Origin of the sequence: Veillonella absiana, from assembly GCF_032970865.1 — a bacterium.
GTDB lineage: Bacteria > Bacillota > Negativicutes > Veillonellales > Veillonellaceae > Veillonella > Veillonella absiana.
The window spans coordinates 1-57,671 of the sequence record NZ_JAWJZB010000010.1; the positions used below are offsets into that span (position 1 = coordinate 1).

At 36.1% G+C, this 57,671-nt stretch carries 63 protein-coding genes, 2 pseudogenes and 1 riboswitch (1 of these 66 running past the window's edge); of the genes and pseudogenes, 50 read left to right on the top strand and 15 right to left on the bottom strand.

Going from position 1 to position 57,671, the window contains the following annotated elements; all coding sequences use genetic code 11:
- Positions 1–77 precede the first annotated feature (77 nt).
- From RVY80_RS08645 to RVY80_RS08660, 5 genes and pseudogenes are all read right to left on the bottom strand, one after another.
- Positions 78–290 (bottom strand): DUF523 domain-containing protein, encoded by a 213-nt coding sequence (locus tag RVY80_RS08645; protein WP_317330270.1) that lies wholly within the window; start codon positions 288–290, stop codon positions 78–80.
- Positions 291–308: 18 nt separating this feature from the next.
- Positions 309–1,724, bottom strand: coding sequence for a cryptochrome/photolyase family protein (locus RVY80_RS08650; RefSeq protein WP_317330271.1), 1,416 nt, complete (start codon positions 1,722–1,724; stop codon positions 309–311).
- Positions 1,725–1,798: 74 nt separating this feature from the next.
- Positions 1,799–2,896, bottom strand: a complete 1,098-nt coding sequence (locus tag RVY80_RS08655; RefSeq protein ID WP_459350135.1) for a recombinase family protein — start codon at positions 2,894–2,896, stop codon at positions 1,799–1,801.
- Between the two features lie 36 nt (positions 2,897–2,932).
- Positions 2,933–3,265 (bottom strand): annotated as a pseudogene (locus RVY80_RS10285) (recombinase family protein); the annotation flags it as partial.
- A 55-nt stretch (positions 3,266–3,320) separates the two neighbouring features.
- A pseudogene (locus RVY80_RS08660) lies at positions 3,321–4,139 on the bottom strand (IS30 family transposase).
- A 118-nt stretch (positions 4,140–4,257) separates the two neighbouring features.
- On the opposite strand from RVY80_RS08660, the gene RVY80_RS08665 reads away from it, so the two are divergent.
- The 5 genes from RVY80_RS08665 to RVY80_RS08685 all read left to right on the top strand — a co-directional run bounded on the left by RVY80_RS08665 (position 4,258) and on the right by RVY80_RS08685 (position 8,195).
- A complete protein-coding gene (locus RVY80_RS08665) occupies positions 4,258–5,466 on the top strand; it encodes an amino acid permease (RefSeq protein ID WP_317330273.1) in 1,209 nt (402 codons plus the stop codon).
- Positions 5,467–5,579: 113 nt separating this feature from the next.
- Positions 5,580–6,059 (top strand): deoxycytidylate deaminase, encoded by a 480-nt coding sequence (locus RVY80_RS08670; protein ID WP_295188055.1) that lies wholly within the window; start codon positions 5,580–5,582, stop codon positions 6,057–6,059.
- A 642-nt stretch (positions 6,060–6,701) separates the two neighbouring features.
- Positions 6,702–6,980 (top strand): helix-turn-helix domain-containing protein, encoded by a 279-nt coding sequence (locus RVY80_RS08675; RefSeq protein ID WP_317330275.1) that lies wholly within the window; start codon positions 6,702–6,704, stop codon positions 6,978–6,980.
- Between the two features lie 202 nt (positions 6,981–7,182).
- Positions 7,183–7,734, top strand: coding sequence for an IS3 family transposase (locus RVY80_RS08680; protein WP_317330363.1), 552 nt, complete (start codon positions 7,183–7,185; stop codon positions 7,732–7,734).
- A gap of 224 nt (positions 7,735–7,958) precedes the next feature.
- A complete protein-coding gene (locus RVY80_RS08685; RefSeq protein WP_317330276.1) occupies positions 7,959–8,195 on the top strand; it encodes a hypothetical protein in 237 nt (78 codons plus the stop codon).
- Positions 8,196–8,369: 174 nt separating this feature from the next.
- On the opposite strand, the gene tpx is transcribed toward RVY80_RS08685, so the two are convergent.
- The gene (gene tpx / locus RVY80_RS08690) at positions 8,370–8,885 is read right to left on the bottom strand and encodes a thiol peroxidase (protein WP_317330277.1); all 516 of its coding nucleotides are present in this window, start codon (positions 8,883–8,885) and stop codon (positions 8,370–8,372) included.
- A gap of 271 nt (positions 8,886–9,156) precedes the next feature.
- Between tpx and RVY80_RS08695 the strand changes: the two genes are divergently transcribed.
- The 13 genes from RVY80_RS08695 to RVY80_RS08755 all read left to right on the top strand — a co-directional run bounded on the left by RVY80_RS08695 (position 9,157) and on the right by RVY80_RS08755 (position 21,595).
- Positions 9,157–10,872 (top strand): ABC transporter ATP-binding protein, encoded by a 1,716-nt coding sequence (locus tag RVY80_RS08695; RefSeq protein ID WP_295193745.1) that lies wholly within the window; start codon positions 9,157–9,159, stop codon positions 10,870–10,872.
- Complete coding sequence (locus tag RVY80_RS08700) at positions 10,869–12,605, top strand: ABC transporter ATP-binding protein (protein WP_295189752.1); 1,737 nt, start codon at positions 10,869–10,871, stop codon at positions 12,603–12,605. Before RVY80_RS08695 ends, RVY80_RS08700 begins: the two co-directional genes overlap by 4 nt.
- 105 nt (positions 12,606–12,710) lie before the next feature.
- Positions 12,711–13,505 (top strand): TrmH family RNA methyltransferase, encoded by a 795-nt coding sequence (locus tag RVY80_RS08705; protein WP_295189755.1) that lies wholly within the window; start codon positions 12,711–12,713, stop codon positions 13,503–13,505.
- Positions 13,505–14,179 carry a nickel pincer cofactor biosynthesis protein LarB gene (gene larB / locus RVY80_RS08710; RefSeq protein WP_295189758.1) on the top strand — a complete coding sequence of 225 codons (675 nt, stop codon included), beginning with the start codon at positions 13,505–13,507 and terminating at the stop codon, positions 14,177–14,179. Before RVY80_RS08705 ends, larB begins: the two co-directional genes overlap by 1 nt.
- Positions 14,180–14,268: 89 nt before the next feature.
- Complete coding sequence (gene larC2 / locus RVY80_RS08715) at positions 14,269–14,742, top strand: nickel pincer cofactor biosynthesis protein LarC2 (protein WP_295189761.1); 474 nt, start codon at positions 14,269–14,271, stop codon at positions 14,740–14,742.
- Positions 14,743–14,880: 138 nt separating this feature from the next.
- Positions 14,881–15,732 carry a ChbG/HpnK family deacetylase gene (locus RVY80_RS08720; RefSeq protein ID WP_317330278.1) on the top strand — a complete coding sequence of 284 codons (852 nt, stop codon included), beginning with the start codon at positions 14,881–14,883 and terminating at the stop codon, positions 15,730–15,732.
- A complete protein-coding gene (locus RVY80_RS08725) occupies positions 15,732–16,733 on the top strand; it encodes a lysylphosphatidylglycerol synthase transmembrane domain-containing protein (protein WP_295189767.1) in 1,002 nt (333 codons plus the stop codon). The genes RVY80_RS08720 and RVY80_RS08725 overlap by 1 nt, the downstream gene beginning before the upstream one ends.
- 4 nt (positions 16,734–16,737) lie before the next feature.
- Positions 16,738–17,187, top strand: a complete 450-nt coding sequence (locus RVY80_RS08730) for an ACT domain-containing protein (RefSeq protein WP_295189771.1) — start codon at positions 16,738–16,740, stop codon at positions 17,185–17,187.
- 120 nt (positions 17,188–17,307) lie between these two features.
- Positions 17,308–18,597 carry a homoserine dehydrogenase gene (locus RVY80_RS08735; RefSeq protein WP_295189773.1) on the top strand — a complete coding sequence of 430 codons (1,290 nt, stop codon included), beginning with the start codon at positions 17,308–17,310 and terminating at the stop codon, positions 18,595–18,597.
- A gap of 3 nt (positions 18,598–18,600) precedes the next feature.
- Complete coding sequence (thrB, locus tag RVY80_RS08740; RefSeq protein WP_295189775.1) at positions 18,601–19,521, top strand: homoserine kinase; 921 nt, start codon at positions 18,601–18,603, stop codon at positions 19,519–19,521.
- A 170-nt stretch (positions 19,522–19,691) separates the two neighbouring features.
- Entirely contained in the window at positions 19,692–20,546 is an 855-nt protein-coding gene (gene htpX, locus RVY80_RS08745) for a zinc metalloprotease HtpX (RefSeq protein WP_317330280.1), read from the top strand.
- 109 nt (positions 20,547–20,655) lie between these two features.
- Complete coding sequence (ndk, locus tag RVY80_RS08750; protein ID WP_295189782.1) at positions 20,656–21,066, top strand: nucleoside-diphosphate kinase; 411 nt, start codon at positions 20,656–20,658, stop codon at positions 21,064–21,066.
- A 25-nt stretch (positions 21,067–21,091) separates the two neighbouring features.
- A complete protein-coding gene (locus RVY80_RS08755; RefSeq protein ID WP_295189784.1) occupies positions 21,092–21,595 on the top strand; it encodes a cob(I)yrinic acid a,c-diamide adenosyltransferase in 504 nt (167 codons plus the stop codon).
- A 103-nt stretch (positions 21,596–21,698) separates the two neighbouring features.
- Here the strand turns inward: RVY80_RS08755 and RVY80_RS08760 are convergent, their stop codons facing one another.
- On the bottom strand, positions 21,699–22,034 hold the full coding sequence (locus RVY80_RS08760; protein WP_295189788.1) for a hypothetical protein: 336 nt from the start codon (positions 22,032–22,034) through the stop codon (positions 21,699–21,701).
- Between the two features lie 67 nt (positions 22,035–22,101).
- Between RVY80_RS08760 and cobU the strand changes: the two genes are divergently transcribed.
- The 26 genes from cobU (at position 22,102) to dapA (ending at position 44,683) form a co-directional block, all read left to right on the top strand.
- Entirely contained in the window at positions 22,102–22,677 is a 576-nt protein-coding gene (gene cobU / locus RVY80_RS08765) for a bifunctional adenosylcobinamide kinase/adenosylcobinamide-phosphate guanylyltransferase (RefSeq protein ID WP_295189791.1), read from the top strand.
- The gene (locus RVY80_RS08770; RefSeq protein ID WP_317330282.1) at positions 22,670–24,193 is read left to right on the top strand and encodes a cobyric acid synthase; all 1,524 of its coding nucleotides are present in this window, start codon (positions 22,670–22,672) and stop codon (positions 24,191–24,193) included. Before cobU ends, RVY80_RS08770 begins: the two co-directional genes overlap by 8 nt.
- A 20-nt stretch (positions 24,194–24,213) precedes the next feature.
- Positions 24,214–25,212: an adenosylcobinamide-phosphate synthase CbiB gene (gene cbiB, locus RVY80_RS08775; RefSeq protein WP_317330283.1), complete on the top strand. Its 999-nt coding sequence runs from the start codon at positions 24,214–24,216 to the stop codon at positions 25,210–25,212.
- On the top strand, positions 25,209–26,078 hold the full coding sequence (cobS, locus tag RVY80_RS08780) for an adenosylcobinamide-GDP ribazoletransferase (RefSeq protein ID WP_317330285.1): 870 nt from the start codon (positions 25,209–25,211) through the stop codon (positions 26,076–26,078). The genes cbiB and cobS overlap by 4 nt, the downstream gene beginning before the upstream one ends.
- Before the next feature lie 45 nt (positions 26,079–26,123).
- On the top strand, positions 26,124–27,002 hold the full coding sequence (locus tag RVY80_RS08785; RefSeq protein ID WP_310746374.1) for a GHMP family kinase ATP-binding protein: 879 nt from the start codon (positions 26,124–26,126) through the stop codon (positions 27,000–27,002).
- Between the two features lie 17 nt (positions 27,003–27,019).
- Positions 27,020–28,147, top strand: coding sequence for a pyridoxal phosphate-dependent aminotransferase (locus tag RVY80_RS08790; RefSeq protein WP_295189807.1), 1,128 nt, complete (start codon positions 27,020–27,022; stop codon positions 28,145–28,147).
- Between the two features lie 87 nt (positions 28,148–28,234).
- Positions 28,235–28,870, top strand: a complete 636-nt coding sequence (locus RVY80_RS08795; RefSeq protein WP_317330289.1) for a histidine phosphatase family protein — start codon at positions 28,235–28,237, stop codon at positions 28,868–28,870.
- A 59-nt stretch (positions 28,871–28,929) separates the two neighbouring features.
- Positions 28,930–29,625, top strand: a complete 696-nt coding sequence (locus RVY80_RS08800; protein WP_295189811.1) for a pseudouridine synthase — start codon at positions 28,930–28,932, stop codon at positions 29,623–29,625.
- Positions 29,626–29,674: 49 nt separating this feature from the next.
- Positions 29,675–30,748, top strand: coding sequence for a M24 family metallopeptidase (locus RVY80_RS08805; RefSeq protein WP_317330291.1), 1,074 nt, complete (start codon positions 29,675–29,677; stop codon positions 30,746–30,748).
- Positions 30,749–30,763: 15 nt separating this feature from the next.
- A complete protein-coding gene (gene efp / locus RVY80_RS08810) occupies positions 30,764–31,321 on the top strand; it encodes an elongation factor P (RefSeq protein ID WP_295189817.1) in 558 nt (185 codons plus the stop codon).
- Positions 31,322–31,460: 139 nt separating this feature from the next.
- Positions 31,461–31,817 carry an Asp23/Gls24 family envelope stress response protein gene (locus RVY80_RS08815; protein WP_295189819.1) on the top strand — a complete coding sequence of 119 codons (357 nt, stop codon included), beginning with the start codon at positions 31,461–31,463 and terminating at the stop codon, positions 31,815–31,817.
- 20 nt (positions 31,818–31,837) lie between these two features.
- Positions 31,838–32,257, top strand: coding sequence for an Asp23/Gls24 family envelope stress response protein (locus tag RVY80_RS08820; RefSeq protein WP_295189822.1), 420 nt, complete (start codon positions 31,838–31,840; stop codon positions 32,255–32,257).
- The gene (gene nusB, locus RVY80_RS08825) at positions 32,235–32,642 is read left to right on the top strand and encodes a transcription antitermination factor NusB (RefSeq protein WP_317330293.1); all 408 of its coding nucleotides are present in this window, start codon (positions 32,235–32,237) and stop codon (positions 32,640–32,642) included. Before RVY80_RS08820 ends, nusB begins: the two co-directional genes overlap by 23 nt.
- Positions 32,639–33,577 carry a Kae1-like domain-containing protein gene (locus RVY80_RS08830; protein WP_295189828.1) on the top strand — a complete coding sequence of 313 codons (939 nt, stop codon included), beginning with the start codon at positions 32,639–32,641 and terminating at the stop codon, positions 33,575–33,577. The genes nusB and RVY80_RS08830 overlap by 4 nt, the downstream gene beginning before the upstream one ends.
- 98 nt (positions 33,578–33,675) lie before the next feature.
- The gene (xseA, locus tag RVY80_RS08835) at positions 33,676–34,899 is read left to right on the top strand and encodes an exodeoxyribonuclease VII large subunit (protein ID WP_317330295.1); all 1,224 of its coding nucleotides are present in this window, start codon (positions 33,676–33,678) and stop codon (positions 34,897–34,899) included.
- Complete coding sequence (gene xseB / locus RVY80_RS08840) at positions 34,874–35,080, top strand: exodeoxyribonuclease VII small subunit (protein ID WP_295189834.1); 207 nt, start codon at positions 34,874–34,876, stop codon at positions 35,078–35,080. Before xseA ends, xseB begins: the two co-directional genes overlap by 26 nt.
- Positions 35,081–35,091: 11 nt before the next feature.
- Positions 35,092–35,970, top strand: coding sequence for a polyprenyl synthetase family protein (locus tag RVY80_RS08845; RefSeq protein ID WP_295189836.1), 879 nt, complete (start codon positions 35,092–35,094; stop codon positions 35,968–35,970).
- A gap of 115 nt (positions 35,971–36,085) precedes the next feature.
- Complete coding sequence (locus RVY80_RS08850; RefSeq protein WP_317330298.1) at positions 36,086–36,583, top strand: divergent PAP2 family protein; 498 nt, start codon at positions 36,086–36,088, stop codon at positions 36,581–36,583.
- Positions 36,580–37,383, top strand: coding sequence for a TlyA family RNA methyltransferase (locus tag RVY80_RS08855; RefSeq protein ID WP_295189842.1), 804 nt, complete (start codon positions 36,580–36,582; stop codon positions 37,381–37,383). The genes RVY80_RS08850 and RVY80_RS08855 overlap by 4 nt, the downstream gene beginning before the upstream one ends.
- A 9-nt stretch (positions 37,384–37,392) precedes the next feature.
- On the top strand, positions 37,393–38,277 hold the full coding sequence (locus RVY80_RS08860) for an NAD(+)/NADH kinase (protein ID WP_317330300.1): 885 nt from the start codon (positions 37,393–37,395) through the stop codon (positions 38,275–38,277).
- A gap of 98 nt (positions 38,278–38,375) precedes the next feature.
- The gene (locus RVY80_RS08865) at positions 38,376–38,951 is read left to right on the top strand and encodes a class I SAM-dependent methyltransferase (RefSeq protein ID WP_317330302.1); all 576 of its coding nucleotides are present in this window, start codon (positions 38,376–38,378) and stop codon (positions 38,949–38,951) included.
- A 378-nt stretch (positions 38,952–39,329) separates the two neighbouring features.
- On the top strand, positions 39,330–39,785 hold the full coding sequence (gene argR / locus RVY80_RS08870; RefSeq protein ID WP_295189851.1) for an arginine repressor: 456 nt from the start codon (positions 39,330–39,332) through the stop codon (positions 39,783–39,785).
- Between the two features lie 4 nt (positions 39,786–39,789).
- Positions 39,790–41,457, top strand: coding sequence for a DNA repair protein RecN (gene recN, locus RVY80_RS08875; RefSeq protein ID WP_317330303.1), 1,668 nt, complete (start codon positions 39,790–39,792; stop codon positions 41,455–41,457).
- Positions 41,458–41,529: 72 nt separating this feature from the next.
- A riboswitch (Lysine riboswitch) is annotated at positions 41,530–41,699 on the top strand.
- Positions 41,700–41,798: 99 nt separating this feature from the next.
- Entirely contained in the window at positions 41,799–42,596 is a 798-nt protein-coding gene (dapB, locus tag RVY80_RS08880; protein WP_317330304.1) for a 4-hydroxy-tetrahydrodipicolinate reductase, read from the top strand.
- A gap of 143 nt (positions 42,597–42,739) precedes the next feature.
- Positions 42,740–43,771, top strand: coding sequence for an aspartate-semialdehyde dehydrogenase (locus RVY80_RS08885; protein ID WP_295189860.1), 1,032 nt, complete (start codon positions 42,740–42,742; stop codon positions 43,769–43,771).
- 18 nt (positions 43,772–43,789) lie between these two features.
- Complete coding sequence (dapA, locus tag RVY80_RS08890; RefSeq protein WP_317330306.1) at positions 43,790–44,683, top strand: 4-hydroxy-tetrahydrodipicolinate synthase; 894 nt, start codon at positions 43,790–43,792, stop codon at positions 44,681–44,683.
- 190 nt (positions 44,684–44,873) lie between these two features.
- Here dapA and tnpA read toward each other — a convergent pair whose 3' ends face one another.
- Both tnpA and lexA read right to left on the bottom strand, forming a co-directional pair.
- Entirely contained in the window at positions 44,874–45,242 is a 369-nt protein-coding gene (gene tnpA, locus RVY80_RS08895; protein WP_317330308.1) for an IS200/IS605 family transposase, read from the bottom strand.
- A 256-nt stretch (positions 45,243–45,498) separates the two neighbouring features.
- A complete protein-coding gene (gene lexA / locus RVY80_RS08900) occupies positions 45,499–46,215 on the bottom strand; it encodes a transcriptional repressor LexA (protein ID WP_317330309.1) in 717 nt (238 codons plus the stop codon).
- Positions 46,216–46,470: 255 nt separating this feature from the next.
- Between lexA and RVY80_RS08905 the strand changes: the two genes are divergently transcribed.
- A complete protein-coding gene (locus tag RVY80_RS08905; RefSeq protein ID WP_295191603.1) occupies positions 46,471–46,782 on the top strand; it encodes a LysM peptidoglycan-binding domain-containing protein in 312 nt (103 codons plus the stop codon).
- A 36-nt stretch (positions 46,783–46,818) separates the two neighbouring features.
- On the opposite strand, the gene RVY80_RS08910 is transcribed toward RVY80_RS08905, so the two are convergent.
- Positions 46,819–47,823, bottom strand: coding sequence for a site-specific integrase (locus RVY80_RS08910; protein WP_295194114.1), 1,005 nt, complete (start codon positions 47,821–47,823; stop codon positions 46,819–46,821).
- Positions 47,824–47,908: 85 nt separating this feature from the next.
- Positions 47,909–48,748 (bottom strand): hypothetical protein, encoded by an 840-nt coding sequence (locus tag RVY80_RS08915; protein ID WP_317330311.1) that lies wholly within the window; start codon positions 48,746–48,748, stop codon positions 47,909–47,911.
- A 261-nt stretch (positions 48,749–49,009) separates the two neighbouring features.
- Between RVY80_RS08915 and RVY80_RS08920 the strand changes: the two genes are divergently transcribed.
- The 4 genes from RVY80_RS08920 to RVY80_RS08935 are packed head-to-tail and all read left to right on the top strand — an operon-like array spanning position 49,010 to position 53,229.
- Positions 49,010–50,614: a sensor histidine kinase gene (locus RVY80_RS08920; protein ID WP_295191612.1), complete on the top strand. Its 1,605-nt coding sequence runs from the start codon at positions 49,010–49,012 to the stop codon at positions 50,612–50,614.
- 5 nt (positions 50,615–50,619) lie between these two features.
- The gene (locus tag RVY80_RS08925) at positions 50,620–51,324 is read left to right on the top strand and encodes a response regulator transcription factor (RefSeq protein ID WP_295191615.1); all 705 of its coding nucleotides are present in this window, start codon (positions 50,620–50,622) and stop codon (positions 51,322–51,324) included.
- A 6-nt stretch (positions 51,325–51,330) separates the two neighbouring features.
- The gene (locus RVY80_RS08930) at positions 51,331–52,659 is read left to right on the top strand and encodes a VanW family protein (protein WP_317330313.1); all 1,329 of its coding nucleotides are present in this window, start codon (positions 51,331–51,333) and stop codon (positions 52,657–52,659) included.
- Positions 52,660–52,668: 9 nt separating this feature from the next.
- The gene (locus RVY80_RS08935) at positions 52,669–53,229 is read left to right on the top strand and encodes a phosphatase PAP2 family protein (protein WP_295191620.1); all 561 of its coding nucleotides are present in this window, start codon (positions 52,669–52,671) and stop codon (positions 53,227–53,229) included.
- Positions 53,230–53,534: 305 nt separating this feature from the next.
- Here the strand turns inward: RVY80_RS08935 and RVY80_RS08940 are convergent, their stop codons facing one another.
- From RVY80_RS08940 to RVY80_RS08950, 3 genes are all read right to left on the bottom strand, one after another.
- On the bottom strand, positions 53,535–53,861 hold the full coding sequence (locus RVY80_RS08940; protein WP_295193215.1) for a hypothetical protein: 327 nt from the start codon (positions 53,859–53,861) through the stop codon (positions 53,535–53,537).
- A 113-nt stretch (positions 53,862–53,974) separates the two neighbouring features.
- Complete coding sequence (locus RVY80_RS08945; protein WP_317330316.1) at positions 53,975–54,838, bottom strand: HAD family hydrolase; 864 nt, start codon at positions 54,836–54,838, stop codon at positions 53,975–53,977.
- Positions 54,839–54,865: 27 nt separating this feature from the next.
- Entirely contained in the window at positions 54,866–55,807 is a 942-nt protein-coding gene (locus RVY80_RS08950) for a DUF1848 domain-containing protein (RefSeq protein ID WP_317330317.1), read from the bottom strand.
- A 169-nt stretch (positions 55,808–55,976) separates the two neighbouring features.
- On the opposite strand from RVY80_RS08950, the gene RVY80_RS08955 reads away from it, so the two are divergent.
- Complete coding sequence (locus RVY80_RS08955) at positions 55,977–56,726, top strand: class I SAM-dependent methyltransferase (RefSeq protein ID WP_317330318.1); 750 nt, start codon at positions 55,977–55,979, stop codon at positions 56,724–56,726.
- Between the two features lie 3 nt (positions 56,727–56,729).
- On the opposite strand, the gene RVY80_RS08960 is transcribed toward RVY80_RS08955, so the two are convergent.
- On the bottom strand, positions 56,730–57,671 hold the 3' portion of the coding sequence (locus RVY80_RS08960) for an amidohydrolase (RefSeq protein WP_317330320.1). 354 nt of this gene lie beyond the right edge of the window; the window shows 942 of its 1,296 coding nt (coding positions 355–1,296); its start codon lies off the right edge, out of view; the stop codon is at positions 56,730–56,732.

Below are 57,671 nucleotides of genomic sequence, written 5' to 3' on the forward strand. Positions count from 1 at the left end.
TAATGAACGGTATCACCAAAGCTTGGATTATAAAAAGCCAGCAGAAGTATATTTTTATAACTAGCCTTTGACCAAACTTAAATGTTAGCAAAAAATGGTCTTGACAATGGGGTCCACTTTAAACGCAGACTTTCTCTTGGTAATCCTAAACCAATTTCTATCTCAGGGCACAGTGGAATAAATTCAATTTGATCTTTCATTTTATCTAATAGATCGAATTGTACAATAGCACCATTATATCTGCAATTCTCAAAACCTAAACACTTACTTATTAAGATTTTTGGTTCCACTTCATTTCCTCCAAATATTTATATATTAAACATTTCTAACGCTTTTTGTCTTTGCGTTTTATGATCTACGATAGGGCTTACATACAATTTTTTTATATCAATACCGTAGTTTTCTTCTAGCTGTTTCTTAAATTTAAAGGGTTCATGTATATATTGTGTTGGAATATCTTCCAATTCCTTTACATACCTTTTTATAAACTTACCTTCAGGATCGTACTTCTTACTTTGAGTGATTGGGTTAAAAATCCTAAAGTAAGGGACTGCATCAGTTCCTACAGATGCAGCCCATTGCCACCCGCCAATGTTAGAGGCAATATCATAGTCTATGAGCATTTCAGAAAAATATTTTTCGCCTAGCCTCCAGTCAATCAGTAAGTCTTTAATTAAAAAAGAAGCGGTGATCATTCTAAGACGATTGTGCATCCAACCTTCTTCACTAAGTTGGCGCATTGCTGCGTCTATTATAGGGAATCCAGTTAGTCCAGATTTCCATTTTATAAAATTTCCCTCATCATATTCCCAATTAATACATCTATATTTTTCAATTATCTCTTCATTGTGCTGATTTGGATGAAAATAGTATATCATATTATAGAAGTCTCTCCAGGCTAGCTCTTTAATAAATATTTCTTTTCCCAGAGAAGAAGGCATCATTGTTGCAGCATTGAATACTTCTCTGACAGACAACTGACCTGTTGTTAAATAATGCGATAAATGACTTGTTCCATCAAGAAACGGATATTCTCTATTTTCGTTGTAACTACAAAGTTTAGCGTTCATAAAATCAGCAAGGCATTCTCTAGCATTCTCTTCTCCTATAAACATAGAAAAGTCATTATTCAAAAGATTTCTTAATTCAATAAACTTTTCTTTACCAATAGGGTCTTTTTTACTGAAATCGCTTAATATAATCTCAGATAGTTTAGCATAATCAATATTCTGTTCTTCAGGTTTTTTGCTACCCATCCATTTATTATAATAATGTGTAAAAACTTTATAATGAGAATTGTCCTCTTTCAATACTTTGTTTGCTGAGTGTAAATGATGGTCATAAAATGAGAAAACTTCAACGTTTTTTCTTTTTAGGAATCTATTCAACTTTTGTTCTTGAGATTTCCCATATCCGCATTCAATAATATTATAATATATTTTGTCTATGTTACTAAATTCATTGAGAAGTGTATCAAAACAAGTTAAAATTTCTCCATATAAAAAATAAATATCCAGACCTTTTTTTAAACAACTTTCATAATAGCTATTCAACGAAGAAAAAAAATAAGCATAACTTGTCGTTTCAATCTTTATTAGCTCAGGATCTAAATGATATATAAATATAAGATTTTCATTATCTTTTATGTCATTGATAGCACTAATAAGCGCGGTATTATCATGAAATCTAAAATCATTTCTTATCCATAAAACAGAATTTCCCACGTTGCCCTCCTATGCCTATTCGTTTAGGCTTGTATTTTATTATCTTATAAAATATGTTAATAGAAAAACTAAGTTTAAGTGGTAGGAATAATTTTGTAATTGTTTTTATAAAATCTAAAAATTGATATCATTATAAGTAAAATCATCCCTACTATAGATGCTTTTTCTAATATAGGATACGAGCCCGAAAAGCCTTGGCTTGATTTAAGAAAATTATAGACTGTAACGCTCTGGATTATCTTCCTTACAAGCTTATCATCATATTCTAAGGTGCGGAATTTGTTCTTGCGGATAAATTCAATCAGCTCATTGATTCTCTCGTTCTCGCCACTGAGGGAGGCATCTTCTACTAAAAGGAGCTGTCGCTTGTCTCTCAGCTCATCAATCTCATCTGCTAGATGTTCATAATCTTGACCCTTATTAGCCAGCTTGATGAGTTCTTTTTGCTTTTCCTCCAGTAAGTTGTTAATCTCTGAAATTTGGTATTCTGTCGTTTCACCAATCACAGCATGAATGTTCTCTTCCAGGGTCTTTATCATGTTGTTGCCACCTGCAAGCAGTTTATTAATTGCGGTCATTACAGCACCATAGAGTTCATCTTCTTTTACGGTTCGGTTCTTACAGACCTCAGGACCTTGCTCGATTCTAGTCACACATCGCCAGACAAATTCTTTTCTGCCATGAATATTCCAATAGGTTTTCCTATAAATATCGCCACAATCTCCACAGAAGGTAATGGCACTTAAAGCGTACTTACTACTATAAATTCGTTTGTTCTTGACTTCTCCTGTGTAGATATTGCTTCTTCGATGAATCTCTTCCTGCACCTGCAAAAATAACTCTTTAGGAATAATCGCCTCATGGCTATTTTCTACATAATACTGGGGAAGATGACCTTCATTCTTCACTCGTTTCTTGGTTAGAAAATCTAAAGTAACGGTCTTTTGTAAGAGGGCATCTCCAATGTATTTTTCGTTTTGAAGGATCTTCTTAACGGTTTCTGGTCGCCATCTTGGTTTTCCTGCTGCTGTTAAAATACCATCCTTCTCAAGACCTCGACCAATACCCACTAGACTCTGACCTTCAAGGTACTCTCGGTAGATGCGTTTGATAATCTCAGCTTCTTCGGAGACAACAATTAAATTCCCATCTTCATCTTTCGTGTAGCCCATAAATCGTTTATGGTTGACCTGCACCTTTCCTTGTTGGTATCGGTACTGTAGACCAAGCTTAACGTTTTGTGAAAGGCTCTGGCTTTCCTGCTGTGCTAGAGATGCCATAATGGTAAGTAGCACCTCACCTTTAGCATCCATAGTGTTGATGTTTTCTTTTTCAAAATAGACGGATATGTTCTTATCCTTGAGCTGTCTAATGTATTGAAGGCAGTCTAGGGTGTTACGTGCAAATCGGCTGATGGATTTTGTAATAACCATGTCGATATTACCGTCCATACACGCTGCAATCATACGATTAAATTCGTCACGTTTTTTAGTGTTTGTACCGGAGATACCATCATCTGCAAAGATGCCAGCAAATTCCCATTCATTATTTTTCCTAAAATTGCAAGTTCAAATTGAACACCTTTAACCAAATAATTTAAGCTGCATAGACGGTATCTAAATAAGCTTCAAATAAATCATCAGGCGTATCATACCCAAGGGACTTTCATTGTGATCCATAATATATTTTGAGACTACGTAAAGCAGCTTTTACGGATGCTACATCTTTACGTCGAATCTTAATAGCAATGAATTTATGCGTTACTTTCTCTACTAAAGTTAGTACCACCGCCTCTTTACCTTTACGCTTACCAACGATAGTATCTATTTCCCAATGACCAATCTCAAGATGTAGCTTAACGATATCTGGTCGTTCATCAATACTTCGGCCAAAGATGCGTACGTTCTTTGCTTGTTTAGGCTTTGATTTTTTACGACTAAGCAGTTCTGGTACATCGAATAGGGATAATGGTAGGCGTGATTGATTAAGGGCGTTATACAGCGTTTTAGCACATACAAGTTCCTCTTCAGTAAACAGATTATGCTTCTTAGCATAGCCAGCACATACGTCTAATGACCAGTTAGCTTTTTTAACTTGCTCTGCAACCCAAATAGCAAATGGCCTTTCAGACGTAATGCGCTGTTTACGACCAGAACGTTTTCTGTTTTCATAGTAAACGGCTTGACCTCGACTAGGTACATACTCTGTTGGTCTGCCTCGATGTGTCGTCTTAGTTGCAGTGCCACGTTTTAATTCGTAGCCCACAGTACTAGGTGAGCAATTAAGTGCTTTTGCAATCTGGCGATAAGAGTAACCTTGCTTATGGAGCGCTTTGATTTCGCATCGATCTTCAAATCTTAAGTGTTGTCCTCTTTCGCGAGGTAGGGTATTAATGGTATTATTTAGGTAGTCCATAGTGATTGCCTCCGGTTAATTTTGTGTCGTAACTTAATTTTACCATTGATGCAATCCTATGGATCTTTTTATTTAGTTTTAGTGTTCAATTTCATTCTACAATTTACGATTCATATTTATGCGTATGCTTGGTGAAATGACAGTGCACGAACCAGTAGGTGGGGGTTATGTATATTATGCTGATAAATATCTCGGTGGTTTTGCGGCGTATTTATTGGGTTGGAATTATTGGATTATATATCTACTCCTCAGTATGGCCGAGGTAGCAGCCTGTACAGTGTACCTTGCATTTTGCTTTTCCGACATTCCGACGTGGGCTACGTCATTATTCTGTATTATATTAATTGCTGGTATTAATTCTATGCACGTGCGATTTTATGGTGAAACCGAATTTGTATCATCCCTCATTAAAGTATCTGCCATTATTTTGATAATCGTATTTGGTTTGTACATTGCTTTCGCCGAAATGGGACCATTTCCACAAAATTTCCATAATTTATGGAATTACGGCGGATTCATGCCGAATGGAATTTGGGGATTGTTACAATCCATTGTGATCGTTATTTTTGCATTTGCCGGTATCGAGCTCGTAGCCATTGCCTCTGGGGAGGCGGAGAATCCTGAAAAGAATATTCCTATGTCCATCAATCAAATTGTTATCCGTATTATGCTGTTTTACATCGGTACTATGGTAGTGCTCATGACACTATCTCCATGGAATGAGGTAGGCCTCAACGCGAGTCCATTTGTTCAAATATTTGAATCCATTGGTATTCCTGCGGTGGCACATATTCTGAATTTCGTTGTACTCATTTCTGCATTGTCTGTATATAATAGCGTTATGTATAGTAATCCTCGATTTCTATACGACTTGGCGAAGGCAAAGAATGCACCTAAAATGTTCCTAAGGCTATCTAAACACGGCGTACCAGTGGTAGGTACACTGTTTACAGCGGGGTTAACATTGTTCATTGTATTCCTATCTCTTATTTATCCTTCTGCAGGTGAGATATTTATGTTATTATTATCTTACTTCGTGGCTGGCATATTAATGTGTTGGGCGACCATTATTTTGACGCATTTAAAATTCCGTCAGAAAATGGAACGCGAGGGACGTATGGCAGAGGTGAAATTTAAATCTATTGGCTATCCAATTGTGAACTATATCTCTCTTGCATGTTTGTTTGGTGTGGCTGTTATTATGTGGTTTACTGAAAGTATGCATAATGTGCCATATGCAATTCCAGTTTGGTTTGCTATTCTCTATGGAACGTACAAACTAAATCCGAACAATAAAGATAGAAAACAATTACATGAAGAAGTATAATAGATAAGAGATATTATATAATTTAGCTGCTGTATATGACAGTTAAGTTATATGATAGAAATATATGAAATTATATGGCATTAGATGGTAGATTATTACGAGGAGTGTACAGTATGGCTAAACGCAGTGATTATATTAGTTGGGATGAATATTTTATGGGCGTTGCTATTCTTGCGGCACAACGGTCTAAAGATCCTAATACACAAGTAGGAGCCTGTATCGTGAGCAGTGATAATAAAATTCTATCCATCGGCTATAATGGTATGCCTCTAAATTGCAGTGATGATGCATTTAGTTGGGAGCGGAATACAACGGAGGATAATAAATATTTCTATACAGTGCATAGTGAGCTCAATGCAATTTTGAATTATCGTGGCGGCTCCCTTGAGGGCAGTAAAATCTATGTAACGTTGTTCCCCTGTAATGAATGTGCCAAGGCTATCATTCAAAGTGGTATCAAGGCCGTAATTTATCGCGATGATTTGTATAAAGATACCAAAGAGGTAAAAGCATCTAAACGCATGCTTATGACCGCTGGGGTAGCCATTGTACAATATCAACCAACGGGAAGAAAGTTAGAAATTGAATTATAACTTAAGTGATATTCAATAAATTTGATATGAAACGGAAAAGTAATTTCCTGCTAAAAATGCATATAAGTTGAAATAAAAAGACGTTACTCACATCAGCTAGTTGAGGTGAGTAACGTCTTTTATGTTCATATAGACTAACAAAATTAGGTTAGCATTGGGCAGTAGAGATGTCTGTAAGAAATTTGTCAGATAATTATAATTCATAATTAAAAACAATAAATGAATAAAATATGAGGAAAATGTTGCATAATATATTGAGATTTGATAACATTAAGTAGAAGTTAAATGTGAATGAGTTAGGTGTACTTTTAAAAATATGTGATTTTCGTTCATCATATAATGATGGGATAACATGAAGGATGGTGTGATCTTTCTTGTTATCTTGTGGTTTCAAAATAAAGATCCTTGAGGATTACATATGTAAAGGTTATACCTGTGGGGAAGTGAGGTATGGGATATAAAAATTTAATAGAAGTATGGTTTTAAAATTGTTAGGCAATGACAACTGATGTAGGATATGGAGTTTATTCTACATCAGTTGTTTTCGTAAGCATTTTATGAATGATGTATAAAGTGTACTGCTATAAATTTCAGGTAACACACTTGTTTAAAGGAGTATACTAAAAACAAGGAGTGATTTATATGGTTAAAGTATATGAACCTGAATTCAAGAAACAAATAGCTCAACTACATTTACAAGGTGAATCCATATCATCCATATCTAAGCAATACGGTGTAAGTAAAGCCTCGATTAATGCTTGGACTAAGAAATATCGTGAAGAATGCTCTGACAAAAATAGTAATGCTGAGTATAGCTTAAACAAGGAAATTGCTCTATTAAAACATCAACTGGCAGAAAAAGAAAAGGAAATTTTGTTCTTAAAAAAAGCGGCAGCATTCTTCTCGAAGGAAATCATGTAAAGAAGTTGAATTTCATAGTTGAGGATGGATCAGTTTTTGGAGTACGGTGAAAACGTTGCCATGTGGGGAGAGATTGTTATTATCGCTATATTCATGGAATATTAACACCAAGTCAAGAAAAACGGCAATTAGTACAGGCTAAAATAACTTAACTATATTTAGAACACAAAGGTGTCATAGGATATAGGAGGATGTATCGACTATTGGTGCAACAAGGCATAATAAAATTGAACGAATATTTTCAGCATCAAAACCTAATGAAAAATGGTGTATTGATTTTACCTACTTACCTACAATCCAAGGTATAAAGCAATATAATTGTACAATTATAGATTTATATAATCGTTGCGTAGTAGCCAGTATTACTTCGGATGCTTTAACTACACAGTTAGCGATTGATACGGTTAAAATGGCTTTATGCTTTGCTAAAAAGAAACCAAAATCATTAATTCTTCATAGTGATAGAGGCGTCCAATTTACCTCGAAAAAATTTGTAGAATTCTGTGAGCAAGAAAAAATCATACAAAGTATGAGTGCTGCAGGTTGTCCTTATGATAATGCCCCAATGGAACGATATTTTAATACATTAAAGACTGAATTGATTAATACTAATCAGTATTTTAGTACTGAACATTTACAAGCAGATATTTCTAAGTTTGCGCATTTATGGTATAACCATAATAGGCCTCATAGCTATAATGGCTATAAGACGCCTTTTGAAAAGAGGTTTGAAATAGACAATAATGTTACCTAGAATCTATAGCAGAACAGTTACAAAATCGTAAAGATCAACAACTTTATCATTCCTATAGTTATGAGTTCGATGAAAATATTATTGGACGTGTTCATTTTTATGAAAGGTCGCATAACTGGAATGGTGAAAATCGTCAAACTAAATATTATAACTACGATGTAATTCCTTACGATAAGAAAAACAAAACCTTCAATAATAGTTATGGGTATAATGTTCTTCGTGGTATGGCTGACAAGATGCGACAGTCCATGTACGAAGCAGAGCAATCTGATTTACAAAATGAAGCATTTGAATCAGACGCATATAATCGTTTGACTACGATTATGGAAGAAACACAAAAGCAAGTGAAGAATGACGAACTTCGTTATTACATTAATCAAGTTGTTTGGTTCTCAACAAAACAAACATTGAAAGATAAAATGCATAACGAACCAGATTTTACTAAAAAAATCCAAAAATGAAAAAGCCTGAAAAAGTATAAGAGAAATGCACTAGTTGATAATTTCGACTAGTGCATTTCAATCTATGTGCGATATATAGGGAGTACAAAAAGGGATCTTCCTCATTTTATAATTCACTTATTGTTATCAAAAAAGCCCTCGAGAGAGGGCTTTTAATGCTTATAATGTTAAATATTATAATGCAGCTTTGATAGCTTCGATAGTAGCATCAAAATTTACTGCATGAGTAACTTCTGGTACGTATTCAACATAAGTTACTTTGTCGTTTTTATCGATAACAACAACACCACGAGTTAATAGGCGAAGTTCTTCAATTAAGAAGCCGTAGTTTTCACCGAAGGAAGCGTCTTTGTGGTCAGATAATGTTACAACATTTTCAACACCAGCAGCACCGCACCAACGTTTTTGAGCAAATGGAAGGTCCATAGATACAGTCAATACTACAACGTCATCAGACAATTTAGTAGCATCTTGGTTGAACCAACGAGTTTGAGCGTCACATACGCCTGTATCAAGAGAAGGTACAACGCTGATAACTTTTACTTTACCTGCGAAATCTTTTAAAGTTTTAGGTGCTAAACCATTGTCCAATAAAGTGAAGTCAGGAGCTGCTTGACCTACTTTTACTTCAGGGCCTACTAAAGTGACAGGACCACCTGCAAATGTTACTACACCAGTACGTTTTTCCATGTTTTTGTTCCTCCTAAGAGATTTAGTATTCAATAGTAATTGATACATACTGTATCGTTAAATTTAGTATAGCACTGCTATGTTAATATGTAAACTAATATTTTCGATATAGTCGTTGGATAAATAATTCCATTAATGTTACTATAATAAGTGAAAATTAATATATACAAGTTACTATACATTATATGATTTTGTAAAATAATGGAATCATATAAATAGTTATAATAAAATGTGTTACTAGCCGGCTGATTGTAGCCGATAAGGAGTTTTTGTGAAGATTATTCAAATGATGTATCGATTTATGAAGGGGGAAGAATGGTCTTATGTATTAGGCCTTCTATTGCTTATCATAATTAATCTGCTTTTTTTGTGGGTTCCAAAATTAATTGGCCATGCTATTGATACATTAGGTAATGGAAAAGTAGGTCTTTTGGGCTATATAGGATATTTCTTTGGACTTATGATTATTATTACAATCTTGAAGTTCTGGTCTCGTCGTAAATTGCTAGGATCCATTCGTAAAATGGAATTTGGTTTTAGACGAGCTCTATGTAGTAAGGCTTTACAAATTAAGACAACCTATTATGAAAAAAATGGGCCAGGTAAAGTAATGGCTTTAATGACAAATGATGTTACATCATTACGTGTAGCCTTAGGATTAGGTATGATGATTGTAGTTGATGTAATATTCTTTACCATTATTGGATCTGTAGTGTTGATTAATGAGATGGATACCCTGTTGGCGGCGAAAATTATGACACCCATGGTGCTTATTTTGTCCATTGTATTTGGATTAGGTCAAATTATGCGTCGTAAGCAACGTGAAGCACAAACGACATATAGTGATTTAACGGAATTCGTACAGGAATTGTTCCAAGGGGTGTCTATTATTCGTGCTTTCAACAAGGAAGTATCCGTAGAATCTAGATTTGGCCTTATTAACGAAGAAAACTATAATAAAAATATGACTGTAGCTCAATATGACTCATTCCTTAGCCCTCTTACAATGACGGCACCATTAATTTGTATGTCTATTGGTATGTATATTTGTGGTCAATTGGTGACTAAAGATATGATGACTGTTGGTCAATTTGTAAGTATTAATTCCTATATTATGATGATTGTAGCCCCGCTGATGGCTCTAGGTGCATTGGCGTCTATTACACAAAAGGGCCTCGCTTCAGCAGATAGAATTCGTGAATTTATGGAGTTGCCCGAGGAATCGGAAACAACTGAAACTGAATTAATACCATTGGCACCTATTGAGTTACAGCATTTACATTTTACCTATGAAGGCTCTAAGTCGCCTGCATTGGTGGATGTATCTACAACAATACAGCCTGGGGAATTTGTGGGCATCGTTGGGAAACCTGGATCTGGAAAATCCACTATCTTTAAATTGCTATTGCAGTTACAACCTGCTGAAAGAGATAGCTTGTTTATTGCTGGTCATGATGTAATGGATCTTGATTTAGGACAACTGCGTCGTAGTATTGCCTATGTGCCATCCAATTCATATTTACTGAGCTCTAGTATTGCAGACAATATCACTTTCGGTAGTGATACATTACCTCACGTTTCTGTTCGGGAAGCTGCAACAAGGGCGGATTTATATAGAGATTTAGGGGCACAGCTAGACGATCCTTTGAAAATTCTAAAGGAAGATGGTAAGGATTTATCAGGAGGACAAAAACAGCGTATTAATATTGCCCGAGGATTTTATAAAAATGCGTCTTATCTATTGTTAGATGATTGTTTCTCTGCTTTGGATCCTATAACGGTAACAAATGTATTAACATCCTTGCGTGGTGTTAAAGAGCAAACTATACTTTGCATTTCTCAGCGTTTGGAAGTAACAAAGCAAGCTGACCGAATTCTAGTTGTTGATGAAGGTAAACTTGTCGAGGAAGGCACACACGATACTTTAATGGCACTGAATGGTTTGTATGCAGAATTATATACTGCACAAGAAGGAGCACAGGCGTGAAAGAATCAAAATCTAAAGATCTAGCCTTGTTATCCTATCTAGGCAGATACATAAAGCCACAATCTCATTTATTAATCATAGCAGCTATTGCTTTATTTATAGCTATGGGGCTGGATTTATTACGTCCCTACTTAACAAAACTTGTTATTGATGAAGGGTTTGTGCCAAAGGATGGTGAGCGTGTATTCCACTATGCCTTTTTATATACTATATCTATTATTGCAAGTATTATCATCGTATTTATAGAAAACTACATGCTCAAAAGCTTTGGACAGCGTATTATTTTTGATATACGTAATAAGGTTTTCCAGCGCATAATCCATAAATCGCAAGAAGATTTTGATGCTATGCCATTGGGGAATTGGGTCACTCGTGTTACTAATGATGTGGAGGCTTTGCGTACACTATATACCGATGTTGTATTAAAGCTAATCAGCAGTGGCTTATTTATCATTGGTATCTTGGTGTCAATGTATGCTATTAATGTAACATTGGCCGTGGTAATGACAATGTTGCTACCGGTGATGGCTGTCATTATTTGGATGTATCAAAAATATGCACGACGCGCATTTCGTGCTGTTCGTACCTCTGTGGCTGCATCAAATTCATCTATTCAGGAATTATTAAATTACATTGTTATCATTAAAACCTATGTGGGCGAAAAAATTATCGAATCTCGATATGATTCAGTGAATCGTGATTTTTTGAAAGCTGGGTTGTTTGAGGTAACAACGTTCTCAATTTTTAGACCTATCGTTGATGCTTTGTTTTTTGTAGCTCTCATTGTTATTTTTGGTGTAACAAATTGGTTTGATTCCGTCACAGATGCGGGTACTGTATTTGCTTTCATTCAATATATGGATAAATTTTTCCAACCTATGAAAGAAATTGCCGAAAAATACAATTCCTTACAAAGTTCACTAGCTGGGGCAGAACGATTAGTTCCAATTTTAGAGGAAGCAGATGAACCTGTTACACATCATGCATTAGATTGGCATCACATCGACAGTATCGAGTTTGATCATGTATGGTTTTCCTATGACCATAATGATACATATGCATTAAAAGATATTACATTTAAGGTTGATGGAGGGCAATTTGTTGGCATCGTAGGCCCATCTGGAGGCGGTAAATCAACACTACTCTCTTTGTTAATGGGTATTCATACGCCTACTAAAGGTCGTATTTTAATTAATGGTATCGATATGTCTGACTATGATAGCAGTGTGATGCGTAGTATCATGGGGTATGTATTTCAAAGTGCTCATTTATTTAAAGGTAGTATTCGTGAAAATTTAGCCCTTTATGAGGATGGATTATCTGATGAAGTCATGTTTGATGCTACTCGTAAAGTGGGCTTACATCAAATGATTAAAAATTTACCAGAAGGCTATGATACACCAGTAGGCTATTTGGGATCTCTACTTTCAGGGGGACAAAAACAGTTATTGGCATTTGCCAGAACATTAATTAAGGATAAACCAATTTTATTGCTCGATGAAGCCACCTCTAATGTAGATAGTCATACAGAACAACAAATTCAAAAAAGTATAGAGGTTATTCGTGGTGAAAAAACAATCATTAATATTGCTCACCGCTTGTCTACCGTTCAATTAGCGAGTACTATATATATGATAGAGAATGGCTCCATCGTAGAAACTGGGTCATTCCAAGAATTGATGAACATGAACGGTAAATTTAAAACATTGTGGGAACATCAGCATTCAATATAAATTTGCGTGTTCTATATGATGAGCCACAGAATCAAGTTTGTATGTATATGTATAGAAGAGTTCTAGGTTTTCTATAGTGAAATTTAGATAGTGCAAGGGGTACAAATGGAATATATACAGTCCAAAGATAATCGTACATTAAAGCGAATGGTTGGTCTTGAACAACGTAAAAATCGTGATAAATATAAGGAATATATGGTGGAAGGTGTTCGTAGTGTTCGTGATTTGGCAGAGCGTGGTCAATTAAAGGTTATCGGTATTAGAGAATCATCTTTGCCACATGAAGCGATTCAAGAGCTTATAAAATTACCGTCAACAGAACATATTCAACGATTCTTAATTCAAGATCCATTATTTGAAAAATTAGATCACACCATGAATGGTCAAGGGGTCGTGGGCATTGCAGAAAAACAAGTCCATAATATAAATAATTTTAAAGAACAAGCGGGATTGTACCTTATGCTAGATGGTATACAAGACCCGGGCAATCTTGGTACGATTATTCGTACAGCCGTAGCGGCAGGGACAAAGGCGATATTTCTTACTAAAGGAACTGTAGACGTATATAATGACAAAACTATTCGTAGTACTATGAGTGCTTTGAATGAAATTACTATATATGAAGGTCTTGATGCAGATGATGTGCAATATGTGTTGGAAGAATACGGCTTAACCTCTTATGTTACAACTTTAGATGGAGCCACAGATTACAGTGCCATTGATTATGCACCGGCTACATTATTGGTACTTGGCAATGAAGGTAATGGTGTGTCACAGAAAATTTTAGAGGCTTGTGAACATAGGATTACAATTCCTATGTATGGAAATATTGAGTCCCTAAATGTGTCAATTGCTTCTGCATTGTGCCTGTATAAAGTTAGAGAATCTTGGAGTAAATAATGGATACGAATAAATCTGTACAATTAGATGGAGCGATTATTGATCTGGATCGTAATGAGCGACAAGGCTTTCCAGAGGTCGTGTATTGTGAAGGAAAAACGGATCAACAATGTGTCGATATATTTATGACCCTTCAAGAACATTACGACACATTCATGGGAACTCGTGCGCGAATCTCTATATATGAGGCTTTAAAACCACACATTCCAGATGTTCAATATGATGAAATGAGTCGTATCCTCTATGTCAATCGTAATCCTATCAATCGCAATGGTGAAAGAACTATTGCTGTTGTTACTGCAGGCACCAGTGATATGCCGGTAGCAGAAGAGGCAGCACTCACAGCGGAGTTAATGGGCAATAAGGTGTTACGTGTCTATGATGTTGGTGTAGCTGGTATTCATCGATTAATGGAGCGCCTAGATTCTATTCAAGAAGCCAATGTTGTCATTGCTGTAGCAGGTATGGAAGGGGCGCTTGCCAGTGTATTAGGTGGGCTAGTGAATAAGCCATTGATTGCTGTACCTACCTCTGTAGGCTATGGTGCTAATTTTGAAGGCTTAGCAGCTTTATTAGCCATGTTAAATTCCTGTGCTGCAGGCGTTGGTGTTGTAAATATTGACAATGGTTTTGGCGCTGGCCGTTTAGCACATATGATTAATAGCCAACGGTAAATTAAGTTGCTTTATATTTAAAAATGTATAGACCTATATATATGAAGTATAGACCGATATGTATGAATAGAGTTTAAAATGTATTGTATTTGATAATAGGTAGGAGTCCCATTATGGAGGATCAATTAATTAAAATCGAAGTGAATATCGATAATATGAATCCTGAACATTATAGTCATCTATTAGAACGTTTTTTACAAGCTCGTGCTAATGATGCTTGGCTAACTCCTATCATTATGAAAAAAGGACGTCCAGGTATTTTGTTATCTGTTCTATGTGCTGAAACCTTACTCGATATGATGCGTGAGTTAATTTTTAAACATACTACAACAATTGGTATTCGCTATACTAAGATGGACCGTTTAATTTGTGATCGTACATTTAAAATTGTGTACTATAAAGGGCTTCAGGTTCACATCAAACAATCTAGGTACCAAGGTAACCTAGTGAATGAGTCAATTGAGTTTGATGATATTCATCGAATTAGCGAAGTTACAGGTGAGTCTTACAAGTTAATTTCACAGCGTATATGGAGCATAGTAAAAGCAGAAAAGCTTACCTAAAATAGTGTGCATGGAGTGTACTTTTTATCATTTTGTGTATTGCAAACAGTACTTGTATTTGGTACAATAACATATATCCTTTTAGAGAGAACATAAAGGTCTCTCTTTTTTTTGAAAAGAAGGTTAAAGAAGGTTATTATGTCAAGATTAATAGTGAATGCCGATGATTTTGGTTTGCATCCATCAGTGAATGAAGCTATCGTCAAATGTCATACTAATGGCATTGTAACGAGTACTTCATTATTGGCAAGTGGAAATGCTTTTAATGATGCAGTTTCTTTGGCGCAATCATTACCAAATTTAGGGATTGGCGTCCATGTAGCATTGGTGGGTGGGATCCGCCCCGTAAGTAATCTAAAGGATGTACCTAGCTTGTTAACGAAGGATGGTGTTTTTCCTGAAACCTATACAGAATTAATGAAACGTATATATTTAGGAAAGATTAATTATGCTGAACTTCGTCAAGAGATTAAGGCACAGTTTAATAAAATAGTAGAAAGTGGACTTCGCATTACTCATGCAGATGGGCATCAACATATGCACGTATTGCCAACCGTATTGCCTATCGTTATGGAATGTATGCGAGAACATCACATAACTCGTATGCGTATCCCCGAGGAAAGATTATCGTTCTTGAATGGTATATACAATCCTGTACGAATTGTTGGCAAGGCGGGTTTGTCTACAGTGGCGGCGAAAGCTTTCACTATAGCTCGTAATAATGGAATCGAATGTACTCGTTATTTCTGGGGCATGGTCAATGGTGGTCAACTCAACGAGAGCAGTTTATTCCAAATATTAAAACAAGTAAATAATAAGCAGGCTAGTCATGAAATTATGACACATCCTGGTATGAGCAATGCTATATTAGGTCGAAAATACCATTGGAATTATCAATGGGAGCAGGAAATGGCAGCCATGTGCTCTAATCGCATTTATTTATTTATAAAGCAACATAATATTGAGCTCATTAATTATGGTGATTTGTAATGAGTAAAATGGTCAAACGAGGCTTGTTTATGTTGGGGCTATTGCTTGCTGTATCAGGAGCCACCATATATTTCACTATCGATTTCAATTCTTTGCAATCATTGGAATCCTTTAATGGGGAATCAATTGTATTAGCTTTAGTAGCTTTGACAATAGGTATGTATTTTGATGGACGTAGATTGCAACGACTAGTAAAAATTGGTGGTTATCAATTGTCGATACCTGCAGTATTACGTGTCATATTCAGCAATTACTTTATGGCTATGTTAACACCTGGTGCAAGTGGTGGTGCCGTAGCACAAGTGTTATTACTGAGGAGTTATGGATTACCTTTGGGGAAAGGCACACCCATTGTATTAGTGAGAACTGTATTCTCTATTATGTTCCTCATTGTGATGCTACCATTTGTATTCATGCACGATTCTATTGAGATTCCTTATATTTCTAGAGATGTATTATTAATATTATCATTTTTAGCATTACTAGCTGTCTGTATAGGAACCTATGCATTACAAACTCGTTATATGAAAGTCTTTATATTATGGGTGGCCTATCTATTAAAACAGAGAGATCCACAAGCATGGCTATCTAAATTAAATACATTAAATGAAGGTCTAGGTCTATTATATAAACGCCCTGGGCAATCATTACTGGTATTTATTGAGTCAGGACTGAGTCTCCTGTTTTTGTATAGCATTGTACCAGCTCTAATGTGGGCTTTTTCTACAACAATTCCAATCATTGAGATTTTAGATCGTATGATTTTATTGAATTTAATTTTGTACTTTGCTCCTACACCCGGTGGTGCTGGCGTAGCAGAAGGATTATTTGTATTTTTATTTTCATCATTTTTGCCAACGGGGACTGTTGGTATTGTAGCTGTAGCATGGCGTGTCATCGCAGAATATGTACCATTTTTTATAGGTATGTATGCAGTGTTCTCTGTATATGGCAGTCAATTTGTAGCTAAGGCTAACACAGATTCAAGTAAGGAAGGGTAAACTCATGGCTAAACCAAAAAAAGACAAATTTTATCTTGTACAAGAAGATATTTTACCAGAAGCGATTAAAAAGACTATCAAAGTAAAAGAAATTTTAAAGCTTGGTGAAGTTAAAACGATTAATGAAGCCGTTGAAAAAATGGACTTGAGTCGTTCTGCCTATTATAAATATAAAGATTATGTATTTCCATTCTTTGAAATTGCTCAAGGTAAAATAGTAAGTATTACCGTGTCTATGTCTAATGAGTCAGGCATGCTATCTAGTATATTGAAAACTATTGCAGATCGTAACGGCAGTATTTTAACGATTAATCAAGACATTCCATTGCAGGGGATAGCTAACGTGAGTATTTCCTTTGAAACAAAAGAACTACAAGGTTCATTGGAAGATGTATTAAATGAAATCCGCTCTATGAAAGGGATTATTCGTGTTGAAATATTAGGTCAAGCGTAATTTCACAATGTATAAGTACTTAGTTCTTTGAATTGGGTTCGTTTAACCATAATATCGGATTAGAGCTTAATAAAAGGTCATATGTGATAAACATATATTATATTAGAGAGTAGGAACATTATGAAAGTTGTTAAGATTGCCTTATTAGGTTTTGGTACCGTCTCACAAGGTGCTTTCAATTTATTAAAAGACAATTATGAATTAATTACTAATAGAACAAATGTAGATGTACAAGTTACGAAGATTTTTGTACGTAATCCAGATAAATATAGTCATATTACTTTGCCAGCACATACAACATATGTAACAGATGTAAATGATGTTTTGCAAGATGACTCTATTGATATGGTCGTAGAGCTAATGGGGGGGACAACATTTGCTAAAGACTGTGTGGAGCAAGCATTAAAGTCTGGTAAAAATGTTGTTACAGCCAATAAAGATTTAATGGCTGAAGCTGGTCCATATTTACTTGATTTAGCCAGCAAAAATAATGTTGATTTACGATTTGAAGCCTCTGTATTAGGGGGAATTCCTATTATTCGTACATTATATGATTCCTTAGGTGGTAATAAAATTACTGAACTCGTAGGTATCATGAATGGTACAACAAACTTTATATTGTCTAAAATGACCGATGAAGGTTTGGGCTATGAAGAGGTATTAAAAGAAGCACAAGAGTTGGGCTATGCAGAAGCTGATCCAACAGCTGATGTAGAAGGTCTTGATGCTGCACGTAAATTGGCTATTTTAGCGTCTATTTCCTTTAACCGTCGTATTTTCTTTGAAGATGTGACCGTAGAAGGTATTACGAAAATTGATAAAACTGATATCGCCTATGGTAAGGATTTTGGGTATAACATTAAACTGTTAGGTATCGCTAAGGAAACGAATAAAGGTTTATCACTTAATGTGTACCCTGCATTTGTACCAATTCAACATCCATTGGCAGCAGTACGTGGATCTTATAATGCAATTTATATCAAAGGAAATGGTATTGATGATGCTATGTTCTATGGCCGTGGTGCGGGCAGTTTGCCAACAGGCAGTTCTGTAGTGAGTGATATCATGGAAGTAGCTAAAAATATAGATTACAACGCTACAGGTCGATTGAAACCATTCTACTTTGATCAAAAAAATATTTATGCACCAGGTAAAATCGAATCTAGCTACTATATTCGTCTTGTAGTAGATAATAAAATTGGTGTTTTGGCAAAAATTGCAAGCAAAATGGCAGAACAAAAAATTTCTGTTTTATCTGTAGCTCAACGTAATGATCATCCAGATAAAGCTATTTTGGCAGTAGTCACATCTAAATGCCCGCGTTCATATATTTTGAATTTGATTGATTCATTTAATAGCTTACGTTCTGTTCAAAAAGTGAGCAGTGTTATTCGTATTATGGAGGACTAATCTATGAATCAAGTAAAGGTCCAAGTGCCTGCAACAAGTGCAAACTGTGGCCCAGGATTTGATTGCCTAGGATTAGCATTACAACTCTATAATTATTTTACCTTTACCCCAGATGAAAGTGCTAAAGCATATAGTTATACATTTACTGGTTTTGGTGCTGATCTCCTTGAGAAGGAAGATCCTGCTAAAAATCTCATTGGTTTTGCCATGGAACAATTGTTTGCAAAGGCACAAGAACCAGCTATTCATGGTCACATTCAATCTGACACTATGATTCCGCCATCTCGTGGATTGGGAAGTAGTAGTACAGCTATTGTTGGTGGTCTGTTACTCGCTAATGCTTTAGTATCTAAACCATTGAGCAAAGAAGAACTACTCCTTATTGCGAATCGTATGGAAGGTCATCCAGATAATGTGGCACCAGCGATTTATGGTAGTCTCTGTTGTGCTAAGGGCTTAAAGGATAAAGTGTTAAATACTGTAATTACTGTACCAGAGGAACTCCATTTTGCTGTAGTAGTGCCAGAGATAATTGTTTCTACTGAGTATGCGCGTTCCGTATTACCAGCTCATGTACCATTTAAGGAAGCGGCTCATAATGTTGGTAATGCAGCATTATTAGTAACTAGTATGATAACTCATCAATTGGAGAATATAGGTGAAGCTTTAGAGGATCATTTACACGTACCATACCGTAAAACTTTGATTCCACATTGTGATGAAGTCTTTGCGGCAGCTAAAATGGCTGGTGCCTATGGATCGACTATTAGTGGATCTGGTTCTACATTGATTGCCTATGTTCCTAAAGAGTCCGTAGCAGCCGTGGCAAAAGCTATGGGTGATGTTTTTACTTGTCATGGTGTGGAGAATAAAACCTACACCTTAATGGCTGATTCGCAAGGGGCTTCAGTAGTGGAAGAATGATGTATTACTTTATTATTACTAATTTTCATAAATTTAGTATATAAGGATTATTGCTACAATATGACGTATTAACAATCATAAATAAGCGGACAATACTGTATATTGTCCGCTTTTATGGTATAATAATATAAGTTATTGTATGTTTCAATGACACATTTATGGAGGAAACAATGAATAGTATAAAAACAGCAGCATTATTAGCCTTAATGTCCGCTATACTAATGGCTTTTGGCCAATATATTGGTGGTTCTAGTGGCCTGATGGTTATGTTCGCTATCTCAATGGGGATGACGTTCATGAGCTACTGGAATAGCGACAAAATTGTATTATCGCAATATAATGCTCGACAAGTAACACAACAAAATGACGTATTATATCAAACTGTTGCTAAATTAGCAAAGAATGCTAATTTGCCAATGCCCAAGGTTTATATCATTCCATCGGATATACCAAATGCCTTTGCTACAGGTCGTAATCCTGAACATGGTGCGGTAGCAGTAACAACTGGTATTCAAAGTATGTTAACTCAAGATGAAATGGAAGGGGTATTAGCTCACGAATTAACACATATCAAACATCGTGATACTTTGATTAGTACAGTAGCTGCAATGATGGCTAGTGCTATTGCTATGTTAGCAAATGTAGCCCAAATGTTCGCCATCTTTGGTAGTAGTAATGATCGTCGTGAAGGGAGTAATCCTATTGCATTATTAGCGATGGTTATTTTAGCTCCATTAGCAGCATCTTTGATTCAAATGGGGATTTCCCGCTCCCGTGAGTACATGGCAGATGAAGGCGGTGCAGAGATTTCTGGTAAACCATTATCGTTGGCTTCTGCATTGGCTAAGATTGATCATTATTCTAAATATGGTGCATTACCACATTCATCTGAAGCAACGGCTCACATGTTTATTATCAATCCATTGGGCAGTGTAAAGTCTATGATGAGTGGTTTGTTCAGTACGCATCCTAGTACTGAAGAACGTATTGCTCGTTTGAAAGCATTAGCTGCTAAGCAAGGATAAATTATTACATTAAGATATTTGTAATTACATGTCATGTATCGTAATGAAGTATTGTAAATTCAATTTGTAAGATCTTTTTATATAATTTTTTATATTAGGAGGTAAAATCATGCAAGAAACTTTAGTATTAATTAAACCAGATGGTGTTCGTCGTCAATTGACAGGTGAAATTCTTAATCGTTATGAACGTAAAGGTCTAGTTATTAAAGCCTTGAAGTTAATTGATGTGCCTCGTGAATTGGCAGAAGAACATTATGCAGAGCATAAAGAAAAACCATTCTTTGGTGAACTTGTTGATTTTATTACATCTGGTCCAGTGGTAGCGTTTGTTCTTGCTGGCAAGGATGCAGTAGTTAATGTTCGCAATTTAAATGGTGCTACTAATCCTTTGGATGCAACACCAGGTAGTATTCGTGGTGATTATGCACTAACTATGGATTCCAATGTAGTACATGCATCAGATTCTCCAGAATCTGCATCTCGTGAAATTGGTTTATGGTTCCCAGAATACGTTAAATAATTTTTCACACTGATAGGAGGTTAACATGGCAAGTAGCGTATATACAAAAACTGGTGATAAAGGTATGACATCTTTATTTACAGAAGAACGTGTAAGTAAATGTTCTGACCGTGTTGAAGCTTATGGTAGTATTGATGAACTCCAAGCATTCCTAGGCCTAGCGCGTGCTCATTCAGAGAAACAAGTAATACAAGATGAACTGTTAGCCATTGAAACTGAGTTATGGTTATTGATGGCTGATGTAGCAAGTCTTAATCAAGCGGCAAAGATAACAGAAGACTCCGTTCTTCGCTTAGAGGAGACTATTGATAAATTTGATGCATCATTAGCACCATTAGACAAGTTTATTTGCCCTGGAGATAAACAATCCTCATCGTATCTACATGTGGCACGTACGGTTGCTAGACGTGCAGAACGTCAAATGTGGCGTGTATTAGAAAATGAAGCGGTTCATGAAAGTAACTTACGTTATTTGAATCGCTTATCAGATCTTTGCTTCATCATGGCTCGTGTTGAGGAAGAAGTATAACAACAAAAAAAGCTATGTTTCAGAACATAGCTTTTTGACTTTTTATAGTTGACGCAAACTTAGAGATTACTTTATATGCAGTCAATACAGTAAATGTGGTATTTTAATTGGAAATTGTGGTATTTAATACATCCTCAGGACTTGGATAGTAAAAGAATACTTGTTGAATTTGATATTGGAATTTTTCTCGTAAGAGGGCTGCTAATGTGCTTTCAAAGGATAAGATTTGATTAGCATCAAAATTAAAGTCTTCAACGAGAGCTAATAGTTGTGGCTCTACTTGTGGTGCATTAGGTGGCAATACATCTTCTGGTAACGGAGTATTTACAACGACACGGACAGTGGCTAAATATTGTTGTTGACCATCTTCAATGGCTACACGATATGTATTTTCCCATAAGGTGGCCATCAATTTAATTTTCATATTCATAATTTCCATAATATATCTCCTTTTGTTTCTATTGTATTTATCATACTCAAATTTGTAACAATTGTATAGGTACTATATGGCACATATTATTTTATGCTCCGGTGGGGCACGCAGTGGTAAAAGTGAATTTGCAGAAAAATTAACGCTCTCCTTTGAGGGACAAAAAGGGTATGTGGCAACTGGCCAAGCTTTTGATGATGAAATGAAAGACCGCATCAAGCGGCATCAAGAACGTCGTGGTAGTATATGGTTAAATTATGAAATACCTTTACGATTACATGAAGAATGGACTGTCATAGCGAAATCTTGTGATGTGATTTTGGTTGACGATTTAACTATGATTACTATGAATCATATTATGGAGCATGGTGAATTACAAACACAAGAAGATGCTAATGCATTAGAAGAAGAAATCATGCATGATGTAGAGGCTTTATTGGATTTTATTCAGATTGATGAGGATAAAACTATCATCTTTGTAACGAATGAGTTAGGTCTAGGCATTGTGCCAGAAAATAAATTAGCTCGCTATTTTAGAGATATTGCGGGCCGTGTGAATCGTGCCGTAGCCGATAGGGCGGACAAAATGTATCTTACTATTAGCGGTGTAACGATAGAATTAAAATCTCAGGAGGTTCATATTAATGGCTAATAAAATTATGTTTCAAGGCACTAGCTCCAATGTAGGTAAAAGCATCCTATGCACAGCATTGTGCCGTATCTTATATAGAAAGGGATATAAAACAGTTCCTTTCAAAGCTCAAAATATGGCCTTAAATTCATACGTTACTAAATGGGGCGATGAAATTGGTCGTGCCCAAGTAGCTCAAGCAGAGGCTGCAGGTATTGACCCAATCGTTCAAATGAACCCTGTATTATTAAAACCAACTGGTAATCAATCCTCTCAAGTAGTTTTAATGGGGAAACCAGTGGGCGTATATAGCGCTAACGAATATCATACTAAATATTCCCTTACAGCTCTTGATAAAGTACAAGAAAGCATTAATTTTTTAGATGATAATTATGAAATGATTGTCATTGAAGGGGCGGGTAGTCCTGCAGAGGTTAACCTTAAGGCCAATGACATTGTAAATATGCGAATTGCCAAGATGACGCAAGCGCCTGTTATGCTCATCGCTGATATTGACCGTGGTGGGGCTATTGCATCTATCGTTGGTACATTAGAATTACTTGAACCAGAGGAACGTGACCTCATTAAAGGCATCGTTATCAATAAATTCCGTGGTGATATTAAATTATTAGAACCAGCCTTAGATTTTATTGAACAAAAGACGGGGAAAAAGGTTGTGGGGGTTATACCTGCTATTGAGAAACTTGATATCGATGAAGAAGACTCTGTGGCATTAGAGCATAAAAAACATAAAGGATCTCGGGATATTCAAATTGCTGTATTGCAAACACCTAAAATTTCTAACTTTACAGATTTTGATGCTTTAAATTACGAACCAGATGTAGCCGTTCGATTTGTTGGACCTGGCGATGAATTGGGAAATCCTGATTTAATCATTCTTCCAGGATCTAAAAATACATTGGCAGATTTAACATATTTGAAAGAATCCGGTTTAGCAGAACAAGTAGCAGAAAAAGCTAAAGATAATACACCAATTATCGGCATCTGTGGTGGTAACCAAATGCTAGGCACCATGATTTATGATCCCCATCATGTAGAAGGGGATATCGAAGATATCGAAGGTCTTGGCCTTGTGCAAACCACAACGACTATGAAGGATGTTAAGACTACGCATCAAGTAACATTTGACGTGGATAATTTGCAATTCCTCAATGGTACTTTCAGTGGCAAAGGTCTTGTGGGCTATGAAATTCACATGGGCGATACAGAACCAAATTCTGATGATGTGACGCGAGCTTTCACCATTACTAGTCGTAGTGAAAATCCTGTGAATGTATTGGATGGTTTCGTTGACGGAGCCCATCAAATTATGGGATCCTATATTCATGGTATATTTGACAATGATGAATTCCGTCGTTTTATTATCAATGAGTTACGCATGAAAAAAGGGCTAGCGCCATTAGAAGTTGTATTTAAGTATTTTGAGCATAAAGATGCTGCATACAACCGTCTAGCCGATGTGGTGGAAGAATCCTTGGATATGGATTACATCATGGGCTTGTTAAATGAGCAATAATAAATTTTAGGAGAGTACTGATGGATATTTGGCAACAAATAGCAGATGGTTTTGTGAAATATAGTTATTATTGTATTCCACTATTGGCCTTTCTGTTGGATTGTCTCATTGGAGATCCGCAAACGAAATATCATCCAGTAGTGGGCATTGGTAAATTAATTTCGCTCTATGAAAATTTACTATATAAGGCGAGTGATTCTAATGCTCGTAAATTCCTCTATGGTATGTTTACAGCATTATTGACGATTATTACGGTGATTATCATTAGTGTCCTCATACTTGCTATGGCATCAGCCATTAATCCTTGGCTTGAATACGTCATAGAGGTCATCCTAGTATATATTTCTATTAGTCCCCGTGCCTTGGCGAAGGCTGGTAATGAATTAGCACGATTGCTGAAGCAAGGCCGTCTTGAAAAAGCACGCTTTAAATTGTCTTGGATTGTAGGCCGAGATACAGCTGATCTTGATGAAAGTGAAATTACTCGTGCTACCATTGAAACTATTGCAGAAAATACGGTGGATGGTATTTTATCTCCTTTATTTTTCTTTATTTTATTTGGACCATTAGGAGCTATTGCTTATCGTGCAACAAATACACTAGATTCTATGATTGGCTATAAGAATGACAAATATATGTTTTTTGGTCGATTTGCGGCTAAACTAGATGATTTGGTTAATTTAATTCCTGCTCTAATTGGCTTGTTTTTATTTACCCTAGCTGCCTTTATTTTACAAGATGATTGGCGTAGCGCTTGGCGTATTGGCTGGAGAGATGCCCGTAAACATCCAAGCCCTAATGGGGGATATGCAGAGGCACCAGTAGCTGGCGCTCTTCATATTCGTCTAGGGGGTTACAATCAATATTTTAATCGTATGACTTTTAGAGAATATATGGGGGATCCTTTAACACAAATGAAAGGTTACCATATTACGAAGACCATACGACTTATGTATGTGTGCACCTTGCTAATGATTTCACTTACAATAATTTTAACTTATGGAATGATACAGTTATGAAACCCTTTTGGATAGCTTTACAATTTTTAACACGATTAAAAATCGTTAATCAAACAGAATGGACCGTTGAGGACTTTGGTAAATCTGTATTAGCATTTCCGGCAGTGGGACTTATTATCGGGCTATTTATGGTAGCTGTATACGCTTTGTTGGAATCCCATATGCCGCATCAATTATTGATGCTTGTCCTCGTTGTATTCGAATTTCTCTTTACAGGGGGACTTCATGCAGATGGATTTATAGATACTTGTGATGGTCTCTTTTCCGGGCGTGACCGTGAAAGAAAACTAGAAATCATGAAAGATAGCCGCATTGGTTCCAATGGTGTAGTAGGCTTTGTATTTTTAGTGTTATTAAAATGGCAATTGCTTACAGCCATGGAGTCACAGTGGTTACTCGTAGCAAGTCTTATATGTATGCCATTATTTAGTCGTTATACGATGGCCTTCAGTATTATTAGTTATCCCTATGCTCGTAAAGAGGGGATGGGAAAGGCCTTTAGTGAATATGCACCAACCCATACACGTTTATATAATACAGTATTCATAGCAGCTTTATGGTTGCTTATAATCTGCGTGGCTATTGGCTTATTATTAATAATGGCAAATACTATTGAAACGTCGGTGACACAATATGGTATTTTACCATTTGAAGTTTCTAAGTTAATGTTCATTGGTTTATTATTAGCATCATCTTTATTTTATATATCCCAATGGGTTGTGGCACTAGTAACTAATAAGGTGGTTAATAATTATATCGTTAAACACTTAGGTGGTACTACTGGTGATACTTATGGTTTTGTTACAGAATTAACAGAGATTGTATTGTTATTAGCCGCATTATTCTTTGGTGGCTTTTTAGATTAATTATAGTAACAGATTAGTAAATTATTAGATTAGGAGCGTTTTACATTGACATATTATGTGCGCGCCCCAGGAACATGTGGGGAGTTTATTCAAGGGTCTATAGGAGGGCAGTCCTTTTTAGTGACCTGTCCAATTAATAGATACTCTTATGCATTGAGTCAAGTGAAACATCCACTGCATGGCTATCATTGTTCACTGCAACCAAAATCTATGTTGGCGAAGCATAAAACACTGGACTACTTTGGTATTTCTCGAGAACTATCAAAGGAAATCTATGTACGATCAGATATTATTCAAGGAAAGGGCATGGCCTCTAGTTCTGCGGATATCAGTGTATCAGCTATGGCCACAGCATTAGCTCATGGTCACACTTTAAGCCTTAAGGAATTAGAGAAAATATGTCTATCCATTGAACCAACGGATGCGGCCTTTTATCCAGCTATTGTCCAATTTGATTATATTCATGGTCAAATATCTGAATCTCTTGGTATATGTCCACCAATGAAAATCGTCATCTTTGATGAAGGCGGGACTATAGATACGGTATCCTTTAATCAGCAACCTGATTTACAAGAAAAGATTAGAGAAAAGGAGCCACTCATCAAAGAAGCCTTAGATTACTTTAAGGACGGTCTTGCCACACATGATATTTCATTAATTGGGCAAGCTGCTACATTGAGTGCTTTTGCTAATCAACGTATATTGCCGAAGATGAATTTATATGACTTTCACGAAATCGGGGCTAATTTAAATAGTGTTGGTATTATCATTGCTCATAGTGGGACTATAATGGGATTATTATTTCCTAATGATTACAGTGGTACAAAAGAGTGCATTAATGAAATCCAGAGTCAAATTCCGACACTACAGTATGTGGATACAGTGGAAACGACGTGTGAAGGGATTACCTATATTAAACGATAATAATGGAGGCGTTATAGATGAAATATGGACATGGCGGCAATGTATTTAAATTTGCCCAATTACATCAAATTGCGGTGGAGGATGTCATCGATTATAGTGCGAATATAAATCCTCTAGGACCTAGTGAGTCAAGTATGGGTGTAGTAGCAGAGATGTTACCGATGGTTTCTCATTATCCAGATCCTAATCAAACAGAACTACTAGATGCTATTGAACGCGTTTACAAGATGCCTAAAGAACATATTGTAGCTGGCAATGGGGCTGCTGAATTATTGTATGCTATTTGCCGTTTGCCTGGTTATACAGGCTGTTTTGTACCAGCTCCTGGTTTTTCTGAATACCGTCTAGCTGCTGAGACAGCTAATATTCCTGTGCGTGATACATTTTATATGCCCCGTGAAAGTGCGGAAGGTGACCACTATTTTGAAGTACCATATTTAGCATTGCAAACATTTGCAGCTAAATTAAAGGGCCAAGATGGTCGAATTATCTGTTTTTTAGGTAATCCTAATAATCCTGATGGTACATTGCTTGAACGAGAACATGTAAGAGTTCTTGCGGGGATGTTACGTGATGCCAACAGCTTGCTTGTTATTGACGAATCCTTTATTGATTTTGTGGGGACAGAACCATTAGGTGATAATCCACATAGTTTACGGGATTTAATCTTTGAATTTGATAATGTTATAGTTGTTCATTCATTAACAAAATTTTATGCAGTACCGGGTTTGCGGGTAGGTGTATTATTTGCACCTAAGATCTTACAACCAAAATTGAAAGAATTAATTCCGACTTGGTCTGTAAATACGTTAGCTCAAACCTATGCTACATTGTCTGTAGATGATACAGAGTATGTTGAAAAAACTAAGGCTGTTGTGTGTGATGAAAAATCGTATATGTATACTGCATTATCTGCTATCCCTGCATTAACCGTGTACAAGCCAAGCGTTAATTTTATGTTGCTGAAAATCAACACACCAAATAAAACTGTTGAGCAATTACAAGAGTATTTAGGTGATTCAAATATTCTCATTCGTTCCTGTGCTAATTATGAAGGCCTTGATGAACAATGGTTTAGAGTGGCTATTAAAACTCGAGAGTCTAACGAAATTTTAGTGAAAAAATTACAATTATTTTTCAGTTAGTACAAGTCTTTTTAATGAAGCTTATTAGTACAAATATTTTCTATTAATGGATGTAGTGTAACTATTTAGTTTAGGAATTATAGCATAATGAAAACTATTTATTTTGTTCGTCATGGCGAAACAAATTGGAATAAAGAAGGGCGTTATCAAGGTATAACGGATATCCCTTTAAATGAAAAAGGCCTCGCTCAAGCAGTTGCTTGTCGTGATGCTCTAGCGAATGTGCATTTTGATCGTATCATTTCTAGTGATTTATCTCGTGCATTGGTAACGGCTGAAACCATTCGTGGTGATCGCCATATTGATATTGTAACGACTTCAGGCCTAAGAGAAGTAAACTTTGGTGATTGGGAAACACTTACTATAGATGAAATTGAAGAAAAATGGCCAGGGCAAATTTTTGAAATGTATCGTCGACCTGAAAAAATTCAATTACCTAATGGTGAAAGTTTTGAAGAAGTTGGAGAGCGTGCATGGGCTCTATTGCAAGCTTTTATTGAAGCGGTCGAGGAAGATGAAACTATTCTTGTAACTTGCCATGGTGGTACTATTAGGACCTTAATTTGTAAATTGTTACATTTACCAGTAAGTTATTCCTGGAATTTTAGTCAAGGTAATACTGGCATTAACCGCATATTTTATAATGGTATGGGTGAAGATGATCACAATATTTTGAATCTATTAAATGATACAAAACATGCTGATGTACTGGATATGAAATAAATACAATATATTACAAGTACAGGTGTGATCTGTATGTTATATATGAAATAAGGATACCCATGAGAATTGATAAATTTTTAGCTAATCGTGCCTATGGAAGTAGAAAAGAAGTACACGATTTACTAAAAAAACGCTTTGTCACAGTTAATGGAGAGATTATTACAAAAAAGGATTTTTCCATTAATTTAGATACTGACAGTATTAAAGTTAACGGTTTTGAAGTACCAAAACAGGAAATATTTTATATAAAATTTCATAAGCCCGCTGGCCTTATTACAGCTGTAGATGATGTTTCTCATCGGACGGTAATGGATGTATTGCCACCAGAATATAAAAAGATGGGTGTGTTTCCAGTAGGGCGATTAGATAAGGATACAGAAGGGTTATTACTGTTAACAAACGATGGTGTTTGGGCCCATAAGGTTATTAATGGCCGTAAACATGTGCCAAAAGTATACTATTTAGAGTTTAATGGAGAACTCAGTGAAGATGGTTTGAGACGTATTCGTGAGGGTATACTTCTTGGTGATGGAACACAGTGTAAACCGGCTGAGATTTTTCTGATTAATGATAGCAGTGCGCGTATTACTATTGAAGAGGGCAAGTACCATCAGGTAAAACGGATGATTGGTGCTGCTGGCGGTACGGTAACGTATTTAAAACGAGAATCTATTGGCGATATCACACTTGATGATATTAAAGAAACAACGCAATATATTGATTTGAGTGAAAATGAAGTTAATCTGTTCATTTAAAAGGTTTTATGGTATCATTAATTGTACTTTATAGACTAGGAGCTTAATTATGAATGGATTACAACGCCTACAGGCGCATTTACAAGAACAACAGTTAAATGGCATGATCATCATGAGTCCTATAAATCTTCATTATTTTGCTGGGTTTACAGGTACTACTGCATTTGCTTTTGTTACAGAAAATACAGCTCATATCATTACTGATTTTAGGTATACTGAGCAAGCCACACAGCAATGTGAAGGCTATACAGTGATTCAGTATGAAACAAATGTATGGGACTCATTGATTGATATTTTAAATGAATATCATATTCATGGTGGTGTCATTGGTATTGAAGGTAAAGACATGCCAGTTGATACGTACGAATTACTATGTGATGCATTAGATGAACATTTTGATTTTACATCTATTAACCTACAAGAACTTCGTGCTGTGAAACGTCCCGATGAACTTGTACTCATGCGCAAGGCTGCGAATATCGCAGACGAAGCATTTAGGGTTTTATTGACAAAGTTAACACCTGGCATGAGTGAAAATGAAGCACGCATTATATTAGAAAGTGAAATGTTAATGCGTGGTTCCACGGAACCTTCTTTTGCAACCATTGTAGCTTCTGGACATCGTTCTAGCATGCCACATGGTGTAGCATCTGATAAAATCATTGAAGCTGGTGATTTTGTAACCTTTGACTTTGGTGCTGTCTATGGTGGATATCATTCCGATATGACACGTACTGTGGTTATGGGACCAGCATCAGATTTGCAAAATAAATTATATGATATTGTATTGCGAGCTCAACTCAAAGGCGTAGAGGCAGTTCGCCCAGGCCTGAGTGGTGTTGACTTAGATAAAATTTGTAGAGATTCTATTGCTGCAGATGGTTATGGCGATTGCTTTAATCATGGGTTAGGACATGGCGTGGGGTTAGATATTCACGAATTACCGGTAGCCTCACCTAAATCAGATTCAGTATTAGAAGAGAATATGATCATTACGGTAGAACCTGGCGTCTATATTTCAGGTGAAATCGGATTGAGAATAGAGGATAGTGTAGTTGTCACAGCGGATGGTTGTGAAATATTAACACATACCCCAAAAGAGTTAGTTGAAATAAGTATTTAGAAGGAGAAGATTTAGATGATTTCCAGTAATGATTTTCGCCCAGGCGTAACTATCGAGCTAGAAGGTAATGTGTGGCAAGTTGTAGACTTCCAACACGTAAAACCAGGTAAAGGTGCAGCATTTGTTCGTGTAAAAATGAAAAACTTGCAAACTGGTTCCGTTGTAGAACGTACTTTCAATGCTGGTGAAAAAGTTCCTAAAGCTCATGTTGATCGTCGTCGTATGCAATATTTATATGAAATGGATGGCGCTTATACATTCATGGATAACGAAACATACGATCAAGTTGAACTTAACGAAGAACAATTAGGCGATGCTAAAAACTTCCTTCTTGAAAATATGGAAGTATCCATCATGTTCTTCCAAGGTATCGTTATCGGTATCGATTTGCCAGTAGCAGTAGAACTTCGTGTAGTTGAAACTGATCCTGGTATTCGTGGCGATACTGCTACTGGTGGTAATAAACCAGCTAAATTAGAAACTGGTTATGTTGTAAAAGTTCCTCTCTTCATCGAAGTTGATGATGTACTTCGTGTTGATACAAGAACTGGTCAATATATCGAACGTGCCTGACACTATTAGGATATAGTGGAGGCTAGATCTTTTAAAAAGAATGCATTCCACATATCTTACTATGCACATAACAGTAAGCACTTGTCATCTATTTAATTACATATAGGGACAAGTGCTTTTTTTATAGAAAGGTTCCACCTTGAGAAATAAAGAGTTAGAAGCAGGCAAAATAAAAATCAGTGATGATGTATATGCTACCATTGTTACATTAGCAACATTAGAGACAAAAGGTGTCCATAGTATGTCCTCTACCTTCAATGATGGTGTTAGCACATTTTTTGGCGTGAAGCATGAGTATGAAGGTGTAAAGATTTCATTTTCAGATACAGATGCAATTTCTGTAACTGCTTATATTTGTGTCAAATATGGATATCGAATTCCCGATGTGGCATTACGTTTACAAGAGCATATAAAAACAGCTCTCGTAGATAGCACCCAAATCGAAGTAGAGACCATTGATATTGTGGTACAGGAAGTTATATTTGAGGATATATAGTCACAATCAAGGAAAAAATTATGGATACTGAATCTAATACAAAATTCCAATATGGTTTAGATATGGCAACCGTCGAAATTGCGGATTCCGTAGTTTTAGAGGTAGCCACTAAGGTTGTACAAAATGTACCTGGTGTACATGCATTAAGCCCACGATTCTATGATGAAATAGTAGATGGCATTGTGAATCGGTTTGGTCAAAAAACTTTACCAGGTATTAATATTAAACATCGAAAAGGGTTTCTCGAGATCAATTTATATGTAAGAGTGTATTATGGACAGAATATAGTTGCCCTAGCTGAGCTTTTACAACAAGAGATTCGTGAAAATTTAAAAAATATGCTCGACCTTTATAATGTAAAAGTAGATGTACATATTGAGGGGGTTGAGCCCATTAATACAAAGGAGATTAGCTCTAATGGCAGTAACAAAACGGAATAGACGTCAAGCACGTCAACATGCATTTCAAGTGATATATGCTCATGAATTCCATGATGAACCTAGTGCTGTATCCTATCCTGATGGAGAAGAGCAGGGGAATATGGATACAACTTATGCAACAGCAATAGTTGATGGGGTATTGGCACATGTAACAGAATTAGATGCCATTATTCAAGAACATTCATTAAAACGTAAGGTGGAACATTTAGATAAAGTAGATCGTTCTGTATTACGTTTAGCAATTTGGGAAATGAAATTTTCACCTGAACCATTAGATCCATCTATTGCCATTAATGAAGCCATTCAATTGGCAAAGGATTTTGGATCTGATAATTCCTATAAATTAGTTAATGGTATTTTGGACGGTGTAGTTAAAGGCAAATGAAACAGTACTTTCTAGGCATTGATACGAGTTGTTATACAACGAGTTGTGCTATCGTGGATGAACAGGGCCAAATTCATGGGGAAGCCCGAAAAATTCTAGATGTTAAATCTGGAGAACGAGGCCTACAACAATCGAATATGGTATTTCAACATACACGGGCACTACCTAAATTGATCCAAGAATTACCACAGTTACCAATTTCTGGTATTGGGGTCAGTGCTTTTCCACGTCGTGAAAAGGATTCCTATATGCCTGCATTTTTAGTAGGCCGTGGACAGGCACAAACGTTATCTCATATCATGAATGTTCCACTTTATGAATTTTCCCATCAAGAAAATCACATTCTAGCAGCTATACGTTCATTGGGAATGGTGCCGAAGGAGCCATTTTTGAGCCTTCATTTATCAGGTGGTACAACGGAATTATTACATTGTACCTATGATGAAAGTGGCTTTTTTGATGTGAAACTCATTGGCGGTGCTATGGATTTACAAGGAGGCCAATTTGTAGACCGTGTAGGTGTTGCATTAGGTTTGCCTTTTCCAGCAGGGAGTCATTTAGAGCAATTAGCGCTAGAGTCTGACGCTTATGATGCATTGCCAACCTCTGTGAAGAACGGATATATTAGTTTTGGTGGTCCTTGTAGCGAGGCATTACGTCGTATCGAAAAAGGGGTAGACCCTAAGAATATGGCTCTGGCGCTGTTCAAGTGCATTGGTCGTTCATTGGAAAAACTCTTTGATTACCATATTAAACAATATCCTGTCTCTACAGTTATCGCTGTAGGCGGGGTTATGAGTAATTCCTTATTGCGTTCTAGATTAGAACAACATTTACGACGTAAAGGGATTACCTTATTATTGGCAGAACCACAATTTAGTGTGGATAATGCCACAGGCGTTGCCTATGGCGCATCGCTTTTACACAACAAATAAGCCTATGATACATCGCTAATAATAAGTGATATCATATGTACTACAGATTAGAATTTTTAAAGTAGCAGAATCATATCTGCAGTGGTAAAGGTCTCTCTATGAATATATTTACAATTACACAACTAAATGCACTCATAAAACGTACCTTAGACCGCGAATATTTGCTGAAAAGCTTTTATGTAACAGGCACCATCATCAATGCAAAACGTCATAGTAATGGGCATTTTTATTTTTCATTAAAGGATGAGGAATCTGCCATCGATGTAACTATGTGGTCTAGTACAGCTATGAGCAAAGGGCTAGCAAACCAAGTTAATAATGGTATGCTCGTTACTATCAAGGCGGGATTAAATTTTTATGGTAAAACAGGTCGTTTAAATTTAGTAGTTCAAGATATGCAGGTAGGGGAAAAGAGCCCCTTACAAATTGAATTTGAAGCCTTAAAACGTGAATTGACTGCCTTAGGGTATTTTGATGAGTCTCATAAACAGATGATCCCAGAAATGGCCACTTGTATAGGTCTTGTTACATCAAAATCAGGTGCCGTTTTACATGATATTCTTCATGTGAGTGGTAATAGAAACCCATTAATTCAATTTAAATTATTTTCTGTTCCAGTTCAAGGTGAAAAAGCTGGTCCAGTGATTGCTCGTGGCATTTATGAAGCCGATGCAGATCCAGATGTGGAATTAATCATTGTAGGTCGCGGTGGTGGATCCACTGAGGACTTATGGTGCTTTAATGACCGTGCTGTGGTAGAGGCTATTTATCATGCTAAGAAACCCGTAATCAGCGCCGTAGGTCATGAGACAGATTATACACTCTGTGATTATGTTGCGGATGCTCGTGGTGCAACGCCAAGTCATGCCGCAGAGATGGCAGTAATGCCTTTGGTTGTATTACAAGAACGATTAGCAGAAAAAGAAAATTATTTACACACATATATTCGCACTATGGTGCAACAAAAGAAGCAAGAATTAAGTGCCTTATTTAATAGACGATTAGGTATGCCGGCACTTCAATTTTTACATGGTCAAAAGACTAAATTGCAGGGACTTTCACAACAAATGGAATCTAGTTCCATAAAGAAAGTGCAAGAGAAAGAACATCAATTAGCATTGCTAGCTAAACAGCTAGACATGTTAAACCCGCTCCATTTAATGGTTAAAGGGTATAGTAAAATCGAAAAAAATCAGAAAGCGATTCAGTCTGTCCAAGATGTGGCAGTCGGTGATTCGTTATCGTTAACAGTGATAGATGGGATTATTACAACCTGTGTTGAGGAGGTAACAAGCGATGGCCGCTTCACTCAAGAACTATGAGAAGAAATATGCAGCATTAGAGGAGATTGTTCGTCATTTAGATGAAAATGAATTATCTATTTCCGAATTGCTCACACAATATAAAAAAGGATTAACCTTAGTTCAAGAATGTTCTCAAATGTTGGACACAGTGGAAACTGAGATTCAACAGATTATTGAAGAAGTTCGTATTTCTGAATAATGGAGCCGATAATGGTAAAACAATATTTAATAGATAGTAAATACATTGTAGAGGGATGGCTCGAAACATTATTAGTATCCCCTAATGAAGAATATAAAAAACTATATGAAGCTATGAATTATAGCTTGTTACAAGGGGGGAAACGTATACGACCTATTTTGACAAAGGCCGTATTAGAATCTCTGGGGGCAACTGTGGAGCCCTATAAGGAGTATGTATGCGCCATGGAGTGCATTCATACATATTCTTTAATACATGATGATTTACCTGCTATGGATAATGATGATTATCGTCGTGGTAATTTGACTAACCATAAGGTTTATGGCGATGGTATGGCCATACTAGCTGGTGATGGACTATTATCCTATGCATTTCAATTGGCTGCACAAAATAAAAATGCAACACCAGAACAAGCTGTAAAAGCTATTTCTATTATAGCTACTGCTGCTGGTCCAGAAGGAATGGTAGGTGGACAAGCCTTTGATTTACAAAGTGAAGGTAAACATTTACCATTACAGGAACTACAAGTGCTACATAAAGGTAAAACGGGAGCTTTATTTGCCGCATCAGTAGAGCTAGGTCTGGTGTTAGGTCATGCAGATCAAAAATCTTATGAAGCGTATATGACTTATGCCAATGCATTGGGGTTATTATTCCAAATCACAGATGATATTTTAGATATTACTGGTACCATTGAAGAATTGGGGAAAACACCAGGTAGCGATTTGAAACTAGATAAATCTACCTATGTATCATTATTAGGCCTTGATGGGGCGCGACAAGAGGCACAACGTGTAGCAGATACTGCCAAACAAGCGCTTTTATCTACGAATCATAGTACGGACATTTTAATTGGCTTGATTGACTATTTATTAGAACGTAGCAATTAATATGACTACATTATTTAATGTGTTAAAGTAATATAAAGTGATTTTTATAATACTGTCTATACCATATGCAATGTTAGTTGAAATGAAATAATCGTATGTAGATAAGTAGAAAAGGATGATAGATATGTTGTCAGAGTTATGGGAAGCTATAAGTCAAAATTACATAGCTCAAGCTGCCTTTTGGGGTTGGGTTTCTGCACAAGTCTTGAAATTTATAATTGTACTCGTAAAAGATCGTACGTTACGTTTAGACCGTCTTGTAGGTTCTGGGGGATTTCCAAGTTCTCATACCTCCTTTGTAATGTCTACAACCACTGCATTACTACTAAAAAATGGACCTGACTCTGATTTATTTATTGTGTCATTGATTTTTTCAATTGTTGTTATGTATGATGCTTCTAATGTACGACTAGAGGCTGGAAGACAAGCTCAAATATTAAACCAGATTGTTGAGCATTTTAAAAAACGAAATATTCCAGTTATGCTAAAAGGATCTCAACAAAGTTTAAAAGAATTATTGGGCCATACACCATTTGAAGTGTTTGGTGGTCTTATTTTGGGTATTGCCGTAGCATATTATCAATATTCTTATATATATAATGGTGTACTATGAGTAAAAAAGAACGTTTAGACGTGTTATTAGTAAATAGAGGCCTTTTTGAAAGCCGTGAAAAAGCCAAGGCCGCTATTATGGCAGGATTAATCTTTATTGGTACTGAGCGTATAGATAAAGCGGGTACTAAAGTAGATATAGAAGCCAATTTAGAAGTAAAAGGCAATACATTACCATATGTAAGTCGCGGTGGGTTAAAACTTGAAAAGGCTATTGAACTATATCATATCGATTTAACGAATGCAGTAATGGTTGATATTGGTGCTTCCACTGGAGGCTTTACCGATTGTGCTTTGCAGAATGGGGCTAAAAAAGTCTTTGCCATAGATGTAGGATATAACCAATTAGCATGGAAACTTCGACAAGATCCTCGTGTTATTAATATGGAAAAACAAAATATTCGTACCGTTACGCCTATTCAATTAGGGGAATTGTCTAATTTTATTTCTATTGATGTAGCCTTTATTTCTTTAGATAAAGTTTTACCAGTTGCTACTACATTATTACAAGCTGATGGTTCTCTTGTGGCCTTAATCAAGCCTCAGTTTGAAGCAGGTCGTGAAAAGGTTGGTAAGGGTGGTATTGTTCGTGATGAAGCTACTCACAAAGAAGTATTACATAGAATATTACAAGTAGCCTATGATTGTGGATTATATTTGCATGGCCTTACGTATTCACCGATTAAAGGCATGGAAGGAAATATTGAATTTTTAGGGTACTTTAAAAAATACAAAGAGGGAGCCTTAGACATTACTGATGAATTAATTAATGACATCGTTACAGAGGCCCATTCCTTATAGGAGTTAATTATGCGTGTTGCTTTTATCCCGAATATGGGGAAAAAAAATATTCTATCTGTCTTGGAAACGGCAGTAAAGCTTTGTAAAGACTATAAAATGGATGTCTATTTGCCTGAAGATGAAGAGGTAAAGGAAATTGCTAAATTAATACATGTATCATCTGACCATATATTACCTAAACCAGAGTTGTTTAAACACGTAGATATGGCACTCAGCTTTGGTGGCGATGGAACCATTATCCATTTAGCGAGACAGATTTTTTCTTATAATGTACCTATTTGCGGTGTTAATTTGGGAGAACTGGGATTTTTAAATCAAATAGAAATTAATCAATTAGAATGTCATTTGCAGCGCATTTATAAAGGTGATTATAATATAGAGAAACGAAATCATTTGCATGCTTATATTGAGCGGGCAGATGGTACGATTACGGAGTTAGAACCTATTATTAACGAAGTGTGTATTACAAAGTATGAACCTGCTAGAATGGCACGTATCAATTTGTCTATTAATAATCATCATACTCAAATGTATCCTGCGGATGGTTTAATTATTTCCTCAGCCACCGGCTCTACGGGTTATAATCTTTCAGCAGGTGGACCTATAATGACACCAGATAATCGTTCGATTATTGTAACACCTTTAGCGCCACATTTAATTCAAGGTGTATCTATGGTACTTAAGGAAAGTGATACATTACAAATTACTATGCCTGAACGTGAACCAGAGTTACATATCTGTATTGATGGTAGTTTTGATTATACTTTTACCAATAAAGATGTTTTGCACGTCAAATCAAATCCTGTGTATTGTCAGTTTGTACGATTTAAAGATCAGCATTTCTTTAGTACATTGTTTAAAAAGTTATCTTCGCGACGAGATGAGTTGTTATAGTAAACGATACTCATGAGTTGCCCTTACTATGGACATCTACATAATATCTTTTGTTCTTGTAAAATTAAGATTAATTATTGTATTAGGATGTGAAAGACATGATCAATATTAATAATGCTGTACAATTTCAACATTTATTATGGGATCGTATCATGCAAGAGGCTCATGTTGTTGTTGACGCTACCTGTGGTAATGGTCATGATTTATTATACTTAGCTGAACATGCCAATGATGGATGCCATCTGTATGGGATTGATATTCAATCTGATGCTATAGCTAAGAGTCAAGAATTACTGAGCCATACACTAAAAGATAGAAGAATATCTATCACATTTATCCAAGGATCACATGAATTGGCTATAGAAGAACAGATAAGCGAAGATTCCATAGATTTATTAATATTTAATCTTGGCTATCTCCCTGGGGGAAATCATTCTATCATTACTACTTGTGAAAAAACGATACAAGCTTTAGAAAATGCTATTCCCAAGTTATCAAAGCAAGGAATTATAACTTTAGTGGTCTATCCTGGTACAGCATCTGGCAAGAATGAACAACTTTGTTTAGAAGAGTTCTTAAGTGGATTAGATCAAAGTAAACACAATGTATGTCATTGGAAGCCTTTGAATCAACGTAATAATCCCCCAGAGCTTTATATGATTCAAGTTAGATAGACGTGATAATTGCTATAAACTAATATGGCGATGTATATGTTGTAATAAAATAGTATATTAGTAATATAGTTTCTGATATTATAAAAAATAGTTATTGATTTTAGTCATATTATATTCAAAAAGACCTTATAAAAGGTCTTTTTTTGTCTATTTTTGAGAAAATGAATAGGATGCATTATTTGTATAAAATAAATAAGCAACATCATAGTTGGTTTTTCTGGTTCCCATGTTTATTGGATTACACGATTCGTAGAATTTTATATTTTATGCATAAATTGTATAATTATCAGTGTGAATATAGGTGAATATTTATGTAAATGTGTTATAATAATAATGGAAAAAATATGTTTTCTATGGTTTTAAAAGGAAGTGAATACCATGAAACGCTATCGTTATAACAAAATAAAAGAAATTGTACAATCTAAAGCTATTGAAACACAAGAGGAATTAGCAGCTGCGTTACTTGAAGAAGGAATTGAAGTTACACAAGCTACTGTATCTCGTGATATAAAGGAATTAATGCTTATTAAAATACCAACAGGAGATGGTCATTATCGCTATGCCTTATCTCCTGAGGAAAATGTAGTATTATCTCGCAGCAGAATCAATCGTTTATTCCAAGATTCTATTATCAAAGTTGATTCTAGCATAAATCTAATTGTGTTACATACAATTCCTGGCTCTGCACAATCAGTAGCGTTTTCTATTGATCATGCAAAATGGACAGAGATTATTGGTACATTAGCAGGAGATGACACAATTCTACTGATTGCTCGTACTGAGTCCGATGTGCCGACAGTCATTTCTCGTATAACTGATTTGATGAAAGATTAATACTATGTTGACGCAAATGAGCATCAGAAATTTTGCGTTGATTGAACAAATGAATATTTCCTTTACGGATGGCATAACTATCTTTACTGGGGAAACTGGGGCTGGTAAATCTATACTCATGGATGCCTTTAGTATTCTTCTGGGTGAACGCGCTAGTAACGAGTTTATCCGTCATGGTAAGGATAGTTTTGTCATTGATGGGACATTTGATATTAGTCAACACAAAAGCTTATTAACTTTATTAGAAGCAAAAAATATAATTGTTGAAGATGAACAATTGATTTTGTCTCGTTCATTCAATCGCAATGGTAAGTCAACCATATTGGCGAATGATCAAGCGATTCCTTTGAAAGCACTCAAGGAAATTGGACAAGAATTAGCTGATATTCACGGACAATATAGTAATCAAGAATTATTAAATGCTACAACTCACCATAATTATTTGGATACATATAATGATGATGCCAGACAAGCCTATGTGCAATATAAGAGTAAGTATAGCGCTTATATAGAAGCGAAACGTCAGGTGGATCATTTGAGTGAAAATATGACAGAACGGGCTCGTGAATTGGATATGCTTAGCTTTCAAATTGACGACATTGAAGATGCGGGCCTTACTATTGGTGAGGATATAGCTATTGCGGAGGAATTAAAACGCCTTGACAGTTTTGACCACGTGGATAAAGTGTTACGTGAATGCTATGATGCCTTTTATGGTGGTCGCCATCCATTACTTGATACGGTAAATACCATTAAGGTTGAGATGAATGATTTAATTCGTTATGATGAGCAAGTCAAAGAAATCTCTGAGCTTGTGAACTCCGCCTATTTCCAATTAGAGGAAGCGGCCCAATTCTTAGATCGTTATCGTGACTCTATCAGTTATGATGAAGAACGGTATGCCTATTGCCAGGAACGAGATTCTGTCATTTATGGTCTCAAGAAAAAATATGGAGATACTGTAGAAGATATTCTTGCTTATGAGGCAAAAGCACAAAATCGATTAGAGGAATTAGAACATCAAGTGTTTGCACAAGATGAACTGGCATCTCAGCTCGTTCAATGTGAAGCAGAAGCAAGAAAGGCTTTAGCTAATTTACGTAAGATACGTGAAACAACAGCTGCTATTGTGGCAAAACAATTGCAAGCTGAATTAAGCCAACTCGGTATGGAAAAGAGTGAAATTTCCTTTAATATCGTTAATTCAGATACTTTGACCGCACTGGGTGCTGATTCCATTGAACTATTATTCAGTGCTAATAAAGGGGAACAGTTACTGCCACTTCATAAGGTAGCCTCTGGTGGTGAGTTAGCACGTATTGCGTTAGCATTTAAATCTGTATTTACTGGTGATACTCATAAAACACTTGTATTCGATGAGATTGATGTCGGTATTAGTGGTGATATTGCCTTAAAAGTAGCGGAAAAGATTTTAGCGATTTCCAAGCATAATCAAGTATTTTGTATTACTCATTTACCACAAACGGCAAGTATTGCAAAACAACATTATCATTTGGCCAAAATAGAGCAAGAAGGACGTACAATCTCTACATTAAATATATTGACAGAAAAAGATCGTTTATCACAAATTGCGTCTATGATGTCAGGTAAAGGTATGTCAGAAACGGCATTAGCTGCTGCCAAAGAATTGGTGGCTCATTTTAAAAAATAGAGATGAAGACAATCAGTCCCATTAGATATTGTAAATAGTTGACGTGGACTGATTTTTTAAGTATACTTTATGTATTGTAATAGAGGTGCAAATGCAAAGAGTACATATATTTAGCTTGGTAGGCATTGAGATATATGAAAAGGTGTAATTGCCGAAGTGATAATTTACCGAGGGTTATTGCTGGTCGTTTGTTTAAGAGACACTCGACTGTCATCAATATTTGATGGAGTGCTATTTCATTGAGCTTTTACATACTATTTTTTGTGGTTTGCAAGAGATATAAATGTGTATAGATTGCCAGTGGATTTCCTCCACTGGTTTTTTTCGTATAGGAGGGCACTATGCTTAGAGTTATGGTCTGCGGTGCAGGCGGTAAAATGGGGCGTGAAGTTGTAAAAGCTGTTCATGCTGATGCTGAATTAGTAATGGCCGGAGGTATTGATCCAAGTCAAGCGGGTAATGATGTAGGAACTGTAGCCGGTATTGAATCATTACACATTCCAATGGCAGCATCTTTAGATGAGGTGCTCGGTGAAAATAAACCTGATGTAATAGTAGACTTTACATCGCCTGCTATTATCTTTGAAAATGCTAAAAAGATTTTAGGCGCAGGTGTTCATATCGTTATCGGAACAACTGGACTTTCACAAGAACAACGAGATGAACTAGCCGCTATCGGCAAAGCAAACAATGCTAATTGCTTGGTAGCTCCAAACTTTTCATTAGGCGCTGTGATGATGATGAAAGTATCAGCAGAACTAGCACAATATTTCCCAAATGTGGAAATCATTGAATTACATCACAATCATAAATATGATGCACCATCTGGTACAGCTGTATTGACAGCTAAATTAATCAATGAAGCGAAAGCAGCCGCTAATGTTGTGGCCACTGAGGATCTAACTCGTGAAAGTTTGCCCGGTGCTCGTGGTGCGAAAGTGGATGACGTAACAATTCACAGTGTAAGATTACCAGGTTATGTAGCACACCAAGAGGTTATTTTTGGTGGTTATGATGAAGCATTAGTAGTTCGTCACGATAGCTTGAGCCGACTATCCTTTATGCCTGGCGTTGTATTAGCATGTAAAAAAATTGTTGAACATCCAGGTTTAACATATGGATTAGAACATTATCTATAATAGCTAAAAAATAGGTACTATAATATTATGTATGAATACATGTTATAAATTTGTATATAATGTGATATTGATGGTAGATATGCTACAATTGAGAGTATAAGAGACAATATAAGAACATTCGAATTAATATAGGAGATTTAATCATGAAAAAACCAAACGTTGCCATTTTAGGGGCTACAGGTGCTGTAGGTGCAGAATTTATTACATTAATTGGGGAACGAAATTTTCCCTACGAAAATCTAAAATTATTGGCATCTGCACGCTCTGCAGGTACAGAACTAGTAGTTAATGGTCAAACTTATGTGGTAGAAGAAGCAACACCTGAATCTTTCGACGGTATTGATATCGCTTTATTTGCTGGTGGTTCTATCTCCAAAACATTGGCTCCTGAAGCTGCTAAACGCGGAGCTATCGTTATCGATAACTCCAGTGCATTCCGTATGGATCCAGAGGTACCATTGGTAGTACCAGAGGTTAATCCAGAAGATATTCTCACACACAAAGGTATTATTGCGAACCCAAACTGTTCTACAATTATCATGTCCTTAGGTTTAAAACCACTTCATGATTTATCACCTATTAAGCGTATCATTGTTAGCACATACCAAGCTGTATCAGGTGCAGGTAAAGAAGGTATTGAAGAACTTGAAAATCAAGTACGTGAATATAATGAAGGCAAAGAAATGACTGCTAACCTTTTGCCTACAGGTTCAATGCCTAAACATTATCCAATTGCATTCAACTTGATTCCTCAAATTGATGTGTTCTTAGATAATGACTATACTAAAGAAGAAATGAAAATGGTCAACGAAACTCAAAAGATTTTACATGATGATTCCATTCAAGTAGTACCAACTACAATTCGTGTGCCTGTATATCGTTCCCATTCCGAATCTGTATTAGTTGAAACAGAAGAACCTGTATCTGTAGAAGACTTCCGTGCAGCCTGTGCAAACTACCCTGGGTTACAAGTCAAGGATAACCCTGCTAATCAAGAATATCCAATGCCTTTATATACATCTAATAAAAATGATTGTGAAATTGGTCGTATCCGCAAGGATTTGTACAATGATAAAGGTATGAACTTCTGGATTGTTGGTGATCAAATTCGTAAAGGTGCTGCATTAAATGCCTTGCAGATTGCTGAATATATTGTAGAAAAACAAGCATTTTAATTTATACGGAGGAATATTATGAAAACCTTTGGCCGTGTATTAACCGCCATGATTACGTCATTTAATGAAGATGGCTCCGTAAATTTTGAAAATACAGTAGCCATTGCAAAACACTTATTGGCGAATGGTTCGGATGGACTTGTTGTGTGTGGCACTACTGGTGAAAATCCAACTATGTCCAAAGCTGATAAAATTCAATTGTTCAAAGAAATCGTTGCAGCTTGTGGTGATCAAGGTACTATTATTGCTGGTGTTGGTAGTAATGATACAAAAGCAACTGCAGAGTTTGCAAAAGAAGTTTCTGAGATTTCTGGTATTGATGGTTTATTAGTTGTAGTGCCATATTATAATAAACCTAATCAAAAAGGACAATATTTACACTTCAAAACCGTAGCTGAATCAACTACATTGCCTATCATGGTATATAATGTACCAAGTCGTGTAGGTACAGCTATTTCACCTGCAACTATCGCAAAATTACATCATGAATTCCCACATATTAATGCAGTTAAAGAAGCAAGCGGTAACTTAGCGATTGGCACAGAAATCAAAAAATTATTACCTAATGATGACTTCATGTTATATAGTGGTGATGATGGGTTAACATTACCATTATTGTCAGTTGGTGGTGTTGGTGTTATTTCTGTAGTAGCTCATATTGCGGGTACTGAAATGAATAACATGATTCAAGCTTTTGAACAAGGCGACTTATCAACGGCTATGAAAATCAATCGAGATTTATTCGATATTACAAAAGCTATGTTTGTTACAACAAATCCTATTCCTGTAAAATATGCATCTCGCCAAATCGGCTTGCCAGCAGGGGCGTTCAATTTACCAATGTGTGAACCAAATGATGAAGAAGCCGTAGCTATAGACAATGCATTAGCAGAATTTAAAAATAATAAATAGTTCCAATTAAATCAGATTCTTGTATTTTGATAAAGAATATTGATTATAAATCATGACCACCCGTCTAACGGGTGGTTTGCTCACAGGCTTTAAGCCTGAGTTACCGGCCAGCGCCTTAAGACGCTGGCTTTCACTTCGTTCAATCCACATTGCCCTTGCCACTTTAGCTAAACCCTAAAGGGCATATTGTCTACTTGCCACCCTTAAAAGGGTCCTCATATTCTTTAATACTAATTTTATCCGACATCTTGTCATGTATTTCCTGCTCAGTGATATACTTTTTAATTGTAGCCTCATTTAGTCCTACTGTTGATACATAATATCCCTCAGCCCAAAAGTGTCTATTTCCATATTTATACTTTAAATTGGCGTGCTTATCAAATATCATCAGAGCACTTTTACCCTTCAAATATCCCATAAAACTCGATACTAATATTTTTGGTGGAATCGTCACTAACATATGAACATGGTCGATCATTAGATGTCCTTCAATTATAGTAACTCCTTTGTATTCACATAACCATCTCGTGTGCGCTAGGCTTTGTTCCTTTGTCGCCATAGAAATCACCTCTTTATTTGCATATAATGCGGCTTGAACACCTTTATTATATAACGATTCAGAGGTGATTTTTTAGTATAACTATCGTTTCCGCACCCGCATAGCGGGTGGTTTTATGATTCGCGATTACATCGCGAACCAGTCTAAAGACAATAATATTAGAGCCCTTCTACATACTGTAGAAGGGCTCTTTTTCATAGTGAAAGAGAAATTTATTATGAAATTTAGCTTTTAACAACATGTTAGATATTTGAGTTTAAATACGATCTCGAATTAAACCAATCACAAGACCTGCAATTTCACAATTTTTTGTAATAATCGGCTCAAAATTATCATTTTCAGGTTGTAAACGTATATGATCAGCCTCTCGGAAGAACCGTTTTACAGTAGCTTCGTCATCATTTACTCGAGCTACAACAATGTCACCATTATTAGCAGTATTTTGCTGACGCACAATTAATAAATCATCTTCATAAAATCCGATATTAATCATAGATTCACCACGAACACGAAGGGCAAAACAGTCAAAATTACCAACTAATTGAATAGGTAAAGTTAATACTTCTTCTATATTTTCTGTAGCAAATACAGGCATGCCTGCTTGAACTTGACCGAGTAATGGTACACGGCGTAATACAACATCTGTAATTTCTACTTCATCAGAAAAAGTATCAGTTGATGTATGGGATACACTAGAAGGTGCAGCGGATTTTTGATGAAAACCTTCTATAACTAGTGTAGATAATTTATCTTCTACTAATGTGATAGAACGGTTTTTATTTTTAGCACGCTTAATATATCCGAATTTCTCTAAGGTATTCAAATGAGATTGAACAGTAGAGGTTGAGCTAAGTCTCATATAATCACAGATTTCACGAACTGTGGGGCAGTGGTAGTCATTATATAGAGAATCTCTAATATACAAAAGAATGCGCATTTGTTTACTGTTTATATCTGTAGCAGGGCGTCTCATAAGGAACCTCCAGGGGAAAAAGTAATATATAAATCAAATTATATATAGTCAAATAGGTATTACATAGCCTTAATATATCTTTATTATACGGATTTTCACAAATAAATGCAAACAAACGTTCTTAAAAGTGTTGACCGAACATTTGTTTGCGTGCTACAATATGCATGTAAGAAAACAAATGTTCTGAGTAACTATGTTCGATAATAATGTATTGAATATGATTTAAACTATAAATTATTAAGAGAGGCGATTATTATGAAAAAAGATTTGTTGATTATGATTGGTATGTGTTTAACAGTATTATTTGGTTTTCAAATGACAAATCCTAGTGTAACACTTGATACACAGAGTGTTCATACGGTTACGGTACAAAAAGGTGATACTGTTTGGGATATTGCTAATCGCGTAACTACTCATGATATAGATGTGCGCCAAGTTGTATATGCTGTAAAAGAACTTAACAATATAGATGATGCTGGTGCATTAGTTCCTGGTACAACATTACAAGTACCCACTGTAAAAGAAGTTAGTCCTGTTAGAGCTCTGGACTATGTGGCTCAAAATTAAATATAGATTAAAAAAGACGCACAAAAGGCGTCTTTTTTATTTTCTACGACTACCAAAAATAGTGGAGATTGGGTTATCTACAAATTTATTGGCTTCATTGATATAGCGGCGCACCATGTTAACACTATGGTGACGAGTTTGTCTCATAATATTACGTTCTTCTACACCATAGGAAGCGGCAGTTGTAGCAAAACCATGACGTAGACTATGGGCACCATACATGTTTGGATCTAATCCGATTAATGTAACGTATTTTTTGACAATATCTGCAATAGATTTATCGGATATAGCAGTTTTTCGTAATCCCATAGTTTTTGTGAATCCTCTAAATACAGGACCGTCTTTGATTTTTGCATAATCTAGCCAATTACGCATAGCTGTAACAGCACAGAATTGAGAATTTGGAATATAGGGAATAGCAACAATTGCACCGTGACCCTCTTGGTCTGCTTTGGAGGATGCTACAAATATTTCCAATCCTTGTTGGGAAAAATTAAGATGTTCTACCGTAAGGGCCGCTATTTCACTTCTTCGAAAGGCGCCCATAAAACCAATTAGAAGAATGGCTTTATCCCTCATAATTTGAATATCTGGAACTTCAAGATGTGACATAGCTTCAAATATGTCTTCTAGGTCTTCAAGCAGAATAGGAGTTTTACCTTGTTGGAAGGTACCTTTTAAACGACGAATACCACGAAGAGCGTTCTTAACTAAAGGGTTGATACAAGGATTTAATGCCATACCTGATGCATTATAATTTTCGGAGATGGCGCTGATACGACGAGAAATAGTATTAGCCTTTGCATAATCAGCTAAATCATTAATATAGTTAACGATTGTTTCTGATGTGGCAGGGAAATACTCTACATGATTATAGTTGCACCAATCAACAAAATCAGACCAATCTGATTCATAGGCATCGATAGTGTTTTCTGATTTTGAAAGAATAATACTTTGTTTAGCTTTCATAGAAAGTTTTGTACTATTCAGCAATGCATCATTATGACGCAGATAAAAATGTTTATTAGAATTGTCAGTCATATATCGTCCTTAGAAAAAATTGAATTGTATAGCTATATTGTAACATATAAAAGAGCCCTATCTAAAGATAGGACTCTTCACTGTATTAGAACCGTGGGCCATGTGGGCGATCATCACCAACATTGACATCTAATACTTGACCAGTTACGGCGTCTACGACTACACGATAATTTACTTTATCTTGTTTCATGGAGACTAAGTAAAGTGGATTTTGTGTAGGTTGAGATAAACTGTTTGCGTTTACAGTTGGATTGGTAGCATTTGTAGTCATCACATTATTAGTAGTTATAGCATTAGTTTGATCATCTGCAGGTACTCCTTGATTCATAGGTTGTGGTAAATTATCTTGTGGGCCATTGGACATAGCATCACCTACACCCCCTTGTGGAGCATTAGAAGGTGCAGCACCTGGCATAAAACCAGGACCATCTTGAGGTGAATTCATAGGTTGGTTATCATTACCTTGTGGAGCATTAGATCGTGGGCCATGATTTCGATTTCCGTGTTCACCGCGACTCCCTTTGTTATCGTGGAAATGACCTTTGTTGTGTTTATCCATTGTTAAATCCACTAGCATGAGATCACGGAAGGAGAGAGTACTTTCATCAGCAGCAACGGCATTTGCGGCGATGGATTTTACTTTGCTTTCATCTAGTAATGTAAGATTTTTAGCGGCTGCTTGTTGTTGTACTATAGCATTTTGAGCCATAATCATTTGATGATGTGCTTCCATACGTTCTTGATGATGATACCATTTTAAACCACCACTTACGGCTACGATAACGGCCAAGGCAATACCAGCTTTTTTAAGGTTAGATTTTGTAAATACGTTCTTCGCCCCTGTAGATATAGTATTTAGGAATTTTTCTTGTTTTGAAGTTTCATTAGGTGTGTTGTTTTGATTGTTTGTGTTCATATTTGTCATAGTATTTCTCCTTATATAGATCTTAATTTAGTAACTAAAAGTTATCCTACAATTACATTTTTTAGCTGTTTGCTATGATGTCATTCTAGATATTTTGCATGATTGTTAGATGAATGATAATTAACTTATTTAGAAACAATCTGTGAAACACGAGCAATTTAACTGAAATTATGATAAAGTATTACTTGTAAAAAGTAACTATATAAGGGTTAAATATATGTTTAATACCTATATGGTACATTGTAGTATTTAGGAGAGCTAATGAAATTATTTGACGCATTAACTTCATTTAATCTAACTAATCTAAAAGATGTATCTATTAAAAAGCGATTGCTTTTTGGCAATCTATTAATGGTACTAGTTCCTATTTTTAGCATGCTCATATTAGCCGCTATATTTATTGGTGTTATTCGCTATACACACCCTGTGCAAGAAGCATTGAAACTAAACTATCAAACTCGTGGAGAGTCGTTATCGGTACAAATATTGCTTAGTTCTTTGCAAGGTGATGTTGATTCCTCTATACCTAATAAATTAGAGAGAATTCGAGGAACATTAGAGTCGTTAGAGAAATTTGGTATTACAACAGCAGTAGTTGAAAATGGTATAGTAACTCGATTAAGTCCAGGTGTTGAAGGTACACCAACTTACTCATTACTACAAGAATATATTAACAATTCAAATCCTGAAGAGTATCATAATCATATAAGACATGATGAGTCTAATGACGCATCTAAACTTGATGATGATGATCCACAAATGCAATCTTATATGGTATGGGATAAACACGGTATTATATTTAGATATGCCTCACACTATGATAGAATTATTGTTGTAGGCACAGGTAATACACCGTTTATCATTGGACAACCTAATGGACCAGGAGCACCACCAGATGAAGACTTTAAGAATATTCTCGATTCTGGTTTAATTGTTATCTTTGGCATCGGTATTATCATTATTATTTTACTTGGTATTAATATGACTCGTATGTTATCGAATCAAATTTTAAAGCCATTAAAAACATTACAAAATGCATCGAAACGTATTCGAGAAGGTAATCTTGATACACCTATTGAATCAACCACGGAAGATGAGTTTGGTGATACTATCCGCGCATTTGAATCCATGCGTAAAGACCTAAAACAAGCCCATGAAGATCAAGAAGTGTACGAAGAAAATCGAAAAGAACTAATTGCTGGTATTTCTCATGATTTAGCAACACCAATTACAATGATTAAGGGCTATGCTAGTGGTTTATTGGACGGGGTAGCATCTACACCAGAGAGACAACGCCAATATGTAAAAAATATACAAGATACATCTAACCAAATGGATGTGCTTGTAAAGGAGCTATTTGTATTTTCTAAATTAGATTTAGGTCGATTAGAATTCGATTTAATGCCACTCAATGTATATGATTACATTCACGATTTTATCAGTGATGCTGGTCCAGTCTATGAAGCTCGGGGCTTGAGACTTTCATTATTGACACCAAGGATTACACAAAAAACCAAAGTTGATTATAATCAATTCAAAAGAGTTATTACCAATATCTTTGAAAATAGTTTAAAATATAAAAATACCGAAATGGGCAAGTTAGATGTATATATTAGTGCTACATCGGATATTATAAAAATTAAATTAGTTGATCATGGTCAAGGGGTAGATCCTAATGATTTATCGAAGCTCTTTGAAAGCTTTTATAGAACCGATAAGGCCAGAACAAATGCCCATAATGGTAGTGGTCTGGGTTTAGCTATCGTTAAACGTATTATTGAGGGGATGCATGGAAGTATTCATGCGGCACTAACAAATGGCGGCGGTTTAACTATCTGTATTGAATTACCAGTTATTAAGGAGTAAAACATATGAAAAACATTTTAATTATCGAAGATACTCAAGGCATTGCAGACCTAGAACGTGATTATTTTGAAGCAAATGGTTATGGTACGACAATTGCATCGGATGGGCAAGAAGGATTAGACTTAGCCTTAAAAAATGAATATGATCTTATTATTTGTGATGTAATGTTACCTACGGTAGATGGTTTTCATATTTGTCGTGAATTACGTGCAAAAAAAGACACACCAATTATTATGGTAACAGCTAAAACAGAAGAAATAGATAAAATTAGAGGCTTAGGTCTTGGGGCAGATGATTATATGGTAAAACCATTTAGCCCTAATGAGTTAGTAGCTCGAGCTAAGGCGCATATCGCTCGCTATGAACGCTTAACTCAAAGCAATGCAGCTTTATCGGCAGCACAAAAAGCACGTATCCTTGATTTTGGTGAATTACAAATTCAATTAGATACACACCGTGTATTTGTAGGTGAAAGAGAAGTTAATTTAGCTAATCGTGAATTTGAATTGTTAACATTCCTTGCTGAAAATCCAGGAATTGTTTTCAGTAAAGATCGTTTGTTAGAACGCGTATGGGGTTTTGAATCCAGGGGTGATACAGCAACGGTTACTGTTCATATTAAACGTATTCGTGAGAAGATCGAACCAAATCCAGATACTCCAAAATTCATTGAAACTATCTGGGGTGTTGGTTACCGTTTTAATGGCTAAGAAATAATGAAAAGAGTACATAAATTTATCATTTTGAGCTTAATAAGTATAACCATCAGTGGGTGCGGTTACGTACCCACTGGTTCTGTTACACAAGGAATTCGAGTAGATGATATAGATCTATCAGGTAAAAGTAAGGCTGAGCTTCATATAGCATTAGAACAACTAGGAAAAGAAAAAAATAAACCAGTTACAATTGTGACAGATAAAACCAATACACAGGCTACATGGAAGGATCTTGGTATTTTGGAAAATATAAGTGAATTAGAACAAGATATCTTATCCTATGGATATGAAGATGATGCATTAACATTGTTATCAAATCGTTTTAAAGCGCTTGTGTATGGTAAACAATTTCCTTATGCCCTAAAATTAGATGAAGTACAAGCTCAAGCATTTCTAACTGAATTTGCTAAAACAATGGATACACCGGGTCATGATGCATATTTATCTGTTGAAAATGGTCAAGTTGTATTACATCCTGCCAAAAATGGTAAACGTATAGATATTGCTGCTACTATGAAAGCACTCAAGGAATCTGTAGCTACAGGTAATATTAATACACTATCACTAGTGTATACCACAGAAAATACAGTGAAAGTCACAGATGCAGATTTAAAATCATTAACCACTGTATTAGCAAGTTATACTACTAGCTTTGATCCATCTAATACAAATCGTACAAATAACATTGAAATCGCTGCCAATAAAATGAATGGCACTTTGGTTAAACCAGGCCAAAACTTTTCCTTTAATGAGGTCGTTGGTGAAAGAACAGCAGAGGCTGGATTTGATGATGCTCCTGTTATGATAGATGGTAAACTCGTACCTGGCATTGGTGGCGGCATCTGTCAGGTGAGTTCCACCTTATTTAATGCAGCTTTATTATCTGGCATGGAAATTGTAGAACGAAATCCTCATTTTGAACCTGTTGGCTATATTGCAGCTGGTCGAGATGCTACTGTGGCATATGGCTATTTAGATTTTATATTTAAAAACCCATATAACCAATCCGTCTATGTAATAACTAGTATATTTGGAGGTGAAGTCACTATTTATATTATTGGTGTAGGTTCTGACAAACCTAAATCAGTAGATATTTCTGTAGGTGGAGAAAAAGAAATTCCTCATTCTACAGAAACGCGTACAGATATGACAATAGAAGGTGGACAAGTAATAGAGGGGCATCCAGGACTTACTATGGTAACAACTCGGCATATTGTGTATGGTAATGGCGTAACTAGTACTGATACTTATGAATCCTTATATGACCCAGTAAATACGATTATTATAAAAGGTAAACCAAAGCCAACAACAAAGTCGCCAACTGTCTGAGGAGTTTTTATGGATACAATTTTACAATTTGATTATTCTGTGATATTTTGGATTCAAGCACATATGGTAAATCCATTTTTGACGCCATTTATGTATGGTATATCAAAAATTAGCTCTTCAGGGGCCATTTGGATTATTTTAGGACTCATATTACTTGGAATGAAAAAATATCGCCTTATAGGGCTTACAATTATGATTTCATTATTTTTAGTACTCATAGTAGGTGATTTAAGCTTAAAGCACCTTGTAGGGCGTTTACGACCATTTGTAGACTTTCCGAACGTCCGGTTAGTAGCAACGCCACCAGCAGCAACGAGTTATTCATTTCCGTCAGGACATGCATTTAGTTCGTTCGCAGCAGCAATAGCTATATATATAGGCTTTAGCCATATAGATACTAGAAAGCGTATATTAGGCGTTATAGCAATCATAATTGCTACAATGATTGCATTTTCCAGAGTATATCTATTTGTACATTATCCAACAGATGTATTAGCAGGTGCAGCATTAGGTATTATTGATGGTATCGTGAGCTGGTATATTGGGAACTACGTATATAATTATGTATAATTACGTTTGAGAGAGCGTTCCTTAGTAGAAACACTTGAACTTAGTGAAAGTACTAAAAACCTAGAAAAACACTGATTTCTCTTAAAAATAGATTGAAAAATAACTTCCGATAATATATCGTTATCGGAAGTTATTTGCGTTTCGGTCCCTCGAAAGAGTTTTTAAGCTTATATGATTATTTTATTAGCGATACTTTTTTGAGTTACGTTCAAAATTACTCAATCGTCTTTATTATTTCGTGTATTCTGTTTTAGAATAATTTTGAGTAAATTTTATTGTTAATACGTATTGCTCTGCTAAATCGATTATAACAAGCGTCCTTTATAATCCAATTGACGAATGCCGTAGTCGGAGTCCAATTTAAAATGACCTACATTACCATCCACGGTCTCAAAAGCATATTCATTGCCCCTACGCTCCATTACTTTTATAGGTGCTACTCCTTTTTCCATCAATTTATCTCGAATGCTACGTGCTTGTTCTTGGGTGCAACCACTCAGGTTTTCTAAGATAAATGTATTACTTGTTAAAATAGAGCGATGATATTGGCCTAAGATATTTTTGCCTTTCCGTTGATTTCTAACACGAATAATAGAGGCAACAGCATCTAACGCTAGGGATAATAGACTCATAGGACTCTTCCTTTCAATACATGATTATTTATAGTATAGGGATTTATTATATTTCATGGTTTGTTTCAGTTTTATGACTATCATACTCGGATTCATTATACTATACTTGGTAACTATTGTGTTAATGCTTCTTTTTTATCTCTCACAAAACGACGTTCCAAAATCTCATGAGCGGTTGTTTTATGAATGATTTCTTTCACCAATGTATCTAATTCGGAACCATCACGATAATCGGCCTCTGCATAATAACGAATACGATGTTGTTGCATCATGCGATACACCTTCGTGGTATCCTTTTTGATGGGATCGTAAACACCGATAGAATGACCACCATTAGCATTGACGAGGCTCATGCAAGGAATATCAGTATCGCTGTCGCCAATGTACACCATATTACGGAATGGTACGCGAATGTCCTCTGGCTGAAAGTAATCATTCACCTTTGGATCATTGATGTCGAGTATACCTTTTTGAATACGGAACAAGAATTGCGTTTTATTGGTATAGTTTATCGCTTGTGCTGGCCAGCATGCTACACCTTCTGTATTATACATAAAGGAGCTGGCATAAATTTTTTCAAAGGCCCCCGCCTTTGCCATTTCCGTTCCTTCAATCATGTCTTTAAGGCCAGAGGAAATAATGTAATGCTCAATGGTAACTCCATGTGCATCACCATACTGACGAATACGTTCAAACCATTCTTTCACACCTTCATATAGGGCCACGTGGGAACCGTAATTCATCAAGGCATTTTTGGTCACATAGAATTTACCATACGATGCTTGTATCATCATATACATATAGGCTAAATTGGTATCCATGTCGTTAGCCGTAGCTAATTCATTGGATTCTTTCCAGAATTTCTGCACATCATATTTTACAGACTGGATATAGCCCTGTGCTTGCATATCGTCTGGTGACAGTGTTTTATCAAAGTCGTAGCAAATAGCTAAGACTGGTTTCTCAGATAGTACCATATGATTCTCCTTTCTATTTTAGTAAATTTAAAACTGAAAACTATCCTGTTGTGGTTTCGGTTCCACTATCCAAGACTGTTGATTCGCTTCTTTTACCACATCTTGTGGTAATGCATGACCAATCAAAAATGGAGATGTCGGATTATGCAGTTTCATAGCTTGGCGGACATTGGCTTGGTTAGTATTGGCGTAGCAATACTGACAGAAATGAGCACAACTGTCATAGGCACCTATATCACCATGTAGATAACAGTTACATTCCTCTCGTGAAGGTTGGCGCGTCGGTAGTGACAGTGTGACACCAAAGGCTTGTTCATATACTTCCTTTGTTAAACATCCCGTACTATCCGCACCTACATCAGCAAATACAGAACCTTCCCCGCAAGTTTTCAGAGTCATATGATTAAACTTAGCAATTTGTACGAGTTCAGTAATTAATGACCGTTGAAGCTCCACGGGTGGCCTTATAGCCTGTGGGAAATTACGTCGTACTTTATCATATAAATCGATAAAGCTAACAATGACCGTATCTGTATGGCCCTTTAATCGTTCTGCCATCTCTGTAAATCGTTTCACATGTACATCAAATGTATAAGTTTCATTGATAATTATGGGATCATAGCGCCAGGTCATGGCCTTAGGGCCAATTCTTTCACTAAGGAATATAAAATTCTCTAGGACCTGTTCATAGGGCGGCACATTAGGTTCAATATCTCGGCCATAAAGTGTAATTGTCATATGCCAGTATTCCCTGTATGGTTCGAGTACAGATAGATATGGGAAAAACGGTCTAGGATTTTTAGAACAAAACGCAATGCCATCAATCACATCAGGATTAATCAAATATTTAGTTACGGATAATGGTTGATAAGGATTGCGAACCATCACATAACCCTCCTCTATCCGATTGGCAAGCCATAGCGGATAAAAGGCTGGAATATCGGTACGCTGACCTGTTTGTAAAATCATATTTACTATTTTCTCTATGGCTCTCTATTTTTTGTCAAATGATTCAGACACATAGATGCGAATAAGCTATTCCCCCATAAATGCTATCAAACTTTGGTGGTGTATTTATTTCTTATACAGAAAAGAGTATAATAAACAAAGTTATTATTCATTAGTCTAAGGAGACACTATGTCTGATTCATTTGATAAAATTGTAGAAATACCTACTGATAAAAAAGAATATATTACATCCTATTGGTCTGAACGGGCCAAATCTTTCCGAGAGTTGCGCGAAAAGGAACTCCATAGTCCAAAGGAATTATTGTGGCGTGATGAATTACTATCTCATCTGCCAAACGGTAACTCCCTATCTATTTTAGATATTGGCTGTGGCGCAGGCTTCTTTAGTATTCTCTTATCCCAAGCGGGTCATACGTCCACAGGTATCGATTTAACACCAGAAATGGTTGCAGAATCCCAATACTTGGCTGAACAAGTGCAAAGCATAGCTACATTCCAAGTAATGGATGCAGAAAGCCTTGATTTTCCAGAGGCTAGCTTTGACGTAGTGGTAGCACGCAATGTGACTTGGAATTTACCACATCCTGATCAAGCCTATGCAGAATGGCTTCGCGTATTGAAACCAGGTGGTATTTTGCTCAACTATGATGCGGAACATGCCAAAGGTCATCATCATCGACCTGAAATGTTACATAATGCTCATGCTAATGTACCTACAGAATTACTCGATAAATGTCACACCATGTATCACATGTTAGAAATCAGTCGCTATGACCGCCCTATGTGGGATCACACAGCCCTATTAAATCTAGGTGCCTCATCTTGTGAAATTGATACCACTGTGGGACCTCGTATTTATGATACTGAGGATGAGTTTTATATTCCAGTACCTATGTTTTTGGTGAAAGCAACTAAATAAGTCTTATAAATGTCCAAAGAATTCTTGGGCATTTTTTATTTCTGCCTTTAATTTTTCTTCATCTATAGTCAATAACTCACGATCTTTCATCAAAATCTTGCCATTAACGATAACAGTATTAGCATCAGAACTATTGGCAGAATATGCAAGAGCTGCGACGTCGTTATAACGAGGCATCCAGTGTACTTGGTCGGCATTGTATAGAACGATATCTGCGCGATAACCTTCTTGTAATACACCTAGGTCATGATAGCCAAGAGCTTTTGCCCCTTCTACTGTCCCCATATTCCAAGCTGCTTGTGCAGGGATGGCTTTTGGATCATATAGACGTGCTTTATGAAGTGTGGCAGCAAGGCGTACTTCCTCTAGCATATCTGCATTATTGTTACTAGCAGAGCCATCAGTACCTAAACCAACGGTAATACCTTTGGCAATCATTTCTGGCACTGGTGCAATACCACTAGCCAGTTTCAAATTAGATTGTGGATTATGAGCAACGGCAACATTATTCTCAGCCATAATCTCCATATCTTCTGGTGTTACATGCACACAATGGGCCGCTAGTGCACCATTATAGAACAAACCTAAGTCATGCATGTGGGCAATTGGTGTTTTACCAGTGGCTTTTATAACATTTTCCACTTCACCTTTCGTTTCGCTTAGATGCATATGAATGCCAGCACCAATTTCCTTGGATAAAGCGATAACTTTTTCCATATAATCATCTGGACATGTATATGGCGCATGTGGTCCTAATAAAACCTTGATGCGGTGATTATCAAAGCCATGCCATGTACGATATAAATCGGCATTTTCTACGAGCGCTTGATTGGCTGTTGGGGATACACCCGCAAGACCACGAGATAATACGGCACGAATACCAGAAGATTTAACTTCTTCAGCTGTTGTATTCATAAAGAAGTACATATCACTAAATGTAGTAGT

What these genes read in the sequence shown, in the direction of transcription:
- RVY80_RS08800 (WP_295189811.1), top strand. Translation starts at nt 28,930, where the DNA reads ATGAGAATTGATAAATTTTTAGCTAATCGTGCCTATGGAAGTAGAAAA.
- thrB (WP_295189775.1), top strand. Translation starts at nt 18,601, where the DNA reads ATGAATCAAGTAAAGGTCCAAGTGCCTGCAACAAGTGCAAACTGTGGC.
- RVY80_RS08820 (WP_295189822.1), top strand. Translation starts at nt 31,838, where the DNA reads ATGGATACTGAATCTAATACAAAATTCCAATATGGTTTAGATATGGCA.
- RVY80_RS08920 (WP_295191612.1), top strand. Translation starts at nt 49,010, where the DNA reads ATGAAATTATTTGACGCATTAACTTCATTTAATCTAACTAATCTAAAA.
- RVY80_RS08730 (WP_295189771.1), top strand. Translation starts at nt 16,738, where the DNA reads ATGGCTAAACCAAAAAAAGACAAATTTTATCTTGTACAAGAAGATATT.
- tnpA (WP_317330308.1), bottom strand. Translation starts at nt 45,242, where the DNA reads ATGGCGACAAAGGAACAAAGCCTAGCGCACACGAGATGGTTATGTGAA.
- RVY80_RS08915 (WP_317330311.1), bottom strand. Translation starts at nt 48,748, where the DNA reads ATGACAAATATGAACACAAACAATCAAAACAACACACCTAATGAAACT.
- RVY80_RS08805 (WP_317330291.1), top strand. Translation starts at nt 29,675, where the DNA reads ATGAATGGATTACAACGCCTACAGGCGCATTTACAAGAACAACAGTTA.
- RVY80_RS08955 (WP_317330318.1), top strand. Translation starts at nt 55,977, where the DNA reads ATGTCTGATTCATTTGATAAAATTGTAGAAATACCTACTGATAAAAAA.
- RVY80_RS08790 (WP_295189807.1), top strand. Translation starts at nt 27,020, where the DNA reads ATGAAATATGGACATGGCGGCAATGTATTTAAATTTGCCCAATTACAT.
- RVY80_RS08945 (WP_317330316.1), bottom strand. Translation starts at nt 54,838, where the DNA reads ATGGTACTATCTGAGAAACCAGTCTTAGCTATTTGCTACGACTTTGAT.
- RVY80_RS08930 (WP_317330313.1), top strand. Translation starts at nt 51,331, where the DNA reads ATGAAAAGAGTACATAAATTTATCATTTTGAGCTTAATAAGTATAACC.
- RVY80_RS08755 (WP_295189784.1), top strand. Translation starts at nt 21,092, where the DNA reads ATGGCAAGTAGCGTATATACAAAAACTGGTGATAAAGGTATGACATCT.
- RVY80_RS08705 (WP_295189755.1), top strand. Translation starts at nt 12,711, where the DNA reads ATGGAATATATACAGTCCAAAGATAATCGTACATTAAAGCGAATGGTT.
- xseB (WP_295189834.1), top strand. Translation starts at nt 34,874, where the DNA reads ATGGCCGCTTCACTCAAGAACTATGAGAAGAAATATGCAGCATTAGAG.
- RVY80_RS08830 (WP_295189828.1), top strand. Translation starts at nt 32,639, where the DNA reads ATGAAACAGTACTTTCTAGGCATTGATACGAGTTGTTATACAACGAGT.
- dapB (WP_317330304.1), top strand. Translation starts at nt 41,799, where the DNA reads ATGCTTAGAGTTATGGTCTGCGGTGCAGGCGGTAAAATGGGGCGTGAA.
- RVY80_RS08925 (WP_295191615.1), top strand. Translation starts at nt 50,620, where the DNA reads ATGAAAAACATTTTAATTATCGAAGATACTCAAGGCATTGCAGACCTA.
- RVY80_RS08665 (WP_317330273.1), top strand. Translation starts at nt 4,258, where the DNA reads ATGCGTATGCTTGGTGAAATGACAGTGCACGAACCAGTAGGTGGGGGT.
- RVY80_RS08685 (WP_317330276.1), top strand. Translation starts at nt 7,959, where the DNA reads ATGGCTGACAAGATGCGACAGTCCATGTACGAAGCAGAGCAATCTGAT.
- RVY80_RS08725 (WP_295189767.1), top strand. Translation starts at nt 15,732, where the DNA reads ATGAGTAAAATGGTCAAACGAGGCTTGTTTATGTTGGGGCTATTGCTT.
- cobS (WP_317330285.1), top strand. Translation starts at nt 25,209, where the DNA reads ATGAAACCCTTTTGGATAGCTTTACAATTTTTAACACGATTAAAAATC.
- RVY80_RS08935 (WP_295191620.1), top strand. Translation starts at nt 52,669, where the DNA reads ATGGATACAATTTTACAATTTGATTATTCTGTGATATTTTGGATTCAA.
- RVY80_RS08760 (WP_295189788.1), bottom strand. Translation starts at nt 22,034, where the DNA reads ATGGAAATTATGAATATGAAAATTAAATTGATGGCCACCTTATGGGAA.
- RVY80_RS08885 (WP_295189860.1), top strand. Translation starts at nt 42,740, where the DNA reads ATGAAAAAACCAAACGTTGCCATTTTAGGGGCTACAGGTGCTGTAGGT.
- dapA (WP_317330306.1), top strand. Translation starts at nt 43,790, where the DNA reads ATGAAAACCTTTGGCCGTGTATTAACCGCCATGATTACGTCATTTAAT.
- cbiB (WP_317330283.1), top strand. Translation starts at nt 24,214, where the DNA reads ATGGATATTTGGCAACAAATAGCAGATGGTTTTGTGAAATATAGTTAT.
- RVY80_RS08905 (WP_295191603.1), top strand. Translation starts at nt 46,471, where the DNA reads ATGAAAAAAGATTTGTTGATTATGATTGGTATGTGTTTAACAGTATTA.
- lexA (WP_317330309.1), bottom strand. Translation starts at nt 46,215, where the DNA reads ATGAGACGCCCTGCTACAGATATAAACAGTAAACAAATGCGCATTCTT.
- ndk (WP_295189782.1), top strand. Translation starts at nt 20,656, where the DNA reads ATGCAAGAAACTTTAGTATTAATTAAACCAGATGGTGTTCGTCGTCAA.
- htpX (WP_317330280.1), top strand. Translation starts at nt 19,692, where the DNA reads ATGAATAGTATAAAAACAGCAGCATTATTAGCCTTAATGTCCGCTATA.
- RVY80_RS08735 (WP_295189773.1), top strand. Translation starts at nt 17,308, where the DNA reads ATGAAAGTTGTTAAGATTGCCTTATTAGGTTTTGGTACCGTCTCACAA.
- RVY80_RS08845 (WP_295189836.1), top strand. Translation starts at nt 35,092, where the DNA reads ATGGTAAAACAATATTTAATAGATAGTAAATACATTGTAGAGGGATGG.
- RVY80_RS08655 (WP_459350135.1), bottom strand. Translation starts at nt 2,896, where the DNA reads ATGGGCTACACGAAAGATGAAGATGGGAATTTAATTGTTGTCTCCGAA.
- RVY80_RS08850 (WP_317330298.1), top strand. Translation starts at nt 36,086, where the DNA reads ATGATAGATATGTTGTCAGAGTTATGGGAAGCTATAAGTCAAAATTAC.
- tpx (WP_317330277.1), bottom strand. Translation starts at nt 8,885, where the DNA reads ATGGAAAAACGTACTGGTGTAGTAACATTTGCAGGTGGTCCTGTCACT.
- RVY80_RS08670 (WP_295188055.1), top strand. Translation starts at nt 5,580, where the DNA reads ATGGCTAAACGCAGTGATTATATTAGTTGGGATGAATATTTTATGGGC.
- RVY80_RS08855 (WP_295189842.1), top strand. Translation starts at nt 36,580, where the DNA reads ATGAGTAAAAAAGAACGTTTAGACGTGTTATTAGTAAATAGAGGCCTT.
- RVY80_RS08950 (WP_317330317.1), bottom strand. Translation starts at nt 55,807, where the DNA reads ATGATTTTACAAACAGGTCAGCGTACCGATATTCCAGCCTTTTATCCG.
- RVY80_RS08770 (WP_317330282.1), top strand. Translation starts at nt 22,670, where the DNA reads ATGGCTAATAAAATTATGTTTCAAGGCACTAGCTCCAATGTAGGTAAA.
- RVY80_RS08910 (WP_295194114.1), bottom strand. Translation starts at nt 47,823, where the DNA reads ATGACTGACAATTCTAATAAACATTTTTATCTGCGTCATAATGATGCA.
- RVY80_RS08795 (WP_317330289.1), top strand. Translation starts at nt 28,235, where the DNA reads ATGAAAACTATTTATTTTGTTCGTCATGGCGAAACAAATTGGAATAAA.
- larB (WP_295189758.1), top strand. Translation starts at nt 13,505, where the DNA reads ATGGATACGAATAAATCTGTACAATTAGATGGAGCGATTATTGATCTG.
- cobU (WP_295189791.1), top strand. Translation starts at nt 22,102, where the DNA reads ATGGCACATATTATTTTATGCTCCGGTGGGGCACGCAGTGGTAAAAGT.
- xseA (WP_317330295.1), top strand. Translation starts at nt 33,676, where the DNA reads ATGAATATATTTACAATTACACAACTAAATGCACTCATAAAACGTACC.
- RVY80_RS08940 (WP_295193215.1), bottom strand. Translation starts at nt 53,861, where the DNA reads ATGAGTCTATTATCCCTAGCGTTAGATGCTGTTGCCTCTATTATTCGT.
- nusB (WP_317330293.1), top strand. Translation starts at nt 32,235, where the DNA reads ATGGCAGTAACAAAACGGAATAGACGTCAAGCACGTCAACATGCATTT.
- RVY80_RS08860 (WP_317330300.1), top strand. Translation starts at nt 37,393, where the DNA reads ATGCGTGTTGCTTTTATCCCGAATATGGGGAAAAAAAATATTCTATCT.
- argR (WP_295189851.1), top strand. Translation starts at nt 39,330, where the DNA reads ATGAAACGCTATCGTTATAACAAAATAAAAGAAATTGTACAATCTAAA.
- recN (WP_317330303.1), top strand. Translation starts at nt 39,790, where the DNA reads ATGTTGACGCAAATGAGCATCAGAAATTTTGCGTTGATTGAACAAATG.
- efp (WP_295189817.1), top strand. Translation starts at nt 30,764, where the DNA reads ATGATTTCCAGTAATGATTTTCGCCCAGGCGTAACTATCGAGCTAGAA.
- RVY80_RS08720 (WP_317330278.1), top strand. Translation starts at nt 14,881, where the DNA reads ATGTCAAGATTAATAGTGAATGCCGATGATTTTGGTTTGCATCCATCA.
- RVY80_RS08675 (WP_317330275.1), top strand. Translation starts at nt 6,702, where the DNA reads ATGGTTAAAGTATATGAACCTGAATTCAAGAAACAAATAGCTCAACTA.
- RVY80_RS08865 (WP_317330302.1), top strand. Translation starts at nt 38,376, where the DNA reads ATGATCAATATTAATAATGCTGTACAATTTCAACATTTATTATGGGAT.